The following is a 57,671-nucleotide window of genomic DNA, read 5'->3' as shown; positions in this document are numbered from 1 at the left end:
CCTCCTGTGATAATCAAGCCTTCTTTGGTATTATCATTTAAACCTTTTACCAGGGCTGTTCCATTGACGGTCAAGCCATCTGATAAAACAAAAATACTTCGCAGATCCTTACTTTGCAATTCATTTGCAATTAATTCGCCGGCTTTATAGGATTCTGACGGTTTACTTATTTTAGCTGTACACAAGCGAAGTGGCGTTTTATCAAACTTTACGACCGCTACAGCCAGACTGTCGTCCAGAATACGAGATCCGAATATCTCCCCGGCAGTTGAGCATCCTATTATTTTGGACTTTTTATAAATATCGGCTAATTGTCTCAAGGGAACCGGATAGTTTAGAAAAAAAGGAGAGGAAAACACGATTACCAGAGTGTTTTCTGAATCAAGATTTGGAAAGTTATCGACACTCCATCCTCTGTTTTTTATATACTGAAACGATTGAATTTGCATGCTCTATACTTTTCCTGATTGCTATTTAATGATCACTAGGAAAAGTATAGTTTATAAAATCAACAATTTCTTAGGCTAGTCAGCCGCTTCCTCGGTTGGCGCTTCTATATCATGGGCAAGAAGCCGGCGATAGGCTCGAAAATAAGTAATAGGGGATTTAGCGAATAAGTCAGTCAGTTTTTCCATATAGATACAGGCGAAACGATCTACTTGATAGGCAAAATAACTTTCTTCTGCACCTGCTCGAAAGGTTCTGCCCCAGCGTTTGTTATAAAAGGTTTGCTGTTTTTGCAATAAGGATGAGATCTCGGTGTCAATAGCCACAATTTTTTGTTGTAGTTCGCTTAATAGTTCTTTGCCTTCCTCAAAGTGCTCTTCGATAATTCTCGAATGAAGCTCGACATATTGTTTCTCCAGTTTTTTCTTTGCATTCATTGAGCCAATAATCTCTTCTTCAATCGGAAGAGAATTCACCTGGGCCCGTATTTCCTCCCCAAGCTCCTCAACGACCAGAGCAGTACGCCAGTTGCAATCTTTTTTCAGGCGCAGGATATCACCGTAAATGTGATCTCCAATATAGAGAATTTCATCACCATTTAACTGCAGATCGTCGGTAAATTTTCTGGCATTACCCCCCTGATAAACACCATGGCTAATCAAACCATTGGTGTTGGTCATCGTTCCATCCTGCGGGTTAACCGTCAGAAAGCGAAGATTGTCATAAAAAAAGCGGGGTTTATTGGCAAGCGTTATGACTATCTCAAAAAAATCCTGCCAGGTTTCATTTTGACCGAGAAAAGGATTGATAGCAAAATCGAGTAAAAGCTTGGAATAAAAATAATCGGAATTCGTCAGGATAAAAATCTTCTTACCATAGTGGACATAGCGTTTCAATCCAGCCACAAGCTCAGGATCCTTTTGAACGAAACTTTCGAGGTGTTGCGCGATATAATTTTTAATACTGCCGTCCGAGTGGGCTGTATCTACACAATACAAAACATCCCTGGCAATTTCTGAATAGCTGGGCAAATCATCCGGAGATTCATCCTTGTAATCTACTAATTGTCCATACAAAACGCAAAATGCAATCGAGAATGAGGTATCAATCGCCATGTAATTGCTATCTTTCAAATCCACATAAGTGCTTCGATAGATTTCTTTTTGCTCGGCAAAGCTGATTAGACGGGTGCCGTGATAGCTTTGTCGTATAGCACCATAACGGCTTAACTTAAGAATATTTCCATTTTTACTGTCTATAATCAGGCCGCGAATTGCATCTGAAAAGTTAAAGGTAAAGTTTAAGACAGCTGATGGATATTTTTTTTGCTCAACCAGTTTCCTGACGACGATTTGATAAACAAGAGCCTCAAAGTTCTCTGTATTGTATCGAATGAGTGTATGATCCATATCCAGACCAATATACTTAATCTTTTTCATGTTCAATATTCGGTTCACAAACACAGGCTGAGACATCTGACATTCCTTACCAGTTATTCAAATTGGGACAATCTGGCGCAATTACCCATAAAAACTGCATCCTGCCAATTACCCAAATAATATTTCTATCACCAGAGGCGACAACAAAGGCCTTTATAGCATTACAGAACAAATTATTCTACTTTTGCATTAGTAAGAAAACAGGGTCTTATTCTTTTGCAGATTATTGTTTATCATTCTAGCAGGCGGTAAAGCCAGCTAAAGGAGTAACAGAATGACGATATCGTATGATGAATTTGAAAAAGTTGATTTACGTTCAGGCACTATTGTAAAAGTCGAGCCATTTCCAAGGGCAAAAAAACCAGCCTATAAAGTCTGGGTAGATTTTGGACCAGAGATCGGCATACTGCAAACTTCCGCTCAAATCACAGTGCACTATACCCCAGAGTCTCTACCCGGGAAAACAGTGATAGGCTGTGTAAATCTGGGAGAGAAAAATATTGCGGGATTTACCTCTCAATTTTTGCTGGTCGGCTTCTCAGACTCTGAAGGGGCCATATGCCTGGCTACTATCAATCCCTTTGTACCCAATGGAAAAAAAATGCATTAGGGTCGTGAGAGCGACCCTGCATTAATTGATTCGATTTGTTCTTTGAAAACGGCATTCTTCTCTAAATCGTGCCGAATTTCTTTGAAGCTTAAATGATTTGAATGTCTAAATGAATCAAGTACTCCATTAACATACTCAGTACTTTTGAATGGACCAGCGTCGCGAATCTTTATTTTAATTGTAAGTAGTGCATGAGAGATATTTTCTTCATCTGAATAATCAATAGCATTCGCTAAGTCTCGTATCTGCTGGATAAGAATTGGTACAGTTCCATCCAGACCTTCCATCAGCTCATCATTATTTAATATGTTACATACAGCAGTAATATTTTCTTTCCGCTCATCCTCAGGCACTCGTATTACATTATTCCTGATTTTAAAATTATTGGGAACGCTAACGCTATTCGATAAGTTGCCTGGAGTGGGGGCATCTGCAGGTTGACTGGCTTTTGATTGAGATGGTTTTTGAGAAGACATCAATTCATCTTGTTTTATACCATCTATAATCTTCTGTAGCCGGCTTTCTATTTCATTTAAAACGGAAGGATCAAGTTCTTTTTGCAGATCGTTTTGTTCCTTGATCTTTTCTTTTAAAATCCTTAGGTTCTGTAGGGATTGTTCTAAAATACTCAGATATTCCGAAGAGTTCGATAAGGTAGCCGCCGCGTTCTCCAGAGCAGTGACATGTTTATTGATGTCTAATAATAATTTCCTTAAAGTAACCTGTTCACTCTGTATAATTTTCCAATTGGGCGTCAAAACATGAGCCAGTGAAGAATAACGCTCTGCAGCATGTTTGCTTAATTTAAGGATGTTCTCTCCTAAATTAGTATCCATTATTCCCTTAACAAATCTATCTTCTGACAATAGCAAAAACTCTTCGGACGCACTGGGTAGATCATACTGCTTCGCCATCCTGATACCATAATCTATAGCGCTTAACGCTGATTCAATCCCGGATCTGTTTCCTATCATTAATTTAATGATGTTCAAACTCTCTTTCGCGCGTTTCGCTTCTGGAAAATCAAAACGAGCCCACTCTTTATCTTCAGGAAATTTATCTAGCATATAGGAGGCCTGATATCCGCTTCCTTGTAGAATCACAACATATTCTTCTAACAGAGGATTAATTTTAGTCTTTAGAAATTCTTTGTATTAGTTAACGTTTTCATTCTGAGTTTCCAATGGCAGGAGTTCTTGTGATTTGAGTTGAATATATAGCTTATAAACGGAATCCAATTGATTTTTCTGATTATTCTGTAGCTCTTTTAGTTCCTGCTCCAGGGTATTTTTTATTTTTATTGCATCAGCAACTATTGTGTTCACTTCATCAGCCAAGGGAGCCAGGTCTATTACGGGTTGTATCGTTCCACTGTTTATCAGTTCCAGTTGTTCATTCAACGTATTCAAGATTGGTAACGTTGCCGCTGCTTGTAAATCCTTCAGGCTGGTATTGTCATCTGTTTGAGAACTATATTCTGGTACAACAGATTCTCCACCAATGTTAAATGATTTGATATGGAGCAAAAATTCATTGAAATCTTTTTGTGCTGCAGGAGTAAAAATATACTGTCTAAACGAACTATTTTCCAGCGCAGCTATTTTTAGATTGTCTCTGCGGGTTTTGATTAACTCGGCATATGACTTTCTGCTTATTTCATTTTCCTCAGGTATATAAAATTCAACAAATTTTTCAATATAATCATCAGACAAAGCTAAAACTCTTAGCATTGCCTGATTTATTTCAGAGCGGTATTGTTCATTAAACGAAAGCGTTTTTGGAAGAAAACTCAGCCAATTGCTTGCGGAAAATGTGCTTTTAGCGGGTAATTTAGCAATGGTTTCAGATGTAAGATTAAATTTAAGGTTATAATTCAATAGAGATGCGAGGCTCTGATCACCATCAATTTTTACAACTCTGTTCTGACCATCTACACCTATGTTGCCATTTTTTAAATCCATTTCCTCAAGAAAAACTGCGACCAACATGGCTTGTCCCAAGCCCGTAATATCTCCTTTTTCAAAACGGCTGCCATCATAAGGCAGATCTTTGTATGATTCTATTTTTTCTGAGCAGACAAAGTATGTTGTTTCATCATGCGCAATGCGTGTTTGCTGTTGATGAGGAATGAATAATCGAAAAAGCTCCTGTGCCAGCACCTCATGCCTGGCAATCTTATGATCATCGGCAATCTTGACAATCCACTTCCCAGTGAGTTCAGAAAATGTTCCTTCAGAAAATAAATGCGTGGCCGCATGTCCTTTTTCAGGTTTAGGCCCTATGAAATTATTATAACTTAATAAAGAAAGAACCATATTCAGCCTTATCAATAACCTTTTTGTAATTATGGTGAACAGAAAAAAGAAAATCCAATTATATGAGGTGTCGAAAGGCTGGATTAAAGAATGACGGTCGCATTTGAAGCTAGAATGTATACCCGCCTGCTGTTTGAAAAAACTCCTAATATACCTGGCTATTACTCGCTCTTTTCAAAATCTAACAGTCGCCAGTTTTAGACGTGTCTGTCAGGTCAAAATTAGTTGAACATATCTAAGTTCCGCAATAATTGTTAATGGTTAGTGATTTGGCCTTCATTAAAAAATAGTTGACCAAAATAGATTCAAAATGTTAATATTGTGTTCTTAATTTGAGGGGGGGGGGGTAAAAATGGCTCGTTTTTTTAAACCTAATTTATTGGGAACTACGTTTCTTCGTATGGCAACAGAGGGAAAGAAATACAAAGAAAATCAAGTTTGCTTTTTTCAAAAATTTGAGTCAGCTTCAGATTTTGCATCGCGACTTGTCAGTCTGGTTGTCGCTCCAATCATTTTCACAGTAGTATCTGCGGGATTTGCTATAGTAGCAGCTGCTCAATTTTTATGGGGTCTTTGCAACTATGTGGCTGGCAATATAAAAGGTGGGAATCACGCTATGGGGGAAGCTTGCGATAAAATAGGCTTTTCCCTGATGGCTTCACTCATAGCTGTAGCAAGTGTTCCTTTAAATTTAGTGGATTTAGGGGGCGCTTTATGGAATTCTCTGCCTTCCTGTTCCGAAGAAGACTTTAGTGAAGCACCAGGCTTTAATTAATTTTGCAAGAATATACTTTCCCCTCCGCAAAAGCAGTGCGTATTTTGAGTTTCGCATTGTGGAAGTCAGATGTTTAATTACAGGGGCTAATCTAGAATGTACCCCCTTGGTATTAACGTAACCATTGATTCGTTGGCGTCCCGGAGAGGATTCGAACCTCCGACCTGCCCCTTGGGATGGGATTTAATAACCATCTCCAAACTACCAGACTCGCTATGAAGCGCGCAGCAAGATCTTCTGGGCTATAATTGCTATGTTTTATAATCACAAGCGGCTTCATTCGTTTTTGGGATATGTCTCTCCAAATCAATTCGAAGCGCAGAGGGAAATGGCTTTAAAAAAAAGTAGCTCAACTGGGTTGTATCGTTTACATAGTTAATGCATTTTTAAAAACAGGATCGGCAACTGCATGGATTACACCATTAACGTAAGAATCACGTTGCGATTGCGATAAAGTACTTATAAGGCGGGCATTAATTACGGTGTGCAGAGACACGGGATTTGACCGCTTTTTCTCAACATCGTACTCAGAATTAAATAAAGTGACTCCAAAAGCAGCTGAGCGATTTACATTGCAAATTGAGAGAGCGTACTTCTGTTCTTCTTCGGATAGATTAATTTGTTCTGATTGATCACCTTTTTGTTTTTGGGGACTTACTTTCTTGATTAGATTGGCTTGTAATAAATCATCCTCAATTTCAATGTCCTCTTCGGTATATTCATTCCTAAATAGAAAGGAATTTAAATTTACCAGCTTTTTATTGAATGCTAGATTGTCCATAAACGCAATGAGCGTCGCTTCGAGAAAATATGAGATTACAAATTTTAAATCGCTCAACTGTTCTGGATTAAATTTCAGAGAATCAGACTCCACTAAGTTCATGCACTCATTAAGACTCTTGGCAGCTAAATGATAATCGTGCCGTTTAATCAGCTGCATGGATTCATCAAACTTTAAAATTATGTTACGTGGAATAATTATTGTGGGCAGATTCTTTGCAAGAAGAAAATTGTCATAGTTAGAAAAAGGTATCTGCATATTATTGGCGCGAAATCTAGCCATTTCCTTTGTGATTATGCTGCTTTTTGTTATTTCATCAAGATGGGGGCTCTCGACAAAATACTCGAGTCGTTCCAAATGCGAAAGATCAATCAAATCCTCAAATTTTATAAACTTGGGATTAATAATTTCTTCTTCTTTTTCTTTTACTGCATTCGGTTGATTCTTTGCTCCAAAAAATGTCAATTTGTGAGCTGATTTATTTGACGAGATACACTCTGGTGCAGTTAGCTCGATGTCATTATTGGGAGTCATTGCCGGGTCAATTGGGCGAGAAACGGCTTCCCCCAATGTCTTTTTTGTACGCATTCTTTCTTTCCGAAACCAAGCATTAACTTTTACATAGCTAACCCCAATTCTTTCTGCTAATTGGGTTTGTGTAGACTTACTGGGTCTGGTGTCCTGCTTAAATGCGTCTTTCAATATAAGGCGTTCAGGCTCTTTAAATCGATTGGCCTTCCTGCCATTAATTTGAGAATTTGGAACTGATTTCAAATCGTAATCAGTAATTGGTGCTAGCCTTTTGCTCGGAGTCCTGCTTTTTTTAAGACTTGTTCTTTTCATCAATAAACTACTAAAAAATAATTTGATTTGCAAAATTATAATAGTTAAACATTAAGAAAAAATTAATAAACCTGATTAAGTTTTAATCAATTTATCGGCTTGTCATATGTGAACAGTAAAATACCGCACAAATTTGATCACTTAAATATGGATAAAAAGGATTATGACATTTGGCTAAACATGCGCCCTAAATATTAAGTTATAACGCATTGGATTAATTGACCTCCCGGAGAGGATTCTAACCCCCACCTCTCCCCCTGGATGCAGAAATAATTACGATCAGGCATGTTGGAAAGATCATTTATGTATAGCTAAAGTGAGATCCTGTTCATGTCGTGTGGGCTGGCTGTCAACGCGTTCTGTGAGATGCTTTCCCAGGCTTTATTTTGATGATAAAGGTTGTACGAGCTAAAAAATTGTTGAGTCGGAGCCTTTCCAGTAGTGCCAGTATAGCGAAAAGCGGTCGACAGGTTTTCCTTAGTGGTCTGTAGTGCTTCTATTAGATCATCACTCAAATGAGTACCTGCTGCATAGATTTGTTCTTTGTTCCGTAGCAATAAAATAGACTTTTTGAAATCAGTTTCCACCATACTCTGTGTAGAATAAGCCCTGAGTTTGTAACAGGCTGATTCAGTATTATCTGCTACTATAATTGTCAATTCCAGTATTGTTGCTAAAGCCATTAAGGTATTGTCATCACCCGGATGATTTTCATTCAAGTAAGCGTCAAGCGCTTCCCGAGAAAGATCCTCGTGGTTATTTCTTAAGAGTTCGATGACCTTCATACGAAGAATTGCCTGCGCGGTTTCAATCAATACATGTGAGTTTTTGAAGAATGACTGCTCAGTACAAGGTGTCAGTTTGTTGAATACTTTCTTATTGACAATAAACAGTTGTCTGGCAACCGCTCTATACACATCGCAGGCGCGGGCAATTGATATATCATTCACGAGCTCAGGATTTTCCTTTGGCAGCAAATCTTTTTCAGAAAGATGCGATCGTGTCGCCTTGGCTTTCAAGGCTTCTCTATAATTAATAATTTTTTCTATCTCGATTCTTTGACAATCAAGCTTAATTGTATGAGAGTGGATCTCTGGATCTGAATGCGATGTTAGTTTGGCTTTAATTGCATTTAATAAGGAACCTAGTTCATGTTGATAATGGTTGCGATCATTCATTAGTGTGCGCACTTTTTCAAATAAATCTCCAACCTTTTGCTCAGCCCGCAACTTATTGTTTTGCATTGTTTTCTGCAGAAAATATTGAAGACTTTCGATGTTGGTATTCAATAAAACCGTTATTTTCTTCAAATGCGGTAAATGCAATATTTTTCTTACCACCTCAACAGTAGTGGGATAATCATGCGTCGAAAATAAGCGAATGGCTCCTATTAATAATTCATAATTTTTAGAAGCACGAGCCAGAATAGCGCTTAAATTATGCCCATTATCCTGTTCAAGAGCGTTTTGCAGCAATAATGAACGCTCTTTACGAAGCGTGCTTAAATGCAGATTAATAAGACCCCACTCATCACATTTCGTATGAGTGTGCTTTTCCAGAATAAACGGTTTCAGAGCCTGGGTGACAATGCCATGTTCAATCATATTTCTTAATGCATTCGCCAAAGGTCTGGAGAAAAGCCGGCTACTATGGAAGAAACCTAATGTTGGATATTTTGCAGAGAAGGCAAAAAGATTTATCTTATAGACCGCTGCAGGCTCGTAAGCAATTAAATGGCCTCCATACAAAGCGGTTATCAGAATTTCAATTGGAGAGCTGGAATTGGTTTTCAAATCCTCATACTCAAAGCGATACACCGTAGTCATCGCGTTATTTATTTTGTAAGTGCTGTCTTTTTTTATCGAATAGAGTAAAGAAAAAAGATAACTATCTTCATGTTTTTCAAAAATATACTCTATTTTAATTTGAATAAGACCTGCTCTTGCAGCCTCTACTAATTTTTCATTATTAGGGTGTTTATCCGCAGCATCAATTAATGCTTTAGGCAAGAGTAGGGGAAGATGTTCCTTATTATGGGGTTGTATAAGCACCACTGGAATATTTCCCAGTGTTTGAGCAAGCAAATCATGGCCATGCGTTTTTGTCGACAGTTTATTTAAAAGAGGGGCTAATGCATCCGCTGACAATTCAAAGCAGGTTTGACTTCGTGAGGGTAATTGTGAACGAAAAAGCATTTGTAACATTCGATGATATTGAGTAATAACGCCATATTCCTCTGCGTGAATCTTATCCATCAATTGTTTATATTCGTCAGGTAATTGGGCATATTTCCCAAATTCACGACGTTTGGTATTGACCAGTTTTACCTCCTCTGATGAGAGGGGAACGTTTATATTGAATTTGTTTTTATCATCATACAATTGCCGTTCAACGAACTTGCCATTAGCAATAAGCATCACCCGTATGCTGTTATTCTTTAGCAATTCAGTGATAACCACTGCATTACTTTTTATTGTTTGAGGAGCAGCGGCTTTATTATGCTTTTTATAATTCGGCCAATAGCACAGTTCATCATTTTGATAGTCTCTAGTCAGTCTACCGAGTGTTGTTTCATTCTCTCTTGCCAAATCCCAGGCTACCGCCTGACTATTAAGCCGAGTTATTTCTTTATCTTCTGTGGTCAGTTCTCTGTAAGGCTGACGCTGTCTTATCATTTGCTCTGCTTTTTCCAAATCAGCGAAAATGTTATTGGTCAGATTGCATAACCAATCCGTATTGGTGTGTAAATGCTCAACGAAGGAATAAAGATTTATTCCAAGATTAAGGATTGCCGGTATAGAAGCACGCTCATTTTGACTCAGCCCCTCCTGTAGTAATGCAAGACTTTCTTCTAAAATTGAGCAAATTAAATAATAGTTGGGCAGTAGAGCTTGCGAGAGTGTCTCATCATATTTAACCAGGTTCCTCTGGATGTACTGGACAGCATTCAAAGGATCGACAATAACACCGTCCTCAATAGTGATATTATTCGCCCCATCATAAAGCGCTTCTCTGGCCGCAAAGCTGGAGTAACGTGATAGCAGGTGGCTAGGTTTGAATTTAACCCTTGAAATTTTTGTTATGACTTTCGTTATTGATGACTCAACCTGACGGGATAGATTTTCCTGGCTCTTATGAAGCTGTAAAATCCGGTTTTCATTGTGCCTGCTTTCGTCAGTCAGTTGGGCAACTCGATGCTGATTGCTATTTTCAGCGTGATTCAATCTGATGTCGATAAATTCCCTCTTAACATCACCAAAACCCTGCCCAAGCTGTTGCGATACTTGTCTCAGCTGCTCAGATACTCTTTCAACACCTTCCTTTATTTGCGCTGCCAGAAGTCTTCTCATTTCCTGAATAGGGTCTTTAAACAGATTCCAGCCAAATACACTATCCAATAATCTTGCACTGAAGTTAATCAAACTCGCCAAAGGCGTTATTAACTTATCAATAGTAAATCCCGTTCCCATTTTTTTCCAGGCGTCAACAAAACTCATGGTACTGAGTAAGGTGTCACCGTCACTGGTAAATCGGGCTCGGTTTAATTGCCTTATAGCGATAGCTATTTTTTCGCCGGTGCGATATATCGTATAACCATTCCGTATAGCATTGACGCCACGGGCAAAATATCCTGCCGTTTTGTTTAGACCCATACCTTGCAGCAAAGGAAGCATACCTAACAATTCAGTTGTTATGCCATTCATCGCGTTATCTATATCAGCCTTGAGTGCATCGATTTTACAAAGCTGCTCTTTGACTGTTTTCTGCCACAATACCCTTGCCTCTATCTCATCCTTGGTATAGCCCTTATAGAAATCAGCATGAATTTCATCAAAGAGGTCCAACATTGGAGCAATGGGTTTTTGCTGTTCATAGAGTTTGTCCAAATTATCAAGTGTTGTCTGGATATTTTCCACGTCTTTTTGAGCTGTTAGAAGTGATAATGCATTGTCAGAGAGGTGGGCATTCAGTTGGTTGATATCGTCTATTAATCGGGATCTTTTTTTATCTGAAGCATTAAACAATTCGGTGCCTTTTCGATTTCGATCTTGTTCTAATTGGTTCTTCTCAGAGAGTAACTCTGCAACAGTGGTCTTAGCGAAATTCAAATCGTCCTGATATTCAGTTGTTAATTCGCGGATCCGGGTTAATAATGGCGTTCCATAAGCATGCCCTAATTGTTCAAAACTTAATTGTGTTTTAGCTGCAAGATTATGCTGGGTATGATAACTGGCTTGTTGCAAATTATGACTTAGGCCGCTCGCAAGCGAGTCGTATTTTTCAAAACGAAGCTGGTGGGCAAGCAGTTTTTTCTCCACTTTATTTTGCGCGTTCATATTGTGCAGTGCTGTCAGGTAAGAAGCTCCTTCCAATGCCAAGGTAACGGCTGGATAACAATTACCTGCAAATTTATGCAATATAGACACACCGGCTTGTATTTCAGCGGGTATTTTGTTTGCGGTCAGATCTTTTATTTTATATTGAATTCGGATTTGCTCAGCAATTACTTGCTGCAAGACGATACCGGTAGATTGTTTGAAGCCACCTAAACTTTTATTATGTTGATTAATTTCATGAATTTGATTTTGAATTGCTAAAAAGCGCTTTTCACGACCGATCAATTCCAGTGTGATATCTTCAGCCATTAATGAATAAACATGATGTCTGAGATCAGGAAGCGGCATGTTTGGATTTTGTAAATACTCTTTTTTGCGGCTTTCATCGAGTATAAGCCCGTACCCTTTTATTTTTTCTTCGAATCCGCGAATGATTTCTGACTTCTTTGTATCAAACTGCTTATCTTCTTGCTTAAGACCATGAAGTCTAAATACAAATTCAGCAATTTCTGCACCTATTTTAATCGTATCCGGCAACACCTCGGCTAGTACGGTCTTAGCGCGTCGTTCACCCGTTTCAACAGGTTTGAATCGATCGATTAACTGCCGATAATTCGCAGTTGTCTTTGCCACTGTTTCATCAGCAAGGGATAAATCTTCCTTATTACTATAACGTTCAATAATTTTTTCTGAGGCTGTTGCAACCATTTCTTTGAAAAGTTCAATGGCATCATCAGGTGAGGGGGGTTCTGCCTTGGAACTAGCGTCTACAGTTTGTGCAAACCAGACTGCTTCCGCCATTCTCTGATTCATCCACATTAATTTGAGAGTAGTAAGCAAAAGATCTTTAAACGACGTTTCATCATCCTGAATGGGTTCACCGTACAGACTGACTATTTCTAACAATTTACTGGCACAGGGCTCGATTATGGTGTCGTTAAGCGCATTAAAACAATCACTCAACTTGTCCGCACACAGCTCGACAAAAGAAGTTATCCCAGCGCTTAACTTTTGTTTACCGACGCTGATTCCTTTGCAAAGATAGGGCAAACAACCGGATTCCACTAGTAAGAACTGGCGTAGAGAGAGTTCTTCCTTTAAAGGTTGTGGCAAGTCTGTGGGAGAGGTTGCCGAGAGATAGGACGAAACCGCTTGATCATATTCTTCTAAATCAATTCGATCTCCCACATATGAAGCAATCTCAACACCCAAGCCAACAGGACCAAGTGCCAGCATCACTGCAAAGTCAGTAACCAGCTCTTTACTTACTTTAAGCAGTGCATCACTATAATTTGAAGTCGGGTTATTGGCTACTTCCTTCAAGATGGACATGATGAAGATATGTTTAACAAACACAGTTTTAGGCAATACTCCCTCCACTTTCTCCAGCATTATCGTTGAACCAATATTATGCGTATCAATGATTGCATTTAATGCAGATAGCCCCATCGATTGAGATGGTGGTGCTTCAGGGGATTGTTTCATTTGCGATCTCTCTTGGATAAATTACTTACTTTGTGTACTGTTGATTGTCTTTGTCTTTAAAAGGGGATAATCTTGCTTGCTACAATTCTGAATAACTCTAAGCCCTCACAACGTTAAGGATGCAGTATATTCACTGTCATTGTTTGCTATTTGTTTTTTTATTGGATGAAAAAATCGGTTGCTTGGAGATGGCTTTGTTGTCGGAGATAATTGCAAGCGCTCAGATATTTCAATCAGGAACGATTTTTTATCTTCATCTATTTCGCTGGAGTGACTTTGTAAGCTATCTAGTGTTTCTCTTAAACTGCGGGTTCGAAAATGGCCTTTTTTTGCGGGTGCGAAATAAGCAATTAAGCTTTCACAAAAAATTGTATTATAAGCTGCTGAATTGGTCTTGAGACATAATAGAATCGTTTCTTTATAGAATTGCTCCGCTTTCGCCGAATTCTGATTGGAAAGATCTATCGCTTCGCCATAACAACCAAGGATTAGGAGCTCCACTAGTTTTTGATAGTCCGATAATTGTATTTTTTGCTTATCCAATTGTCTGAATTCTTGCAAAAGATAACTAATTCTGAATAGGTTGGGATGTTGTGCACATGTGATTAGCCATGGAACCAACTGGTCATGTAGGTGAATGGGATCAGCACTCAAGCTTTTAACATAGTCAAAGCTTGCATGAAGTTCATCACCGAATTGCAACAACTGTGCTTTTACTTTATTTAATTCTTCATCGGATTGCTTACCTAAGCTCAAGCTAGCTCGAATAAAGAATTTTATAATTCTTCCTAGTGTAATTATTTTGGCATTTCGTTGGAGAAATTCATTCACTTCTGAACACCGATCGTAAGGGAATAAGTTTCCCAAGAGTGGTATATTGATTATTTTTAAATTTAATTTTAAGCCTTCTTTTAAGCTACTCAGCCCCATATTACCAATTTTATTAAAAGTTAAATCAATGCTGGTCAGGGTGGTATTGCATTTAAAGGCTTCAGCTAAATATTCAGCCCCTAAATCAGTAATAGAGTTGAAACTAAGATTAAAGTCCTCAATACTCCTGTTCAATGACAAGGCCATTCCTAGCATTTTTGCCGCATCGTTCCCAATTTTATTACCTTTTAAATCAACTTTTGTAAGCCGATTATGGGCTATAAGAGAGGACATAAGTCTTTGCATGGGGCTTGAACAAAGACGGTTGTGAGCTACATTGACTTGTACATTCCGTTTATTTCTATCTAATGCCTCAAACAAGGATGCCATTCCCTCAGCACTTATCTGATTACCTGAAAGTTGGATTATTGAAATTGAAGGATTATCCAATAACGCTTCTGCCAACTTTACCGCTCCCTGGTCCCCAACTTCATTATTGTCAAGGCAAATTTTAACTAAAGTTTTATTAGTCTTTAGTGCTTCAGCCAGCTTTACGGTACCTAACTCACCAACTTCATTAGAAGCAATATAGATATATTCAAGCGCAGTATTAACTTGTAAGGCTGTAGCAAGTTTGGTCGCACCTAAAGCAGTAGTTTTAGTAGATGTTAATCCGAGAGTTTTAAGTGTAGAGTTCGTTTTAAGCGCCTCAGCAATTGCCTCTACTCCTTCATCACCAATGTCATTAAAAGATAGGCACAAGTTCTTAATGCTCGCATTTCTTTTTAACATCATGGCAAGTTGGGCAGCACCTTTTGGCCCAATTTGATTACTAGCAAGATCTATACTTTCAACGTAACTATTCCCTTTTAATGCCTCAGCCAAAACCTCACATCCTTGATCAGTAAACTTCTCCTGGAGTAGATCAACATGCTTCAGATCGCGGGCATTTTCAATTAATTGTTCTAAAATATCACATAAATGCATTGCCGGACTCTCTTTGGTATCTGAAATCAATAAGATTAAATACTTTTACAATTCCATTTCATTCGATCGTGGCAGAATGAATTACCCAATAGCGACAGAGTGCTCATGTTTGCAGTTTTTTCTGGCTTAAGAAACTTACTTAAGCCCTATAGAGTTATTGGGTAGTCGGACAACTGTAGTTCCTTCTTTTAGTTGTCTTTATTGTAAGAATTAAATGTTGCGGCCTGGTTAGCCATTCGTCATTTTACTGAGTGAATCAGATGCTGCTTTTTCATGATCAGGTTTACCTAATTCAGCATCGTATTTGGCAAATTTATTAAAAAATCTATCGCTTAGACTCACAGATGCATTTTCAGGAGTGCTCATCCTGGATATTTCAGCAAAGTCGCTCTCAAATGTGGACAGTGTATCATCAACTGCTTTTTCGTACTGTTCAGTGATTGCTTTCGTTAATTTAACATGTTCATCAGCCATCTTTTCTAATAACTTCTCAGCTTTTAAACAAAAATCTTGCCAGTTTTGATGCATTTGTTTCCTGTCTTTTTGCATTTGTTGGAGTAGGCTTTCCAAATCGCTTCTTTCGTCATTATTGTGTTCACGAGTCGGCAAGGTTTCGATGGCCTCTTGGTTCAAAGGCATAATTTTTCCCCTTAAATTTAAAAGGAGAAACTATAATTCAATAAGTAATTTAAAGGATCAGGGAAAATCACGGATTGAATTGTAAAAAAAGCAGATATTTGTTCTTTGGGAGATTTAATTCAAAATGTAAGGTGATTCGAATGTGTTCTATATGGTTGCAATTAATTCAATATGGTATAATTGAGTCATGCCAAATTCGATACACACCACATGAAAGCGGATATTGATATTGAGTTCTCTTTGACCACAGCAGCGCAAACAAAAGAAATAACTAGTCCTTTCTTAAAGGAATATAATTTATCAGCTATGACCTATGCCAGAATTTTTTCGGACAAAAGTATATTGTCTGTTCATTCTGATCCTATGTTTGCGAAATTATATTTGGATTTAGATTGTAGTCCCATGGCTCCAATACCCGATAAATACTGGCATTATCAATCTTTCTTTTATTTAACAAACTTTTGTGCGGATGAAAAATTTAAAGAGTTGCAAATAGCTAATGCCAATGCTGGTCAGTGCGAAAGCATTTTGTATATTATCAACCAATTAGGTGACTATAAGGAGGTAATGGCTATAGCAGGTTTTGTTGGAGATAAGGACATAGTAAATCGCTATCTCAATCATATGAAGGATTTGCAGATTTACACCGATTACTTTAGAAATAAAATTAATCCACTTTTCAAAGAAGCAGATAACCGCCGTTTGTATTTGCCTCCTCATTTACGTCCATACATTCCTGAAAATGTGAATATTGATTTATCCAATTTAAAATATGAAGAATTTTACAGGCACTTAGCAATGAAGCGAATTTTTAAAATGTCCTGTTTAAAGCTTCTTTCTAAACGTGAAATACAATGCCTGTATTTGCTTAAAAAAGGATATCGGTACAAGGAAATGGGAAATTTATTATCAATATCCTCTAGAACTGTGGAAACCCATTTGGTTAATGCGAGGGATAAGCTCGGGTTAAACTCTCTATTAAATTTAAAAAAAATTATTATCAATAACTGAGCGATCATTCGGTTTCTAAATTGATGACCATCATCGAATGATATTTCTTAATAATGGCGCTCTACTTAACGCAAGCCCAGACTTTTTCCTGTAATACACCCTATACTTCACTGTACGCACTCTGGAAACTACCTCAGCCTAGTGAAAGATGTAATGTAATTATTTGATTTTATATGGCGTCCCGGAGAGGATTCGAACCTCCGACCTGCCCCTTAGGAGGGGGCCGCGCTATCCACTGTGCCACCGGGACTGAGTTACAGTGAGCAAGTCTACTCTCTGATTTGATAAATGACAATGAGATTTACATTTCACTGTAATTTGGGCCGCCGCCACCTTCGGGAGCTACCCAAACGATGTTTTGTTTTGGATCTTTTATATCACAGGTTTTGCAATGTATGCAGTTCTGAGCGTTAATTTGCAAGCGGGGTCCTTTTTCTTCCTCAACGATTTCATAGACGCCGGCTGGGCAATAGCGAGTTTCAGGAGAGGCGTATACGTTGTAATTTACTGTTATTGCCAGTTCTGGGTCGCGCAGCTTGAGATGGACTGGCTGGTTTTCTTCGTGATAGGTATTGGTGAGATAAACTGACGATAGTCGATCGAAGGTTAGCAGACCGTCTGGTTTGGGATAAACAATTTTTTTGCATTGGGCTGCCGGTAGAAGGGCGCTGTGATCCGCGTGGTGTTTTAATGTCCAGGGGGATTTTCCGGCTGTAATATAGGTCTCCAAAAACGCATTTGCAAGGCCAATCCATAATCCATGACGAAAAGCGGGGCGTATGTTTCTCACTGAATATAACTCGTCGCTTAACCAGGATTGCTTGACTTTTTCAGGGTAAAGGGTCATTTCCTGAGGAGTAGAGGTTTCATTCGCAAGAAGGCTAAAACACGCTTCAGCCGCCAACATTCCGGATTGCATTGCAGTATGAATTCCCTTTATTTTGGGAACGTTAAGAAATCCGGCAGCATCGCCAATCAGTGCACCACCAGGGAATGTTAATTTAGGCAATGCCTGCCATCCGCCTTCATTTATGGCACGGGAGCCATAGGCGATACGCTCTCCATCTTCGAGGAGCGGGCGAATCAATGGATGCGTTTTAAAACGCTGCATTTCATTAAAAGGGCTAAGCCAGGTATTTTTGTAATCAAGTCCAATCACAAATCCCAGGGCTACCTGATTATTGGCCAGGTGATAAACAAACGAGCCGCCGTAGGTTTTAGAGTCCAGAGGCCAGCCAAATGTGTGGATGACCTTTCCAGGCTGGTAATGAGAGGATTTTACCTGCCAGATTTCTTTAATTCCTATCCCATAGGTTTGTGGCTGCACCCCCTCACGAAGTTGGAAGCGATTCATTAGATTCTGGCTTAGCTGGCCACGGCAGCCCTCTGCAAAAAGAGTCTGTTTTGCCAGTAGATGCATCCCTGGCTGATAGTTGGGTGTTTGCCTGGACTCTTTATCAATACCCACATCACCGGTAGCTACACCAATGACCTCACCCTGATCATTATAAAGAATTTCTGAGGCTGGAAAACCGGGGTAAATTTCGCAGCCCAGATTTTCGGCCTGCGTGGCCAGAAAGCGGCATAACTCGCCAAGGCTGATGATATAATTTCCTTCATTGTTCATAGGAGGAGGAGTGGGCAAGCGAAAGCTTTTTTTAGGGGTCAGAAAGTAAAATAAATCTTCAGTGACTGGTGTATTGAATGGTGCCGTTTGCCATATATCAGGCAATAACTCCTTGAGGCTTCGTGGTTCCAAAACTGCGCCTGATAAAATATGTGCGCCGACTTGCGCGCCTTTTTCCAGGATACAAACACTAATTTCCTTACCCGCCTGAGCGGCAAGCTGCTTGATTTTGATAGCCGCTGATAAACCAGCAGGTCCTGCCCCTACAATGACTACATCATATTCCATCATTTCGTGATCCACACCGAATTCCTTTATACAAACAAAAAAATAATGATCGCCTGTCTGATTCTCAAGATCAAGCTTTCCGGGCAAAGAGAGAATGATTTTTATGAGTAAAGTGTTCAAATAAGGATCAAATTGTAGTATGATCGTGAATCTTCAAATAAGAGGTTGGTTAAATGTCTCTTGATAATTGTTACGCTGGCGGTTTAACGCTTGATTTTTTCCCTTCCCGCGAATTAGAAAACGTAGATCCTTCCAACGAAGAACAATATGTTCTTGCGCAAGCTCGAAATGTGCTTCGCATTCTAATGATGGGCTGGCAAAAAGATTGGAAGAAACTGCTATCCTGGCGAGCTTTTAATGCCGTTTTTGTAGAACGGGATCATGAGCTGACCAAGGCCATGCGGCGTGGCTTTCAGGAGGGTTTTGATTATGTATATGAACAGCTTGAAAGCCAAAAAGGATTATCAAAAGAGCAAATAAGACAGGCTCAGTTATACATCAGTAATTGTTTATGCCTGCTTCCCTATGGTGATATCACTCCTTACGAGAGCTTCCATATTCCCCAGTTTGTGAAGGGCCAGTGGGTCAAGGTGGAATATAAAGTTAAAGAAATTGAATTAACACCTACCTCCGGATTAAAAAAACTATTTTTAAAAGATGAAGATCGCGTTTTTGCTTATGGGCTCACTCCGGTCAATAATAAAGATGCAGAGCCGCATTTAATCTTTATGGGTACGACGTATCCTGCAGGTCAAGGATTCTGGCAACAAGTTAAAACCGATTTAGAGGATGTGGAAACTGCTGGTAAAGAGTTGTATCGCTCGGGAAATAAAAATGTAATCAGCTGGGCCGAAAAGCAAGATAAAAAAGTACATGTTTGCGGAACCAGTTTGGGAGGAGCTCTTTCCCAATTATTTGCCATCCATCGTGGCGATTTAATTTCAAGTGTGGATGCTTTAAATCCCCCCGGTCTTTATAAAGGCCTTAGAAAAAGCCGTTATGATAATTGGGATACTCTGGTGGCCGAAGGAAAAGCGCCAGAAGTACGTGTTCAAAAGCAAAAAAACGATCCGGTATCCAAATTTGGCGAATGGAAAAACGAATGGATTATTCTGGAAGTTGATCCACCACAAGAGCTCGAAGGCACAAATCCTGTTGCAGCTCATGCCTTGAATTATGCTGGCTTGCCAGGAACTGAGTTTCATCAGATTAATACTGAAGAAGATAATCTTGAACGCAAGCGGAGAAACTTCTGGTTATATATTGTGGCTCGCAGTTTGTTTTCCTATTTTGTTATGCTGCCTTTCAGATATCTGGTACTCCCGACGATTCGTTTTGTATGGGAGCATAAATTACAGCTGTTATTTTTTATTCCTCTGATGGCTGTATTTTATATGTTTCCTCCACTGGGTTTAAGCCTGACAGTTACCTTGCTCGGAGCGTCCACCTTATTGCTGATTAATGCAGTGATTTCGGCGGCAATAACCAGCTATTTTATCGACGCGGTTTTACGCTTTATAGGGGATCAGGTCTCGGGAAAAAGTACGACACTCTTATCACGAGCACTGGATTGGTTTGGACAGCATCCTTTTCTAAAAACCGCAGCGTATTTTGCAATCGGGGCTTCGGTGGTTGGTCTGCTTGCCGCTGCAGTTTTCTTTCCCCCATTTTTACCGGCAGTCATTCCTTTAATAAAACCGGTTATTATTCTAAGTGTTTTAAGCATCCCATTAGTTATCAGTATCGCTTATAAAGCGGTTACTAATTTTATGCTGCTATTTGGCTTGAAAAAGCCGGAGCCGGCAGTTTGTCATGATCCTGCGCTTCCCAGAAATAAAGAAATGGATATTTACGCCAATAATCAGGAAGGTGAATTCACTATGAAGGAAATACATGATTATTATCATGTAACGCGCTGCTTGTTAAAAAATAAGTCTTTGATTAAACCTGAAGATGGTTTGTCCACTGAAGTGGATCTTGAGTCTGGAAAACCACGGACACTGAGTAAAAGAGACATACTTACGATGGGAATTAGCAAGGAAAAGGCTAATACGCAAGTGAAATGGACAGTCAGTAAGGCTAAACTTTTTCACATAAAAGAAACTGTGAATATCTACAATAAATTAAGTGATCAGCCACAACGCTTAATGGATGAACTACGCGAAGAAAAAGAAAATTATCGATTAGGAAAGAATAGATAAGGGCTGTGATGTATTGGTAGAACATTAAAGCTGACTGGATCCCTCAGACATGCTCTGAGAGATGGTCACCAAATTTGAAGATAACAGGCTGATTTATAATTATAATGTCAAACCGCTGCGTATAGCATTTTAAAACTCACTACCATTGTTATGGATACCCCGCATAAAGCGGGGTACGTAGGCTCTTATAGGGGGTACGTAGAAGGCAGGATTGTTATCAGATTTATGTAGATAACTTTGTAACAAGTCGGGGAACGAAGGTAGCGAGTTAATTTTCTCTTAATCTTCATTTCTTATAATCATTATATATTTATAGTTCCAGTGGCTAATTTATAATGACGCATGGTGAATTTCTCGATTGGCTGGATGAGCTTGACAGGCTTAATCCAGAGAAGCCTAAACTGGCCGTTTTAATTGAACGACTGAAAGGAGAAGCGTACAACCTCAACCAAGATCAAGTTATCGCGGACATTCAGGCTTTACTCAACCAGATAAGTACCTTCGACGAAAGTATTGTCTATCCTCGTGCTCATCCGGTAGGTCGGGTACTAAACACCTTTATCAGAGGAAGTGAAACAGCGCTTTTTTTTAGCACGAGAACAGCGGTTACAGCCATTCAAAGAGTGCTCGATGCCTTGCCATCAGACAGCTCTCCAGAGTCAATACAAAAGTTTTATACCCGTGTAATGGATTGGACGCAGTTTGCTCCAAAGGATGGGGAAAATGTTTTAAGCGAAGAAGAGCAAGCTTACATCAAGGCCTATTTTAAAAACAGGGCAACTGAAAGTGTTAAACAGACGCTTACCACTATTTATTCTGTCAATGATAAAGTTTCCAAAAGAGCTGCGCATGAGCGTTATATCTCTGCAACTGCTTCAAACGTCAATACAGCCATCTCCAATCTGTATGATTATGTCCTGGAGCCTAATGAGCGGATCTCACCCGTGAGATCTCTATCTCAACAGGAACTGGCGCGAGCAACTACCCAAATTTCCACGACCTCATTAATTTTCTATGCTCATAAGCTGAGCCTGATTGATGGACACCAGCGCGAAGTAAATCAACTCAGGAAAAAAGCGGAAATTGTCAGAGATCTGACTGGGGGCGGATACAGAAACCCGAAAGATGTGAATCGTTTTTTAGATCTTTTAGTGGCAATTCCAGATGAGCATACCAGCTTCATGTATTATATAAAATCATATAAAAAGGCGATACATAACTTTTCTGAAACCAATGTGTTTGCACAGGAATTAGCAGGGAAGGAAATCAATCATTTGATAGACAGATCTCTTAAATATTTTGAGCAGCCACAGACTAAGGAAAATGCAAAAAAATTCATTGAACAGGCTACTTTAGAAATCAGTGACATCTACAGTGCCTTTCAGTTACACAGCAAGCAAACCTTTAGTACTTTGGCTAGCGATAAAATAACTGTATTGCTGCAGCTTGAACGTCACACAACTAACTTTATTCGAATGTTGTTTGCGTTACAATACACAATAGACGAAAGTGACGATCCTGCTATGCGGCAAAGAATTTTCGATATCATTTTAGACGCTGGAGTTGCTTATCATAACGATATAGAAAATCGCTGGTCAACTGATACACTGGCAGTTTGCCTTGCTATTATTGGTGTGGAGACTTTAAAGACGCCAGAAGATGCACAACAGCTTATTAATTTCGCATCCAGGATTAAACCTTTATTAAAGTTGCAGGAAGAGAGTTCTGAGCTGGTTCCGCAGTTATTCAAACTTCAGCAGCAAATTGATAGCAATAACTCGCCTCACGAAAAACAAAGGCAGCAAGCGATTTTTGATGTTATTCTGGAAACAAGTGTCGCTTATTTATCGAATGCTAAAACGCAATGCTCAAGAGATTTTTTTGAATATTACATCGAGCAGTGTGGGATTGAGAATTTCAAAACAGCCGAACAGGCTCGTCGATTTATGACCTTCGCTTCTGCGGTCAACAAGGATGCTACTCCATTATTCAAAGAGCTGGCTGATTTTCATTTGAAAGTAATCAATATGGAAAAGAAAAACCCTGCTGTTTATCAATCAGCCGTTGACACTGCCACGAAGCTCTTGTTTGATCTTATGGAAAGAAGCACCAAATTTCTCTCAAACCCGAAAACTAAACAAGGTTGCAAAGACTATGAACATGACTGTCAGGAAATTATCAACGCGGCTCTACCGGTACTGAAGGAGCATCGCGGTGCAAAGAATGTTTTGGCTTGGGCTGCATTAGTAATGAGTGTTGGCATTATACCGCTGGTTGTTGCAACGTTTAATAAACTTTTTCATGGAGAATTTACTTTTTTCCCTCAAACAGCAACAGAAAAAAAGGTGGATGCTTTAAAGGCTGCGGTTCATGTTGCGTCTGAACCTCCTGAAGAAGAGCCGGAGGAAACTGACAGTTCTGAACCTCTTAACAAGATTCCATAAGTCAGATTATTGACATTTAATTTTTCATACTCAAATATTTAATAATAGTCAGCGGTTTATAACAGGGAACGTATTATGACTAAGCACAATCATTTCGACAGGGATCCTAAGCTTTACCGACAGCATCGCCCTCAGTATCCCGATAGTCTGTATCAATTTCTTTGGGAAAATACGCTCCATCACGATACAGTATGGGATTGCGCTACGGGTAACGGTCAGGCAGCGCTGCCCTGGCTAAACCGTTTCAGGCAAATTATAGCTACTGATATCAGTCAGTCGCAGTTGGATGAGGCGTTCAAACATCCCGCAGTTGATTACCGTTGCTGTTCAGCGGAAGACACCGGTATCAAAGCGCAAAGCGTCGATTTAATCACCATTGCCCAAGCCTTACACTGGTTTAATTTTGACTTGTTTTATCAAGAGGTCAGACGAGTAGCCAAACCTTCTGCCCTGATTGCCGCCTGGTGCTATTCGTTGGGGCGCTTCGATTGCAATCTGGATACCATTGTCTGGAATTTGTACGAAAATATTCTGGGCGACAACTATTGGCCTCGTGAGCGTCGTTATATTGATAACCGTTACACAGATATTCCTTTTCCTTTTGAAAAAATTGAAAGTCCCTTATTTATTATCGAAAAAGAATTCAGTCTGGATGATTTTAAAGGTTATTTGAATACCTGGTCTGCTGTGAAAGAATATCAGCTTCAAAATCAAACTAATCCAGTTGAATTAATTTCCGATGAATTAACTCTGGCATGGGGTGCACCGGATCAAATCCGCAAAATGCAATGGCCTATTCATCTGCTGGCCGGACGGGTTCGATGAATAAGCCAAACTTTGCTTGGATTAATGGAAACCTTCCAGCACGATTTTTCCAACGGATTTGCCACTTTCAAGTAAGCGGTGGGCTTGTTGCAGATTGGCTGCAGTGATTTTACCCAGATTTTCATTCAATGTGGTTTTGATAGTACCTGCATCAACCATTTTAGCCACATCGCTAAGAATCTGGTGCTGTTTTATCATATCAGGAGTTTTGAACATGGATCGTGTGTACATCATTTCCCAGTGAATGGAAATACTTTTTAGTTTGAACAATTTGATATCCAGAGACTCCGGATTATCGATGAGCGCGAATTTACCCTGAGGTTTAAGGCATTTGATAAGCTCGGCTGCATGCTCATCGGTATGGGTGAGACTAATCACATAATCGACTTCACTTATTCCCAGTTGCTGCAATTGCTCTGAAAGGGATTGCTGGTGTGAAATGACATGATGAGCGCCATTCGCTTTAATCCATTGCGAAGACTCAGGGCGTGAGCCAGTGCCGATAATGGTGAGAGAAGTTAACTGTCTTGCTAACTGTACAAGAATGGACCCGACACCGCCTGCCGCTCCAGTAATAAGAAGAGTTCCTGTATCTGCCTTATCAATTTGGAGGCGATCAAAAAGCAGTTCCCAGGCTGTGAGGGTAGTTAGCGGCATCGCAGCGGCTTCAGCATTGGAAAGGCTTTGCGGTTTTAATGCAGCAATACGCTCATCAATTAAATGAAACTCAGAGTTACACCCCGGGCGGGTTAAATCACCGGCATACCAGACTGTATCTCCTTTTTTAAATAAGCTGACTTTACTGCCGATATCTTTGACAATACCGACTGCATCCCAGCCAAGAATTTTATAGGAGCTGTTTTCAGGTTGAGTTCTTGAGCGTACTTTGGTATCAATCGGATTCACGGCTATCGCCCGAACTTCAACCAATAAGTCATGTTCCATCATTTCTGGCATTGGCAGCTCAATTTCCTCGAGAACATCTGCCATACCTGCTTGTTTATAACCAATCGCTTTCATAAATTGTCCTTAATAATAAAAGTTTGAGTATACTTCAAATAGGACGATCTGAGAGGATGTAATATGAAAAAATGGATACTGCTGATTAATCTGCTCTTATCAAGCCAATTATATGCTGCAGTTTATGATTCCCCGGAAATATTCATGAATGTAGATATAACCCATCCTCATTTTTCGATTAGCTTGCCCTCTAATCCTACGACTGGCTATAGTTGGACCCTGAAAAAATACAATGACAAATTATATGAACTGATGACGCATCAATTCCACCCCAGCAAACCTAAATTAATCGGAGCAGGGGGGAAAACTGTATTTGTTTTTGAGGTGCTAAAAGGAGTGACTCTTCCTAAGAGAAGCACCTTTGAATTTTTTTACGCTCGCCCGTGGGAGCCTCAGAATGGAAGAACGCAAAAAGTGATTATTACATTTCAAAAAGGATTGAATACGGCAGCGCCTGTGCTGGAGCAGTAAAGTTTGGGGGTTAAAATCAACCCTCACCCTAGCCCTCTCCCAGCTTGGGCGAGGGGATTTCTCTTTAAATGAATCTTTCCTACAGTCCTCTCTCCTCGGGGAGAGAGTTAGAGAGAAGGGGATAGCTCTTAGTTGCGTCTTGATGAAGACTCTCGGTCATTACGGCTTGCGTCGAAAGGGCAAATACCGTGCTTCCCAGAACCGGTCATTAATCAGCCTGACCAGATTTTCATTCTGATTGGTCTGTGCCAGTCCTTCCTCAATCGCGGCCTTCGCAACGCTTACAGCAATTTGCCTGGCAACCATTTGTGCGTCATTCAATGAAGGAAGCAGCGGCAGAAAACTGTCTTTGCGGCTGGGTGAAAACTCACTTAAGGTTTTTGCAGCAGCCCAAATCATTTTTTTGGAAAGACGAGTTGCCTGTACCGTTAAAATGCCCAATCCAATGCCTGGAAATACCAGTGCATTATTGCATTGCGCGATATCAATCAGGCGATTTTGATATTCTACCGCTGGAAATGAAGTGCCGGTAGCGACTAGTGCCCGCCCTTGGCTCCACTGCAAAATATCGGCGGGTTGTGCTTCGCATTTTTCATCGGGATTGGATAAGGGAAAAATAATAGGGCGATCACAGGTTTGCGACATTGTTTCAATAATATCCTGTGAAAAAGCGCCAGGCTGTGCAGAGCAGCCAATTAAAATGGTTGGTTGTACATGGCGTACAGTATCCGTTAATGATGGATTTGAACCGTTTAACGACCAGGATTGGATTTCACTGCGCTTGCGTGCATAGGGCTGTTGGGCTTCAGTGAGTTCCGCATCATCATTTATTAGTAAGCCCTGGCGGTCTATGAGCCAGAAGCGCTGGTAAGCTTCTTCCCCGGTTAAACCTTGCTGGATCAGGGCATCAACGATCTGATCGCTTATACCAGTTCCTGCCGAGCCTGCCCCGAATACTACAATCCGGTGTTCGGAAAGCTTTTGTCCGCTGACATCGGAGGCTGCCAGTAAAGCCGCCAGAGTAACAGCCCCTGTTCCCTGAATATCGTCATTAAAAGTACAAAGCTCATCCTGAAACCGTTCCAGAATTCGTCTGGCATTGCCGCGTCCAAAATCTTCCCAATGTAAAAATGCGTTTGGAAAATGCTTATGCACCGTTTTAACAAAGGCATTAATGAAGTGATCATAATCCGCTGCGGGAATACGTGGATGACGACAGCCTAAATAGAATGGGTCATTCAGCAGTTCCTTATTATTGGTTCCAACATCGAGGAACACCGGCAGTGTACGGCTGGGATCAATTCCTCCGCACAGGGTGTAAACCATCAGTTTGGCGACCGGAATATCCATACCGCCAATTCCCTGATCACCAATACCGAGAACGCCTTCGCCATCAGTCACGACAATTAAGTCAATTTCAGGATTGGAGCGATTATTAAAAATTTCATCCAATTGGTTTTTGTCCGAATGTGCAATGTACAAGCCTCTGGGTTGGCGATACTCATGGCTGAAACGCTTGACGGCAGTGCCTACGATGGGGGTGTAGATCGTAGGAAGCATTTCCCCGAGATGCCTGCTTAATAATTTATAAAAAAGCGTTTGATTTTTGTCATGCAGATTATTCAGATAGATATTTTGCTGGAGTCGCGTCTGATAACTTGAATACTGTAAATAGGCGCGCTTGACCTGTTCATCCAGGGTTTCCACTCGATGCGGCAATTTCCCCAATAAACCAAAGGCACGACGTTCTTCCTGAGTAAACGCGGTTCCCTTGTTTAATTGCGGCAGAGTCAGTAACGCTTTACCTGTGATAGACGTTTCAATACATATTTCATCGGTTTGTTTATCGCGAACAACACTAAAATCCAGCATAAATAGAATCTGTTGATTAGAAAGCTGACAACAATACCCAATTGCTGGCATTTATTCAATGAACAAAATAGCAATTAATGGATATTCTGAGCAAGATTTGGATGACGAAGCTATTCCTGGCTATACAAACATCGTGGCATAAGTATTTGACTAATGATAACATGCAGGTTTTCAGTATTTTGTGAAGAGGTTGGGATGATAAAACATTTTGTCTGGGGGATGGCCGTTCTTCTCTCAACAAGCTGCTCTGCCCGAGACGAAAATTATTATCGACTAAATCCAGAGAAGGTTGAGCAGGCTTTAAAAAACTGTCCGGCGGCAAGCCCCGGCAAAATCAGCTGTGATGAGCTGAAAGCCTTGTCTGCCCGCCAAAATCAACTGGCTTATGAGCTACAATTAAGTCCACAGGGTTTTGGGCAGCGAATTTTGTCCTTGCAAATGAAACTGGCCGGACAAAAACTGGAGCTGAAAGAAAGCGCCAATCAGACTGATTTACGGGAATTAATTGATCGGAATGAGCAGCAACTGGCTGAATATCTGGCAATCGTAAAATGGTTAGAGTCTCCTGAGAGTTGATGAATGAGAATATTAGTAAGTAATGATGATGGTGTTTCTGCGCCTGGTATAAGAGCATTGGCAAATGAAATGTCGACACTCGGCGAGGTCAGTGTGGTCGCTCCTGATCGCAATCGCAGCGGTGCCAGCAATTCCTTAACCCTGACTCGTCCCTTACGGATAAGACAAATGGATAATGGCTACTATAGCGTGGATGGGACACCGACTGACTGTGTGCATCTGGCTCTTACAGGATTTCTCGAACCAACGGTCGATTTGGTTGTTTCCGGTATTAATGATGGCGCAAATCTGGGTGATGATATTCTGTATTCGGGAACAGTGGCCGCCGCTATGGAAGGCCGATATCTTGGTTTGCCAGCAATTGCGTTTTCTATGGCGGGTGAAAACATTCAGCATTATGATTCTGCGGCAAATATTGCAAAGCAGCTTGTATTGAACATGCACACTAATATGCTGCCTTCGCAAACCATTTTAAATGTAAATATTCCTGATTTACCCTTGAACCAAATTAAAGGATTTGAGGTGACGCGTTTAGGTACACGCCATTGTGCTGAACCTACGATTACCGAGCTTGATCCCCGAGGGCGGCCGATTTATTGGGTAGGACCCTCAGGCTCTCAGGCGGATGCTGGACCGGGAACCGATTTCTATGCAATCGCAAGGCAATACGTTTCAATTACCCCCTTGCATCTTGACATGACACACTATAAGGTTTTTGATCAATTATCAACATGGGTGGATAAGTTAAATTGGGAATAATGAGAATCTTTAGTCTTTTGTATGATAAAACGGTGCAGTGGTCCGGTCATGCGCATGCGCCTTATTATCTTGCAGGCGTGTCTTTTGCGGAATCTTCTTTTTTCCCTATTCCGCCTGATGTCATGCTCATTAGTATGGGCCTGGCGAATCCCAGACGCTCCTGGCAATACGCGTTTATTACCACGCTTTTTTCGGTGCTCGGCGGAGTTTTTGGCTATTTGATTGGTTATTTTTTTATCGAAGCGATATTACCCTGGATTGAAAGTTCTTCCTGGAGTCATAATTATCATTTGATTCAGCAATGGTTTACCCAGCATGGCATCCTGGTTATTTTTGTAGCGGGGTTTTCACCAATTCCTTATAAATTGTTTACGATTGCGGCAGGGGCCATGAGCATGGCTTTTTTGCCCTTTGTCTTTGCTTCGATTCTGGGAAGAGGGCTGCGATTTTTTCTCGTCTCAGGCATTATGTATTTTTATGGTCATAAGCTTCATAAAAATTTGCGCCAATATGTCGATATAATTGGCTGGAGTGTACTGGTCCTGTTAGTATTGATCCTTCTAATAATGAAATTGGTTGCATGAGACTGACTATGCCTGCTTTATTTCTCCTGCTTTTAATTTCCTTTTTATCCGGTTGTGCGGTAAACCCGCGGCCGGTACCTGTTGAAGACATCCGCTCGCGATGGAATCTTAGTCACAAGACAGTCCATGTCGTTCAGCCGGGTGATACTTTATATGCAATTGCTTTCCGTTACGACAGGGATGTGCGTCAGCTGGCAGCTTATAATCATTTACGTATTCCATATTCTGTTCACGTAGGCCAAACCATCCGTTTAAGCCCTGGCGCACAAATCAAGACGGCCCGACAGGTCAAAACTGTCACACCACACTATGAAAAACCCTTTAAAACGGCAAAAACGCCACAATATATCCAAAAGAAACCAATTTCTGCCGTTGTTCCTCAACCTGCTCCCACCCAGTACATCGGCGGCCAATGGAAATGGCCTGCGCCAGGTCGTGTGGTTACAACATTTAATCCTTCGCAAGGAAAAAAAGGCATAGATATTGCTGGTAGTAAAGGGGCAGCAGTGTATGCTGCGGCAGATGGAGTCGTTGCTTATTCCGGGAATGGCCTCTCTGGTTATGGTAATTTAATTATCATAAAGCACAATGGTCAGTTTTTAACTGCCTATGCCAATAATTTGAAGAATAAAGTAGAAGAGGGTCAAAAAGTTAAAGCGGGACAGATTATTGCCGAAATGGGAATTATAGACAGGCAGTTTTGGGGCGTTCATTTTGAAATTAGAAAATCAGGTCAACCTGTGAATCCAATGCTGTATTTGCAAAAAAGATAATACTGACCTAATTTATATAATTCAGTGGCTAATTTCAAATGAGACTGTGTTTTTTCAGGCTGATATAAACACAAAAGGTGACAATCATGCAAGCCGAAGATGAATCAATAAAAGAACCAGAGATCGCAGAGACTGAATGGGAAGATCCTGTCGAGGAAGATTCATTGCTTTTGGAAGAGGAAACATTGGCCAGTGAGGATAGCGAGCCTGATTTTACTGATGAAGAAATTTTCCCTACCTACCAGCGAGGCAGACAAACCTCCAAGGCAATGGATGCTACTCAACTCTATTTAAGTGAAATAGGTTTCTCGCCATTACTTTCCGCCGAGGAAGAGGTTCATTATGCTCGTCTGGCGTTGAAGGGGGATGTTGCAGCGCGTAAAAAAATGATCGAATCCAATCTTCGTCTGGTGGTTAAAATTTCCAGACGATATCTTAATCGGGGACTGCCATTACTGGATTTGATTGAAGAGGGGAATCTGGGGTTAATGAAGTCGGTTGAAAAATTTGATCCGGACAGAGGATTTCGATTTTCAACCTATGCGACGTGGTGGATTAGACAAACGATCGAACGAGCTATAATGAACCAGACTCGAACGATTCGCTTGCCCATTCATGTGGTTAAAGAACTAAACGTTTACTTACGCGCAGCCAGACAACTGACGCAAAAACTCGATCATGAGCCGTCTGCGGAAGAAATTGCCGAGATGGTGGATAAACCTCTTGAAGATGTTGAAAAATTATTGGGGTTAAATGACAAGGTTGCCTCAGTGGATACGCCTATCGGCTATGACGATAACAAATCCTTGCTTGATACGATTGCTGATGAGAATAGTGTGAATCCGGCTGAATTGCTCACTGATGAAAATCTGCGAGCCCACATTGAATCGTTACTGGATAAGCTAACAGATAATCAGCAGCAGGTCATTGCACGGCGTTTTGGTCTGCGCGGCTTTGAAAAAGCCACGCTGGAAGATGTGGGTAAGGAGATCGACTTGACTCGTGAACGGGTTCGCCAAATCCAGGTGGAGGCATTGAAAACCTTGAGAGGCTTGTTGGAAAAAGTAGGGTTAACTCAAGAGGATCTTTTTTAACTATACCCGGGCAATAGACCAGAAATAGCATTTTGAAGTTGCTTGGGTATATACTGTAATTAGGAAGATCCGCAAGCAGGTAAAGCATCATGATAAGGGATTTAAATTGGTTCCAGGAAGGCCCTTTACCTGCGGATACTATTTATGGCAGCTATGATCCTAAACTAGTTGTACTTTCTTATATTATTGCGGTTCTGGCTTCATATGTCGCCCTCGATTTCGCAGGGAGATTAAGAGCAGAAAAAAATTCACGGGATAAAATATACTGGCTTCTGGGCGGCGCTTTTGCAATGGGAGCTGGTATATGGTCCATGCATTTCATCGGTATGCTTTCTTTTATTATGCCGATGGCTATGGGATATGATGTCTTCTGGACTGTTTTCTCTCTTCTCCTGGCCATCGCTGTCTCCTTCTTCGCCTTGTTTATATTAAGATCAGATAATCATTCTGTTTCAAATCTAATCGCCGGTGGGATTGTAATAGGTCTGGGGATTGCAAGCATGCATTATGCGGGCATGGAAGGCATGCGGGTACATGTCCAGATCCACTATATAATCACCACGTTTTTCCTCTCCATTTTGATTGCTATTTTGGCCTCAGAAGCAGCACTATGGCTGGCCCTGGAAAGCAATCGAGGATCATCGAGAAAGCAGTTTTATACTAAAATGCTCAGTGCGTTAGTGATGGGAATCGCTATTTGCGGCATGCATTATACAGGCATGGCGGCGGCCGTGTTTACGCCATTGGCAGCACATGGTCCGCATATCGAAACGGTTAATCAGGATTTACTTGCTTTTTTTGTAGCAGGCATTACCGGTCTTATCATAAGTCTTGCCTTGATGGTTTCTACTTATTACAAGCAGATGCTTAAAGTTGTACAGAATGAGCGGGAGTTTGTTGACGCTATTTTGAATAATCTTGATGACGGAATCATTGCCTGTAATACGAGCGGAATAATTACTGTTTACAATAAAGCACTGAAAAAAAACTATCAGCACAGCTCACAAGTTGCCGGCTTAAAACTGTCTGATTATTTACATTTTGAATCATTAGATAATCAAAGAATCAATGACAATCAGTCGCCCTTGATTCGTGCTCTGCGCGGAGAAAAGATTCATGGTATGGAGTTATTAATCCAGTTTAATAATGGTGAGCGTCGAAATGTTATTGTAGATGGTCAGGCGATAAAGAGCACCGACGATTCCACAATGGGCGCAGTGATTGCCATCCATGATATTACTGATTTAAAAGAAACAGAAAAGATGAAAAGAGAATTTGTTTCAGTGGTCAGTCATGAATTGCGAACCCCTCTCACATCTATCCGGGGCGCCCTCGGTCTGCTTTTAGGAGGAGCTGTGGGCAGTTTTTCGGAAAAAGCGCAACGTCTGCTCGATATCGCCAATAAGAACTGTGAGCGTTTGTTATTATTAATCAATGATATTCTGGATATGGAAAAAATCCAGGCCGGCAAAATGGATTTTAAAATAACAAAAATAAATCTATCCAATCTAATCATGGATTCAATTCAAGCGATAAAAATGTACGGTGAAAAATACAATGTGTCAGTTCGCTTTGAAAAATCACTTCCAGATATTGTCGTACAGGTCGACCCGGATCGTTTGATGCAGGTTATTGCCAATTTATTATCCAACGCCATTAAGTTTTCACCATCAGGAAGTGAGGTAACCATTTCCATGAAACTGCAGGGAAATCAAGTGCGGGTGATTATTACGGATTGCGGCTCAGGGATTCCACCGGAATTTCAACCGCGTATTTTCCAGCAATTCAGTCAGGCCGATTCCTCCTCAACCCGAGGGAAAGGTGGAACCGGATTAGGGCTAAGTATAAGTAAAGCAATTATTGACAAAATGGGTGGACACATTAATTTCACAAGTCAGCCGGGGGTAGGCAGCCAATTTTATTTTGATTTGAATACCAGTGCTGAAACACAGGAACAAACGACTCCGCAGATTATTAATCCAAATCGGGATAGATTTTTAATATGTGAAGACGATCCGGATCAGTCCAAATTTCTGGGATTATTAATGGAAAGTGCCGGATTTGCTGTGGATATTGTGGATTCGGTTGCTGAAGCAAAAAAATGTTTGAACACCACAAAATACAAAGCCATTCTACTGGATCTCATTTTACCTGATCAGGATGGCATCAGCTTTATCAGAGAATTACGAAACTCTGAAAAAACAAGAGAACTGCCAGTAATTGTACTTTCGGTTATCGCTGAAACAGGACATTCAATAATTAACGGTGATGCCATATTAGTCATTGACTGGTTAGACAAACCTATCAATTTTGACAAGCTATTATTATCTATCGGGAAAATTAAAGAAAAAAATAAAGACAGAGTCCCGCTTATTTTACATGTCGAGGATGATATCGACATGCAGAAGGTAGTTCGCACTGTGTTAGAAACAGAAGCAAACTTAACCTCTGTCTCCACATTGCATGAAGCGAAAGAAGTCTTGGAAAAGCAGCAGTTTGATTTGATTATTCTTGATTTGCTTTTACCGGATGGCAGTGGTACTCAGCTTCTGCCTGTATTGGCTGAGAAGAAATTCCCGGTGATTGTTTATTCAAATACCGAACTGGATCAAGAGTATTCCAAGTATGTTGTCGATGCTTTGGTTAAAGCAAAAACGACTAATGATGATCTTTTAAACAAGATCAGGCATTTGTTTAATGAACAGGAGGGAGGCCATTATGCCTAATAAAGAATTGTCAAGCATTCTGTATGCGGAGGATGAGGCCGATATTCGTGAGATTGCTCAGGTAGCACTTGAGGATTTGGGAAATTTTAAAGTCATTTTTTGCCATGATGGGTATGAGGTCATTGAGGCGGCAAAAGGGATTATTCCAGATCTGATTTTATTGGATGTTATGATGGCTGGAATGGATGGTCCATCCACCCTAATTGAACTGAGAAAATTACCCAGGTACACGGATATACCTGCTATATTCATGACCGCAAAAATCCAGTCGGAAGAGGTTGAGCAGTTTAAATCGCTAGGTGCTGTAGACGTCATTGCCAAGCCATTTGACCCGATGACCTTAGCCAGCGATATAAGAGCGATCTGGGATCAGTTATGAAAGCGGAGGTCAAGGAAAAGCTCCAGGCCTTATATACTGAATATGCCAGGAGCTTGCCAGATAAACTAAGGTCTATAAAGACTGAGTGGTTAAACCTTAAGGCGTATTGGGATAAGAACAAATTTCAGGATTTTCATAGAACACTACACAGTCTTTGTGGTTCCGCAGGCACTTATGGTTATGACTCGCTTTCAAAAGCTGCAAGAAAGGTTGAAATTTATTTAAAATCAAAGACCGGTCAGGAATTTCTTACCAAGAAAGAAATGGATGAAATCTCTACTCTTCTTGAAGAGTTAGAAGGTTCATTCAAGCCAGCTCAAACTACTATTTCCGAGGATTTTTTCACAAGCAACGGAAAAATTTTACTGGTAGATGATGATGAGAGATTTATTCAGGAGCTAAATAGTAATTTACTTGAGTCAGGTTATCAGGTTCATGTGATTTCTTGCGAGGAAAATATTAAGCAAGCTTTTCTTGATATTTCCCCAGCGGCTTTAATTATAGATGTCGAAAAAATCAGCCAGTCGACTAAAGATTTCCTTTTTGAACTTTATAATAAAGAAAAACTATCAACTCCTTTATTTTGTACGGCATACAGTGCCGATATTCTCACCAGGCTGAAAGCGATTCGTCTGGGTAGCAGCGCCTTTTTCCAAAAACCAATGGAATCCATTTATCTGACTCGAAAACTTGACCAGTTCTGTGCCAGCATGCCGGATGAGCCTTACCGGGTATTGATAGTCGATGATTCCCATTCGCTGGCTGAATATTACGCGCTTATTCTGAAAGAAGCGGGCCTTATTGCGAAATATATTACGAATCCTTTGCTTCTGATTGAAACGATTGAAGATTTTCAACCTGATTTACTGCTAATGGATCTCTATATGCCAGAATGTTCTGGCCTCGAGCTAGCAATCGTACTTCGGCAGGAACCCCAATATACAAGGCTGCCGATTATATTTTTATCAACTGAAGACGACAAATTAAAACAATTGTCTGCTTTGAATCTGGGGGGCGATGATTTTCTGGTGAAACCCATTGTTCCACAGCATTTAATAAAAACCGTATTCTCCAGAGCAAAGCGCGCGGAGATCCTGAATTCATTCATGACCAGGGACAGCTTAAGTGGACTGTATAATCATACCAATATTTTACAGCGCCTTGATCTGGAAATAGCGCGTGCCAGCAGACAAAATGAACCGCTGTCTTTCATCATGGTTGATATTGACCACTTTAAACTCATTAATGATAATTATGGCCATCCAACTGGCGATAATGTGATTAGAAAAATTTCTTCAATGCTTTTACTGTGTTTTCGTAAAACAGACATTATTGGACGATATGGCGGAGAGGAATTTGCTGTAGTAATGCCCAATACCAGTCCTGAAGACGCTTTTCAGGTGATAGAAAATTTTCGGATTAAATTTTCAAGACTCAGTTTCCAATGCAATGGGCAAAGCTTTTCGGTTACCGCTAGTGCCGGTCTGTCCAGTTTCCCGGCAATTCAGAATGTAAGCAGCCTCGTCTCCGCTGCAGATCAGGCTTTATACGAGGCTAAAAAACATGGACGAAATCAGGTGATCATTGCAGACTGCGGTATTTAATTAGCGATCGATGCTGCGAACAGTGAAACTCTTCCAGCAATCCGTGTAATCCTTTTGTCTGGATGGATGTTCAATGGCTGCCTCGCTAAGCCTCCACATTTCTCGCGTCTCAAACATAAATGCCAGAGTATTTTCATAACGTACCGGCTTAAGTTCAGCAGAAATCGCCTGCGCATAGCTTTCAGTATCTGGACCATGACCACTCATACAATTATGAATACTGACTCCTCCTGGTAAGAAACCGGATTTTTTCGCATCATACTCTCCCTGAATCAGCCCCATTAATTCGTTCATTATGTTGCGATGAAAATAGGGTGGGCGAAAACTGTGCTCTGCCACCATCCATCTTGGCGGAAAAATAACGAAGTCGAGATTAGCGACACCTGCTGTTTCACTTTCAGAGCTCAGAACAGTAAATATTGAGGGATCAGGATGGTCGAAACTGACCGTGTTAATAGTATTAAAGAGGGATAAATCGTAACAATATGGAGCCAGATTTCCGTGCCAGGCAACCACATTTAATGGAGAAGTATCGCTTCGAGCTTGCCATAAGCGCTGTTGTGATTTACAAATCAGCGTAATTTCTCTGTTCAGCGATTCAAAGGCTGCCACTGGATAGAGAAAATGCCTGGGGTTGGCCAGTGAGTTAGCCCCAATGACTCCTAATGGCGGGAGTGTAAGAGGAGAGCCTGCGTTTTCGCACAAATAGCCGCTTGCTGATGCGCTATGTAATTCCACGCGAAATTTAACTCCCCTGGGAATTACAGCAATTTGTCCTGGTTTGATTTTCAGATGACCAAACTCAGTGAGCAAAGACAACTCCCCTTCATAAGGAACGAACAATAATTCACCGTCAAAATCGCTGAAATAACGATGTAACATCGTTTGGTTGCACTGATAAATATAAGCCCGGATTAGACTGCTTCCTGCAATAAGAAATAGTCCATCGATAAAATCCACCGAATTCTGAGGTGAGGGCAATGGGGACCAGCGATAGGGATTAGGGGCCTGAAATTCGAGTAATCTATTAAATTGAGCGCCCTCATAGGGAACATAGTCCTGTTGTTTAACGGATGGAGCCGTTTTGTATAGCCAGCTGTGCAAATTGGCTGCCCGGGCTTTGGTAAATGCAGAGCCGCTTAATTGCTCGGCATAAAGCCCATAAGCGCATTCCTGGGGAGAATTTTGATTTGTGGGTAGTGCTCCTGCTATCGCTTCTGTTTGATGATGATTGCCAAATCCGGACAAATACACCGCAATTCTCCCTGAAGTTAGTTATTTCTAGAATATCTCGATCGATTCAGCCTGTCGAGAACATAATTCTATCGGCAGAACCTCTATTCCGGAATCGGCTTGAATGCTATAATTTTTTCAATTTTTTTAGCATTGAGGTGTGTCGTGGCCGGTCATAGTAAATGGGCGAATATTAAATTCAGAAAAGGCGTACAAGATGCCAAACGAGGTAAAATTTTTACCAAATTAATCCGTGAAATTACGGTTTCTGCCCGGATGGGCGGGGGAGATGAATCATCCAACCCGCGTTTGAGAGATGCGGTGGTTAAAGCACTGAAAGCCAATATGAAACGGGATACAATTGACAACGCTATTAAGCGCGGCGCCGGCGGGCTTGACGGTGACAATATGATGCAAATGCGTTACGAAGGCTATGGTCCTGGCGGAGTGGCAATTTTAGTTGATTGTCTATCAGATAATAAAAACCGTACGGTATCAGAAGTTCGCCATGCGTTCACCAAAAATGGTGGAAATCTGGGGACTGATGGTTCGGTTGCCTATTTATTCAACAATCAGGGTGAGATTTTATTAGCTGCGGGTCAACCAGAAGATGCTGCTATGGAAGCAGCTATTGAAGCAGGGGCTGAGGATGTCTCCACAGAGGAAGGGCAGGTTGAAGTGATTACCGCTTCAGAAAACTACCATGCCGTACTGAATGCCCTGCAGAATGCAGGTTTTGAAGTTGAGCAATCAAGTTTGACTATGCGTGCGCAGACAATGATTCCCGTGGATAAAGAGACTGCTGAAACCTTGATTAAGCTTATTGACACGCTTGAAGATCTTGATGATGTACAGGATGTCTATAGCAATGCTCAATTACCGGATTCCTTGTTTGAATGACCGTTATCCTGGGGATTGATCCCGGTTCACGAGTTACCGGATATGGAATTGTCAGAGAAGAAAAACGCAAACTGGTTTATGTAGACAGTGGCTGCATTAGAACGTCAGATGTTGAATTAAGCCAGAGATTGCTTGAAATCTTTAATGGTATCTGCCTTCTAATGGATAATTATGAACCTGACGAAGTGGCTATTGAGCAGGTGTTCATGCATCAAAACCCTAATTCTGCTTTAAAACTGGGGCATGCCCGAGGCGTGGCCATGGTCGCCGCGGCCTCGCATCGGGTTAAGATCAGCGAGTATTCTCCAAGAGAAGTCAAGCAGGCGATTGCTGGTTATGGGGCCGCGGAAAAAGAGCAGGTTAAGCGAATGGTAGTCAGTTTATTAATGCTAAATAAAGCACCACAAAGTGACGCGGCTGATGCGCTTGCTATTGCGATATGTCATTGCCATAACCGGCGAACGCTCAAGGCATTGACCTTAAGTTAATTGTTTGTTCTTTGAGCTGTAGACTCTGCAAAGCGAGATGTCGGCCGTTAATATGAAAAATCAGGAGTTAGGCTTATGATTGGTTGGTTACAGGGAACGATTATCGATAAATCGCATCCCGGGCGTTTTGTAGTGAATGTCAACGGTGTTGGCTATGATGTAGAAACGTCGCTTAATACATTTTTCCAGCTGGAGGCTTCTGGCGGTCAAATTACTTTGCACATCCATACCATTGTTCGTGAAGACGCTTTTCTGCTCTATGGTTTTGCCGATAAACTGGAACGTTCACTATTTCGGGCCCTCATTAAAGTAAACGGAGTAGGGCCGAAGTTGGCAATCAATATACTTTCCAGTATTGCCCCCACTGAGTTCATTCAGACGATAGTACAGCAGAATGCGGTCTTTCTGACCAAACTGCCTGGAATAGGTAAAAAGACAGCGGAACGATTAATCATTGAAATGAAAGACAGCATTGAGCAACTGATGGTTTCGGAGTCTCTTGAGGTACCTAAACGAGAGTTAACCGTTAATCCTCGTGAACAAGACGAAGCAATTCGCGCCCTGGAAGCCTTGGGTTACAAATTACAGGAAGCGACAAAAGTAGTTTCACGGCTGGATGATGGTAATAAAAGCTGCGAGCAATTAATCCGACAGGCGCTAAAAGAATTGGCAGGCCGCGCTGTATTCAGCTAGTTTAAGACTGGATCAACTTAAAGGAAAAAGTACTCTGACAATTAAACCGCTACCTTCTTTAGGCGATTCCAGTTCGACTCTGGCGCCATGCAGGTCACAGATTTGTCTGACAATGGCAAGACCTAGCCCGCTGCCCGGGCTTTTATTTCCAAGCACTCGAAAAAAGCGCTCAAAAACACGGCTTTGTAACTCTTCCGGAATACCGGGACCGTTATCAGATACTTCAAAAATGAGATGACTCTCTTTTTGAAACGCTCGAACTATAACCTTACCATTTTCCTTGCAATAACGAATTGCATTATCAACCAGATTACGGATTAGAATTCCTACAGCGGTGGAATTGCCTTCAAGAACTGGCAAATTATCATCATGCTCAAATTCAAGCTCGATTTGCTTTTCTAATGCACTAGGAGCGAGCATGGCCATTATTTCGCGAGCGACTTTAATCAGATTGACTTCATCTACATCATTAATACCTGATGAGCCTGGAACCAGTTTGCTCATTGTCAAGAGCTGCTGGACAATGTGAGTACTGCGATTGACGCTGGCAATAAGTTTATGCAATGCCTGGTTTTTTTCATCAATATTGCTGGTATTTAATGCGACTTGTGCCTGGGCTTTTAAAGCAGCCAGAGGAGTACGCAATTCATGAGCTGCATCAGCGGCAAATCGTTTTTCGCGTTCAAAACCTTCCTGGAGCCGATAAAATAATTTGTTTAGTTCATCAATTACCGGCTTAATTTCTTCAGGTACTTCCTGAAGATCAACCGGTTCAAGATGAGTTGGTGCTCTATTCGCGACCTCTTGGGCAACCCTGTCCAGACTATCCAGCCCACGCCCGATGATAATCCATATCAACAGGCCTGACAGAGGGAAGGTCAGCAGCATGATATAAAGATCGTCCTGAGCGATGCGGTGGCCCAGTTCATTGCGTGTGTCGTATCGTTCTGCAAGTACGGTACGGATCCCGGCTTTATCATTATAAGTGGTAAAAACTCGCCATTTCTGATTCGATAAAAATCGATCGCTAAATCCATCGATTTCTGAAGTCAGAGGAATTTTGGGAGCCGTTGGTGAATGCAGTAATAATTTACCGCCATTAGTCCATACCTGAAAATTAAACTTGTCCATGTAATTTTTAGGCGGTAAATCATTTAAAAAACGGCGCTGATAATAATTCTCGATTTTCTCGGGAATGACCTCCAGGGCATCCTGAATCTTTGCCAAAGGACGCTGGTGCAGATCATCTCCTAAAAGCGCCTGGTAGGAAAGCGCGGATACTGCCATGAGTGTATCGAGATGCTCCTGGATATCTTTCTGGTCGAGATAATAGTTACCAATAGCAGTCAGGGTTGTCGTTATGGTAATTGCCAACAACAAATTGATTAGTAGAAATTTGCGTATTGATGATTTCACAATAGCTAACTACTCTCACTTTTATCAGTTTTTTCAGCCATGTAACCTACGCCGCGTATAGTTCGGATAAAGTTTGCATTGAGTTTTTTGCGAAGATTGTGAATATGTACTTCGAGTGCATTGCTATCCACATCTTCGTCCCATCCATATATACTTTGCATTAATTGCTCTCGGGAAAGAACCTGGCCGCTGTTTTCCAGCAGTTTTTGTAAAAGAGCAAATTCACGTCGTGGTACATTGACCATGACATCATCTACATAAACTGAGTGAGCTGCAGGATCGAGTGTAATGTTACGATACTGCAAGAGTGCGTCAGCTCGTCCCTGGGAACGTCTGACCAAGGCTCTTACTCTGGCGCTCAGTTCATTTAAATCAAAGGGTTTGATTAAGTAATCATCGGCTCCGGTATCGAGGCCTTTCACCTTGTCTTCTACCGAGTCTCTGGCTGTTAATATAATTACTGGTGTGGCATTGCCGTCGTTGCGTAAGGATTGCAGGAAGCCTAGTCCTGAGAGTTTGGGTAACCCCAGGTCAAGGATGATTAACTCAAATGACTCTGATTTCAAAGCAGCGCGAGCTGCTTCACCGTCCTTTAGCCAGTCAACCACATAACCAAACTGGGTAAGCCCTGCCTTAACCGCATCTCCAAGCAGTTCATCATCTTCTACCAATAGTAATCGCATTACAACTCCTTTATTCAAGGCAGACTCTTACCTGAGTCACCGGAGGGTTGATCACTTACTTCTTTATCTAACAAATGTCTGGTCAGATAAAGTGCCTGAAGAAATACAAAAACCAGAGTTAAGCCTGCACCGCCAAATAATTTGAAGTTTACCCATACATCCGTACTGTAAAAATAAGCAACATACAGGTTAATTGCGCCCATTATCGCGAAAAAAAAGAACCAGGCGTAATTAAGACGATACCAAATTTTAATTGGGAGTTGAACATTATTTTCCATCATACGCTGAATAAGCGGCTTGCTGGTTACGTAAGGGGAAAACAGAAAGGCCAAGGCAGTCAACCAGTAAATCCCGGTAGGCTTCCATTTTATAAACCAGGGGTTATGGAAAATCAAAGTGGCGCCGCCAAGAACCGTTATAATAGCAAAGCTGATAACATGCATTTTTTCAAAGCGTTGATGCTTGAGACGATAGATAAAAACCTGCAACAAGGAGGCAACCATAGCTATTGCGGTCGCTGTGTAAATACCAAATAGCTTATAGCCGATAAAAAAAAGAACAATAGGAAAAAAATCAAACAATAATTTCATAGTATTTATATGAGTTTACATAGTCTTAAGTATAACACACGATTTAAAATCAACTTGCAAGTTTTAAACATAGTATTTTGTTGTTATTTTCAATACAAAAAAGACCTGGCAGTATTAAATGCTTCTACTAAAAAAGGAACAGTCATTGATGTTCATAAGGAGCGTCTTTTCAGTTAATGTTTTTTTGCAAACTGCCAGGGCAGCAATACAAATAATACTAAACCGCCCACTAAAAAACTTTCATAGGCTGCTACATTGCCTATAGGAATCTGACTGGGAGGAATAAAACCGATGAGCATGGCGAACAAACAACATAGCGTGCCAATTCCTGCGATTATCCACATCATGATATTTCCGCCTGGAACTGTATAGGCGCGCGGTCTTTGCGGATCGCTGTAACGTAATTTAATAGCTGCTGCAAACATGAAAATGTAAACTAGCAATGCCATTTGCGCGCATAAATCGCTGAGAACCCAATAGGCTGCGTTTATTGAGTCGAAGAGAATGAAAACACTACTAAGCAGAGTAAAAATAATCCCCTGAGCAATAAGTATTCTTACAGGTGCGTTGTATCGATTAACTTTTGCAAAATAAGCGGGGAGGGATCCATCTTCCGCGGAAACCAGCAAACCTTTGGTCGGACCAATAATCCAGGCTGAAACACCGCTTAATCCACCAAGAATAACCAGAATCGCAATAACCTTAGTCATCCAGGACAAACGATAGGCATCAAAGAAAACGGCATAAGCATCAATTAACCCCGATACGACGCTTAAGCTGCCGCTGGGAACTACGATGACAATGGCGAGTGAGCCAAAAACAAGAGTAGCGAAAATCAGAATGGTGGAATACAAAATCGCTCTCGGATAATCGCGCTGAGGATTTTTGACCTCCTCGGCATGAACAGCAGACATTTCCATACCAATTAATCCAAAGAGAACGACTGCAAAAAGCGATAAATTACTCAGCGAGCTTAAATCAGGCAGCCAGGAGTTGTGAATGCCGTCTGCCAGCGGGCGGCCTTGAACAAGCCATATAATACCCAGACCTATAATTCCGAGCATAGGGATAATGGTGCCGAAAATAGCTCCTAATATGCTTACAATACTGGAAAGCCGCATGCCAAAACAGTTCAAAAAAGTAAATAGCCAGAAAAGGCCGATAACCGTGCTTAACAGGTATATCTTATTATTAGCCAGCTCAGGGGAAAACAAATAGGAAAATGTTGCCGCAATAAATGCAAGAATTGTCGGATACCAGACCACATTATAAATCCATTGCAGCCAGATAGTAATGAATCCGGCTCTTTTGCCGAATGCCTCACGCACCCAAACATAGAGTCCGCCAGTATTAGGATAGGCAGTAGCCAGTTCAGCAGCGACCAGGGCAATGGGAATAAAGAAAGCAAAGGCGGCGAGTAAGTAATAGGAGACAAGAGAAAAACCCAGCGTGGCGCTGATGGGCAGCGTTCGTAAGCTATCAACAGCAATCACATTAATCATAACCAGAGAAAAAATGGATAAAACTTTTTTGGGTGATTGCATTTAAAGCCCTTTTCGCAAGTAACAGCGAAATTTAGCAGTTAATATGAACAAAATCAATGAAGGCCTGTTAAATCTTAGACAGTAATTATTGTAGTTTGGGCCCTTGGCCCAAAAAAAGGGGTTGAACCACCGCAGAGTTCAATGTTGGGCCAAGGGCCTAATGGCACTGCCTTTAGGCCTTAACCACTACTCCCTACGTACTCTTATTGAGCGAGATTTCTCAACACATATTGCAAAATACCGCCATGACGGTAGTATTCCAGCTCATTGACTGTATCGATTCTGCAAAGCACTTTTACCTCTTCTTTCTTACCATTGCTTCTCTCAATCTGCAGGGTAAGGCGGGCGCCAGGTTTCAAAGAATCATCCACCGCAATGCTAATGCGCTCATCGCCTGTCAATTGAAGTGATTTTCTGTTTGTCCCTTCTTCGAACTGCAGAGGGAGAATACCCATGCCAATCAGATTGGAGCGATGGATACGTTCAAAACTTTCTGTAATGACCGCTTTTACACCCAATAGATTGGTTCCTTTAGCCGCCCAGTCTCTTGAAGATCCTGTGCCATATTCTTTTCCGGCAATTACTACCAGCGGGTTACCATTCGCCTGATATTTCATTGAAGCATCGTAAATGGACATTGTTTCACCCGATGGAATGTAGCGGGTAACGCCGCCTTCTACTTCAGGAGTCATTTCGTTACGGATTCTGATGTTGGCAAAAGTACCTCGCATCATGACTTCATGATTACCCCTTCTTGAACCATAGGAGTTAAAGTCAGCTTCACTGACTCCTTTGGATTTCAGATACAAACCTGCGGGCGAATTTGCTTTGATAGAGCCTGCTGGAGAGATATGATCCGTGGTAATCGAATCGCCCAGCAAAGCCAGAATATAGGCACTTTCAATAGATTTAATCGGCGCGGGCTGTTTTGGCAAGTTATCAAAGAATGGCGGATGCTGAATATAAGTAGAGTTAGAATCCCATTCATAAGTCGTTCCACTACTGGTTTTAATGGCTTGCCAGTGCGTATCACCCTGGAAGACTTCGGCATATTCTTTTCTAAACATGGCGCCAGTTACCTTATTAACTTCTGCAGCCACTTCTTCATTGCTTGGCCAGATATCTTTTAGATAGATTTCTTTACCAGAAGCGTCTTTACCGACAGGCTCAACATTTAAGTCAATGCTGGTTGTGCCGGTTAGAGCATAAACCACTACCAATGGCGGTGAGGCTAGCCAGTTTGCTCGAACCTGGGGATGTACACGGCCTTCAAAGTTACGATTTCCTGACAGCACAGAGCAGACAATCAGGTCGTTCTCACTGACGCTTTCAGCAATGGCATCAGGCAGAGGGCCTGAGTTACCGATACATGTTGTACAGCCGTAACCCACCAGATTGAAGCCTAACTGATCAAGATAAGGCTGTAATCCGGCATGTTTCAGATAATCAGTTACCACCTTGGAGCCTGGAGCCAGAGAGGATTTAACCCAGGGTTTACGAACCAGGCCTTTTTCAACGGCTTTTTTGGCAACTAATCCTGCAGCCATTAAGACACTGGGATTGGAGGTATTGGTGCAACTGGTGATTGCTGCAATCACCACATCACCATGGCGTAATTTGAATGAATTGCCTTTGACCGGGAATTCTTTCTGTTTTTCGTGTGCTTTTCCTGACTGAGTAAGGAAACTGTCAAATTCACCAGGAAGGGTAGCTAGATTGACCTTATCCTGCGGTCTTTTGGGGCCAGCCAGGGAGGGTTCAACAGTTGACAGGTCAAGGCTTAGAGTATCTGTAAATTCCGGATCAGGCGTGTTTTGGTCATACCACATGCCCTGTGCCTTGCAATAGGCTTCAACCAGCTTAATACGATGTTCGTCTCGGCCAGTTAATTCAAGATAGCGCAAGGTTTCTTTGTCGACAGGAAAAAAGCCGCAGGTGGCGCCGTACTCAGGTGCCATATTGGAAATAGTCGCTCGATCTGCCAAGGGTAAAGCAGCAAGACCTGTTCCATAGAACTCGACAAATTTGCCGACCACCCCTTTTTTACGCAGCATTTGAGTTACTGTAAGCACCAGGTCAGTTGCAGTGATACCTTCGCGCAGCTGACCTGTCAATTTAAAACCGATCACCTCTGGAATAAGCATGGAAACTGGCTGGCCTAACATGGCGGCCTCCGCTTCAATCCCGCCCACTCCCCAGCCAAGGACACCTAACCCGTTGATCATGGTGGTATGAGAATCAGTACCTACCAGAGTATCTGGATAAGCATAGAGATGGCCATTGTACTCGCTGGTCCAAACCGTTTTTCCCAAATACTCAAGATTGACCTGATGGCAGATTCCGGTACCAGGAGGCACGACCTGGAAATTGGCGAATGCTTTCTGCCCCCAGCGTAGGAATTCATAACGCTCTTTATTTCGCTGAATTTCTATCTCGGTGTTGATAGTCAGGGCATCGGCCGTGGCAAATTTGTCAACCATCACAGAATGGTCAATGACTAAATCGACTGGAGAAAGCGGGGAGATTTTGCTGGCACTTCCGCCCATTTTTTCGAGAGCAGCACGCATGGCTGCCAAATCCACTACAGCGGGAACACCGGTAAAGTCCTGCATCAGAACACGCGCTGGTCTATAAGCAATTTCATGCTGTGAGGTTTTAGTATTCAACCAATCGGCCAATGCTCTAATATCCTCGACAGAAACAGTAGTTCCATCCTCAAAACGGAGCAGATTTTCAAATAATACTTTTAGAGAGTAGGGCAGGCGGTTAATCCCCTTAAAGTGCTTGTTTTCAGCTTCTTTCAAGCTGTAATAATGGTAGGTTTTACCATCGACCTCTAATTGACTGCGAGTTGAAAGACTATCTTGTCCAACTATCATAAATCCACTCCAGAGTTCAAAAACGCTAATCATAGCCTAAAAATTCAAGCTTTTCATCGAAAACAATAAGGCTTGTATCCAGGCAGAATAAAAAACTTATTTTCAATAATAAAAGATATTTGCTATTAATAAGTAAATACCCGATGTTTATGACAACCAGGATGTCATTCATGATTAATCAGATTCCCCCAGACCCCTTTTTTATGGTACCCGATGACATCCCTCCTCTTGAGGCCAGTGGGGATGGTAACGCTGAAGCCACTGACATCAGCAATTACTTTTTAGAATTAATTACTGACTATTTATCTGAAGGCCCTATTCCTGAGACTAAACCTGTTGAAGATGAGATAAGCCTTCCGGTCGAACAAGAGCCTTCTCCCGATTCAAACCCCAAAGAGGTGCTTGAATTGCCTCTCGATAATCCAAAATCTGTGGAGCCTGAAAGTGAGGATGATGATAAAGAGCTGCCTGATAATCCAGCACTGGCCTGGCTAAATGCCATTCATAATGAAACCCTGACTATTCAGGAAGTAGAAGCAGGGGGAAAACCCGCTGAGGAACATTTGTCTTTTTCACCGCCTGTTTCAGACAAATCATTTATAAATCATATGCAAAATCGCAGCCTGAGTCCTCCTGAGAACAATAATCAACCGCAAAAAGTGGCGGCTGATATTGAATTTGCACCCATTGATGTAGAGGAAAAATCAGAGCAGACAATCGAGATTGAGGTATTAACTAATCAAATCATCCAGGTTGATTCAGGAAGTGAAGATCAATCGATTGATCCTCAAAAAAACCTTAATGCGGATATAAAAGAAATTCCTCTTAGAGTAATCAAGCCAGATTTCGCATCGTCTCATTCAGAAAGCAAAACATCAGCAAGTGCCGCTAACAGGTTTGAGATTTCGTCTGAAGTGAATGAAGGGGGCTGGCAAGATGATTTCAATGCACGCGTCACATGGTTAGGTCAACATAAAATTAATCAGGCCGTCATTAAGCTTAATCCTGTAGAGCTTGGACCGGTAGAAGTTAAAATTCATTTATCGGAGGAAACGGCAAAAATAGATTTCAATACTCATAGTCTGCAGGTTCAGGACTTAATTGAGCAATCGATTCCGCGATTAAGGGAAATGCTAATGAGTCAGGGTTTACAGCTGTCCGAAGTGAATATTGAAACCGGCGATCGACGCTCGCGTTCGCAGACTGCTCATCAACCCGATGAGGCTCTTTTTCAAAATCAGGAAGAAGAGGCTAGTGTTGTAACGAGACAGACAAAAGGGATTGTTGATTTTTTTGCCTGATGAAAATAAGATAAGTCTGGAGTTCTCGAGAGGACGCTACGATCTTCAAGATTTGAAGTATTCACACCTGTTGTTCATAGCCCGCGAGCACACAATGGTGTTGGTGTGTAAATGAAGATAGGTGCATAAAAAAACCGTCTTTGCACGAGCCTTAGCGAGGCAATCCACCTCCTTACCTTGTTCAGGTTTCGATTTGGACTGCTTCACTTTGTTCGCAAAGACGCGAGGTTGTTTGCCAATCCGCGCGGTAATGACCCATTTGAATCTGTGTAGGCCTCTTCAGGCGAACCAGCCCATAAACTAACAACGTCTGACGCATTTTATAACTTGTCCATTCCACTGATTAATTAGACAGGTCTGCCGGCAATGGCCATATGGGCGCCATCCTGACCAATAATTTCGATAATAGTGTTTAGGATAATAGATTCGATTATAATAACGGGGGCCATAGTAAATGTAGCCGGGGCCATAATAATTTCCGGGATATCGATACCAGTGTCCTCCATAATAGTAAGCGAGTTGTTGTCCTGCCAGAGTAGTTTGTGGGTTATTGGGAGTAGTTTGGGCTTGTACAGATTGAATGGATCCAAAAGTCATTAATAAAACTAACAGGGCAGGCAGCATTTTTCTTATCCTTGCAATATAATGATTCATTTTTCACTCCCTAAATCACATGGTGCCATTAAAATTATAGCCCCGTTGGTAATTTCTTGCCGGATGTATTCAGCTAAACACTAGATCGAGCTTTATATGAAAATTTTTGACGCGATAGAGAAAAATGAATTCCTGGAAAACTATTGGCAACAAAAGCCATTCATTTTTCGTCAGGCTTTTGGCCTATTTAACAGTCCTCTCAGCGGGGACGAGTTAGCTGGATTAGCGATGGAGGAAGAGATCGAAAGCCGTCTCGTCTGGCAGACACCTGGGAAGACGCCGCACTGGCATTTAAAAAGAGGACCATTTTCCGCTGGTGATTTTAAAAAACTGCCGGTCTCTCATTGGACCTTACTGGTCCAGGCCGTCGATCGATTTGTTCCAGAGGTCGCCAAACTTCTCGACGCATTTAATTTTTTACCCCAGTGGCGGATCGATGACGTCATGATTAGTTATGCGACAGAGCATGGCGGGGTTGGTCCGCATTATGATAATTATGATGTGTTTCTGCTTCAGGCCAAGGGGCGCAGGCGGTGGTTATTAACAACTCAAAACTGTCAGCCCGATAATTATCTGCCCGATCTTGAACTGCGTATAATGAGCCAGTTTGAAGTGGAAGAGGAATATATTCTGGAAGAGGGAGATATGCTATATCTTCCGCCACATGTCGCTCATAATGGCATATCGCTTTCAGAAGAATGTATGACCTATTCATTTGGCTATCGAAGTTATCAGGCCAGGGAGTTATGGGATAGTTTCAGCCAACATTGCTGGGATACTCCCATTTTTTCTCAATTATATAAAGATCCCAACTGGTCAACATTGAAAGATAGCGCTGAAATCCCACAGCAAGCTGTGGATCAAGCCAGAGATCTTCTTAAAACTCTGATTGATGACAATAAAGCTTTCAGTTCGTGGTTTGGCAAATTTGTTACTGGCCTGGATGAGCAAGCGGAGGCTTTTCTTCCCTGTGAAATGCAAAAGAAGAAGGGGAAATTGGCCAATTATTTAAAAAAATCGAGAGAACTGGCTCGAAATCCCTTCAGCCGTTTTGCGTATTACGAAACCCCTAATCTTGAATTATTTATTAATGGTGAGCGTTGGAATATTCAGGATGTTTCACCAGAATTGGTTAAACTGATTGCCCGTCAGCGGATTATGTCTACCAGCCAATTATCAGATTATTCCGCGAATAGCCCTGATATCTCTTTTCTAAATAGTCTGTGGGAAGCGGATTTACTGGAGCCTGTTTAAAGGCACAGGTTTTGCATCTCAGGATTACTGGCTGGTTTTATCAAGGATATCTATGAACATTAAGTCTATTGTTGCGGCTATGTTTCTATTGTTCAGCTCCAATCTTTTGGCTGCCGGGAAAGAAATTGCGATAACGATTGATGACTTGCCTTTTGTGGGCTCCGCTAATAATGATCCAAAGAAGTTGCAGCGAGAGCATGATCGATTTATGGCCATCTTACAGGCCCTTGTAGATCATAAGGTGCCGGCAACCGGTTTTATTATTGCCGGTAGTATAGAAAAGGGGCAATGGGAACTTCTGGAGGAGTTTCGTAATCAGGGATTTCAATTAGGAAATCACACCTATTCCCATCGTAGTCTGAACAGTGTGACAACTGAAAAATACATTGAAGACGTCAATAAGGCAGATGAGATCCTGTCACGGATTATGACCAGCCCCAAATATTTTCGATACCCTTATCTTGCTGAAAGTAAGGGAGAAAAACGGGAAAAGGTTTATCAGTTTCTGGCAGAGAAGAACTATACCATTGCTCCGGTGACTATCGATAGCAAGGACTTCATATTTAATAATCAGCTTTTCGCAATACCTTATCGTCTGCGCCCGCAAAGTTTGCCGGCTCTGAAAAAACGATATTTGAGTTATATCTGGGCACAGACACTGAAAGCGGAAGCACGCTCTAATAAGCTTCACCCAGGAAGCAGCAAGCAAATATTACTCATTCATGCCAACCTGATTAATAGTCATTTTCTAGGAGATATTATTGATATGTATCAGAAAAATGGCTATCGCATTGTGAGTCTTGATGAAATAATTAATCAGGAAAATATGCCCGTTGCGGGTGAAGTGAGCGGGGTAGTCAGGAGTTTGTTTAAGGAGCAATGAGTTGTGCCTGTTATGTTAAGAAAACCCCCTCTCTCTAACTCTCTCCCCTGAGGGGCGAGAGGACCATTAAGAAAATCCCCCTCTTTAATTCTCTCTTTGAGGGGAGAGAGGATTATTAAGAATTCCCTCTCCCAAGTTTGGGAGAGGGCTAGGGTGAGGGTTGATTTTAAACCCTCTAAATCAATCAAATTGCTTCGGCAATTTCCCCGCCGCTTCCCGAGGTAAAAATAACCAGTAATGTCCTGGATTTCTCATTAAGCCCGCGGTGTAAGTTGCTTCCTCTCCTTCTCCCCAAAACACATCCCCGCGGACCTGGCCGCGAATGGCGCCGCCGGTATCCTGTGCAATCATAAGGCGCTGGAATGTCTGCGGTGATGAAGCATTGGGAGCAGGGCGTGATGTATCTAACCACAGCGGTGTTCCCAACGGGATCCATTTACGATCGACAGCAAGAGAGTAGCCGGGGGTAAGCTGTACGCCTTGCGCACCCATAGCCGCGCTGTCCTTTAGTTTTTTGAAAAATACAAAGGATTTATTTTGATTGGTAATCGGTAGTATTTCCTCTGGATGAGCCTCCAAATAAGCACGAATGCTTTGCATTGAGGCATTTTCCTTAGTCAGGATTCCTTTTTCTATCAACACACGCCCCACCGGGGTGTAAGAGGCGCCGTTCTCCCCTGCATATCCCAGAAAGACAGTTTCGCCGTTTGGCAGCTTGACTATTCCAGAACCTTGAATTTCCAGGTAGAGGCGATCAATATGGCTATCCACCCATAGCAGCACCGGCGCATTCTCTTTCAGTACCCCCTCATTAATTTCTTTACGTACATGAAATGGGAGCAGTTTGCCCTTTACTACACGGCCTACGAGCCGACGATTGATACCGTTATAACCAAAATCGGCCGGATTAACGGTTACAATATTGTCAGGAAGCCCATAGATAGGCACATTAAACTCATCTGTTTTAGCAAGGCTGCCATGCAACAAGGGTAAATAATAACCAGTAAACAAACCTTCGACGGATTTTTCCTGATAAAACTCATAGGGCTTAAACCATTTTTCGAAAAATGAGCGCGCTTGTTTTTCTGAAATTTGTGATTTATGTTCTGCTGCTTTGCAGGCTGGCAGCCAATCCTTGACTTTCAGAGGAATTTGATTGCTTCCTGCATCAGCAAGCGGATCCTGTTTCAAAAAGGTTTTGCAGGATTTCTGAAAGGCTATAAATGATTTTTTTATTTTTGTTTCCTTCCAACCCGGCAACTGGCTAAAAAGAGCAGGTTTAAGCTGTAGTGGGGAAGGTAATGGAAGTGCTGGTTCAGTCTGGGTCACTGTTGGCGGTTTAATTTGTGGTTCAGATTCCTTTGACGGGAACTTGAAAATAATGATTGCTGATATACTGACAAGCAATAAAATAAGAGAATAAATTAATCTTTTCATGCTTTGGGCAAATAATATTCTAACTGGAATTAATTTCCGCAATTTATCATTATTAGCTCAAAAACGCCACTAAAAACCCGCAAAATTTTTGCATGATAATTAAAATATTCAAATTATTCAGGCAGTTGATAAAGCTCCTCGAAGGTTTTTATTTTGCTGGCAAGATAATGATAGAAATCTAGCCAATCCCGATTGAGCTATTTTTTCCCCTAATTGATACATGGTATAGCATTCAAATTTATCCTTAATGGAAGCTACATGCCGCTCAACCGTTTTTCGAGAAACTCCTTTGATTTCGGCAATTAATTCAGCTGATTTGCCTAAACGAATCCATTGTAATAATTCCCGCTCTTTGGATGTCAGCAAATAATGGTTGCTATTGGTCCACTCAAAGCTGTTTTGCGCTACTTGCTCAAGCTCCATTGTTCTTAGATCGGCTTTTATATTGACGACTTTTTTCCCTACAGAAGCATGATCGATATCAATGTTAACAGGTAATTGATAGACTGAAGTTAATTCCGGAATCATTTTCAGACAATCTTTAAAATAGGCAATAAAGGCATGCAATGAATCCATTTTTTCAAGATAAATCTGGTTAATGCCCGTTTGATTAAGAGGCGCGCTGAAATGATAGCAGTGCGTCATCTGTGAATCATGTGATGATATTGTCAATGTGTGGCTTTGATCAAATAATGCCGCCATTTGATAGAGCGATTGGGTGTGACTGTCTTTTTCAAGATAATCCCAGAAAGAGTATTCAAATTGATTTTTTTCTTTAGCATGATGGTAGTGGATATCGTTCTGAGCATGATTTAATCGCAAATATTCGGATGCATATTCAGGTTTGGAGCCTAGACAAAATGCCTCTCCCTGCGCATTAACGGCGGTATAACCAAAAAAATTAACACCCAATTCTTCAAGGGGATTACAGATTTCTCGAAGAATATTATGATGAGCAAGACTTGGATTCTGTAAGAAATGATCAATATTCATTGGTACTCCTTTATGTTGGAAGAATAATAACATACATATTGAGTAAAATAAATACAAAGAAAGCAATACCTAAACTCATGTTTCTGTTTCTGTCCGTTTTTCGACATTCTATTGTTCAATTGTTAATCATGTGATTGGATGATAAATGAGCAGCAGGAGAACTTAATAAAATCAAACATGAGAAAAACGCGTTCTTTGAATCCTGGAGCAATCAATAGCGACTGGTTGATAAAGTTTAATAAAGGGAATAAGGCATTACCATTAGGGGCAGCGAATTATGATGCTTTGTGTAAAGCAGCTGATAAAGAGATTGGGATCCCCTGGAAAAAACAGAAAAGCTGGTTTAAATACCGTGAATTTGAGATAAATATGCGTGACTATGCACCTTTAAAGAACGAAGGAGAAGTTAAAGCTGCAGGCGCTCCAGTATTGAGGTAGCAGGTTGGGCTGAAGACTAATGACGCCAGCTTAAAGCTTTACCCTGCTTTCTACCTCCCTCGGCTTGAGGGATCCAGGAAACTCATAGAGAAGCACTGGACCCTGCGGACGAGCCGCAGGGCGTAGTAAGGATGTTTAGATATCTAGGGCACATTCCTTTGTTTTTCCCCAGTATATAATTGCCGTGGTCTGCCAATACGCGATTTGCTGGCCACCATTTCCATCCAGTGAGACATCCAGCCAACTGTTCTGGCCAGTGCAAAGATTACCGTATACATGTTGGTTGGAATACCAATCGCACTTAAAGTAATACCCGAGTAAAAATCAACATTTGGATAAAGCTTTTTCTCAATAAAATAGTCATCTTCAAGGGCGATACGTTCAAGTTCCATGGCGAGCTTAAAGATTGGCAAGTCATGAGCGCCAACCGCATTCAGCACATCATAGCAGGTTTTTCTCATGACCTTGGCACGAGGATCGTAACTCTTGTATACCCGATGACCAAAGCCCATCAGGCGGAATGGATCATCTTTGTCTTTGGCACGTTTAATAAAATGATTGATATTTTTCACATCGCCAATTTCTTTCAGCATGTTCAGACAGGCTTCATTCGCTCCGCCATGAGCAGGTCCCCAGAGGGCGCCGATACCGGCAGAAATACAGGCGAAGGGATTGGCTCCGGTTGAGCCGGCCAGACGCACGGTAGAGGTAGAAGCGTTTTGCTCATGATCTGCATGCAGAATAAAAATTTTATCCATCGCGTCAACAATAACCGGATCTGGTGTTGTATCTTCTGATGGAACACCAAACATCATGTGCAGAAAGTTTTCTGCATAGGACATTTTGTTCTGAGGATACATGTAGGGCTGGCCCACCGAATATTTATAGCTCATTGCTGCCAGCGTCGGCATTTTGGCAATTAGACGAATAGCGGAAATATATCGGTCATGCTGATTATTAAGATCCATTGAATCATGATAAAAAGCAGAGAGTGCGCCTACAATACCCACCATAATCGCCATAGGATGCGCGTCACGACGAAATCCATTCAGGAAATTATACATTTGCTGATGGACCATTGTATGGTTATTTACCAAGCTGACAAAGCTGGTTTTTTCATGCGGATTAGGCAGCTCGCCATTCATTAACAAATAGCAGACATCAAGAAAATCTTTCTTTTCAGCCAGTTGCTCAATAGGATAGCCGCGATATAACAGAATACCCTGATCGCCATCGATGTAAGTAATCTTGGATTCACAGGACGCTGTAGAGACAAAACCGGGATCGTAAGTGAAATATCCTGCTTCACCTAATTTATTGATATCAATAACATCATTGCCAATAGAAGGCGTTAATATCGGTAATTCAATAGGCTCCAGGCCGTCAATACAAAGTTGTGCGGTTTTGTCGGTCATCGTGTCTCCTCATAAACAGTTGACAGCCAGCGCTGCGTTAAGCGCTGAACTATATAAAAATGCCAGGGTTGAGTCAATTTATCATTTAGGCATGTGTTATGATTTAGTATGAAGCAGTTTGATTATTATTCACAGAGTTTTAGCCAAAATTTAATTGTCTCCTGTTATATACAAGCATAATCCAAAAACAGTCTCAGAGGCGAACTTTGCGAGCAAAGGCATTTTTATTCAATTGAAAGGCTGCTTGTGGTATAATTCGTGGTTTATTTTGAGTGATGCAGAAGGACGCCAGTTAGCTATGATCAATTCAGCAAAAGAAATCATCCCGGTCAATATAGAAGACGAGCTCAAACAGTCTTATCTCGACTACGCTATGAGTGTTATCGTAGGCCGTGCCTTGCCGGATGTTCGCGATGGCTTAAAACCGGTTCATCGCCGAGTCCTGTTTGCTATGAGCGAGTTAGGGAATGATTGGAACAAGCCCTATAAAAAATCGGCTCGTGTGGTTGGTGACGTAATCGGTAAATACCATCCGCATGGTGATACTGCGGTGTATGACACGATTGTTCGGATGGCGCAGCCTTTTTCAATGCGCTATATGCTGATTGATGGTCAGGGAAACTTTGGATCAGTCGATGGGGATATGGCCGCCGCCATGCGGTATACGGAAGTGCGTATGTCCAAGGTCGCGCATGCCTTATTGGCGGATTTGGAAAAGGAAACAGTGGATTTCAGTCCCAACTATGATGAGACAGAATTCGCTCCCGTCGTTTTACCTTCTCGCATTCCCAATTTGCTAATCAACGGCTCATCAGGAATCGCAGTGGGTATGGCGACTAATATCCCGCCGCATAATTTAACCGAGGTTGTTAACGCCTGTATTGCACTGGTAGAGGAACCCGACTTAACGCTTGAAGATATTATGGGATATGTTCCCGGTCCTGATTTCCCGACTGCTGCTATTATCAATGGCAAAGCGGGCATTCTCGAGGCATACCGTACAGGCAGGGGGCGAATTTCTATTCGGGCAAGAACTGAAATTGAAACCGACAGTCATTCCGGACGCCAGGCAATTATTATTAATGAGCTGCCTTATCAGGTAAATAAAGCTCGTCTGGTTGAGAAAATCGCTGAATTAGTTCGGGATAAAAAGATTGAAGGTATTTCCGGTCTAAGGGACGAGTCAGACAAGCAGGGTATGCGTGTTGTGATTGAGCTAAAGCGCGGTGAGGTCGCTGAAGTGGTTCTAAACAATCTCTATGCCCATACTCAAATGCAAAATGTGTTTGGTATCAATATGGTTGCCCTGGTGGATGGTCAGCCGCGAACACTGAATTTAAAACAAATTCTTGAATACTTTATCAAACATCGCCGCGAAGTCGTTACCCGCCGTACCATTTACGAACTGAAAAAAGCACGAAACAGAGCTCACTTACTAGAAGGATTGGGGATTGCCTTAGCCAATATTGACGAAATGATTGAATTAATCAAAAAGTCTCCCACCCCGCAAGATGCGAAGGAAGCCTTACTGGCCAGAGAATGGCAGCCTGGCTTGGTCAAGGCCATGCTTGAAAATGCCGGCAGCGATGCTTGCCGCCCTGATGATCTCCCATCAGAGTACGGCCTTGGAAGCAATGGATATAAATTGTCTCCTGCACAGGCGCAGGCAATTCTTGAATTAAGATTGCATCGCTTGACTGCACTGGAGCAGGAAAAAATTATTAACGAGTTTGAGGATTTACTCAAACAGATTAAGGATTTAATGGATATTCTTGCCTCACCTGAGCGATTGATGCAGGTGATTAAAGATGAATTAATTGAAATCAAATCACAGTTTGGCGATGAGCGCCGCACTGAAATCACGGCATCACAGGAAGATCTGACTATTGAAGACCTGATTACTGAAGAAGATGTTGTTGTGACTTTATCACACCAGGGCTATGTCAAATACCAGCCTATTTCATCCTACCAGGCACAAAGAAGAGGTGGAAAAGGCAAGTCTGCGACCAATGTTAAAGACGAAGACTTTATAGAACGTCTTGTGATTGCCAGTACTCATGACACGCTTCTTTGTTTTTCAAATCATGGCAAATTGTATTGGCTTAAAGCCTATCAACTGCCTTTGGCCAGTCGTATTTCCCGCGGCAAACCGATTGTTAATATTTTACCGCTGGCAGAAGATGAAGCCATTAATGCCATGTTGCCGGTGAGAGAATTCAATGAAGGATATTTTGTATTTATGGCAACCCGTTTTGGTACCGTCAAAAAGGTTTCTCTGGAAGCCTTTAGCCGACCACGAGCCAATGGGATTATTGCAGTAGATCTGGATGAAAATGATCGCCTCGTAGGTGTGGATATTACGGACGGCAGTAAAGATATTATGCTCTTTACAGATGCAGGCAAGGTGATCCGATTCGATGAGAAATTAATCAGACCGATGGGGCGCACCGCGCGAGGCGTGCGGGGGATTCGATTAGGTGAAGATCAATCGGTTATTTCTCTGGTTGTCGCCAAACCGGAGGGCACCATACTGACCGCTACCGAAAATGGCTATGGCAAGCGAACGGATGTTGAAGAATACCGTGTGTCAGGTCGCGGCGGTCAAGGCGTTATTTCCATTCAGGTCAATGAACGAAATGGTAAAGTGGTAAGAGCCCTGCAGGTCAGTGAAGGAGACGAGGCGATGCTCATCACTGATAAGGGAACCCTGGTCCGCTTTAGAGTAGATGAGCTATCCATTATTGGGAGAAACACTCAGGGCGTGCGTCTGATTAATGTCAGCTCAGGCGAGCATGTGGTAGGAATGCAGCGCATTGAAGATCTGGGTGAGGGGGATAGCGATTCAGAAGATTTTGAAATGGATGATGATTCCGATGAGTAGAGGATACAATTTTGGCGCGGGGCCTGCGATGCTGCCCGATGCAATCCTGTCAGAGGTTCAGGCTGAGTTATTAGACTGGAATCATACCGGGATGTCAGTGATGGAAATTGGCCATCGTACCAAAGAATTTACTCAGATAATGGAAGAGTCAGAAGCACTTTTACGGGAGCTGCTGGCTATTCCCGGTGACTATCATGTGCTATTCAT

General features: G+C 41.6%; 45 protein-coding genes, 2 tRNA genes and 1 pseudogene (2 of these 48 running past the window's edge). 25 read left to right on the top strand and 23 right to left on the bottom strand.

Features of this window, described 5'->3' with window-relative positions:
- Together DYH61_RS08400 and DYH61_RS08395 are read right to left on the bottom strand one after the other, a co-directional pair.
- Positions 1 to 449, bottom strand: the 5' portion of a protein-coding gene (locus DYH61_RS08400; RefSeq protein WP_058507454.1) for an FIST signal transduction protein. It extends 721 nt beyond the left edge of the window; only the first 449 of its 1,170 coding nucleotides appear in the window; the start codon lies at positions 447 to 449; its stop codon lies off the left edge, out of view.
- A 75-nt stretch (positions 450 to 524) separates the two neighbouring features.
- Positions 525 to 1,922, bottom strand: coding sequence for an HAD-IG family 5'-nucleotidase (locus DYH61_RS08395; protein WP_058507455.1), 1,398 nt, complete (start codon positions 1,920 to 1,922; stop codon positions 525 to 527).
- 238 nt (positions 1,923 to 2,160) lie between these two features.
- Between DYH61_RS08395 and DYH61_RS08390 the strand changes: the two genes are divergently transcribed.
- A complete protein-coding gene (locus DYH61_RS08390; RefSeq protein ID WP_058507456.1) occupies positions 2,161 to 2,496 on the top strand; it encodes a tRNA-binding protein in 336 nt (111 codons plus the stop codon).
- On the opposite strand, the gene DYH61_RS15870 is transcribed toward DYH61_RS08390, so the two are convergent.
- Positions 2,493 to 3,563: a SidE phosphodiesterase domain-containing protein gene (locus tag DYH61_RS15870; protein WP_058507457.1), complete on the bottom strand. Its 1,071-nt coding sequence runs from the start codon at positions 3,561 to 3,563 to the stop codon at positions 2,493 to 2,495. The genes DYH61_RS08390 and DYH61_RS15870 overlap by 4 nt on opposite strands.
- Positions 3,564 to 3,650: 87 nt before the next feature.
- Positions 3,651 to 4,811: a hypothetical protein gene (locus tag DYH61_RS15865; protein ID WP_058507458.1), complete on the bottom strand. Its 1,161-nt coding sequence runs from the start codon at positions 4,809 to 4,811 to the stop codon at positions 3,651 to 3,653.
- A gap of 352 nt (positions 4,812 to 5,163) precedes the next feature.
- Between DYH61_RS15865 and DYH61_RS08380 the strand changes: the two genes are divergently transcribed.
- A complete protein-coding gene (locus DYH61_RS08380; protein WP_058507459.1) occupies positions 5,164 to 5,586 on the top strand; it encodes a hypothetical protein in 423 nt (140 codons plus the stop codon).
- A gap of 133 nt (positions 5,587 to 5,719) precedes the next feature.
- Here DYH61_RS08380 and DYH61_RS08375 read toward each other — a convergent pair.
- A tRNA-Ser gene (locus DYH61_RS08375) sits at positions 5,720 to 5,796 on the bottom strand.
- Here DYH61_RS08375 and DYH61_RS15860 point away from each other — a divergent pair.
- Positions 5,786 to 5,965: pseudogene (locus tag DYH61_RS15860) on the top strand (IS3 family transposase); the annotation flags it as partial. The gene DYH61_RS08375 and the pseudogene DYH61_RS15860 overlap by 11 nt on opposite strands.
- On the opposite strand, the gene DYH61_RS08365 reads toward DYH61_RS15860, so the two are convergent.
- From DYH61_RS08365 to DYH61_RS08350, 4 genes are all read right to left on the bottom strand, one after another.
- Positions 5,954 to 7,210 (bottom strand): homeobox domain-containing protein, encoded by a 1,257-nt coding sequence (locus tag DYH61_RS08365; protein WP_058507460.1) that lies wholly within the window; start codon positions 7,208 to 7,210, stop codon positions 5,954 to 5,956. The pseudogene DYH61_RS15860 and the gene DYH61_RS08365 overlap by 12 nt on opposite strands.
- A 311-nt stretch (positions 7,211 to 7,521) precedes the next feature.
- Positions 7,522 to 13,032 carry a hypothetical protein gene (locus tag DYH61_RS08360; protein WP_058507461.1) on the bottom strand — a complete coding sequence of 1,837 codons (5,511 nt, stop codon included), beginning with the start codon at positions 13,030 to 13,032 and terminating at the stop codon, positions 7,522 to 7,524.
- Between the two features lie 105 nt (positions 13,033 to 13,137).
- The gene (locus DYH61_RS08355; RefSeq protein WP_058507462.1) at positions 13,138 to 14,889 is read right to left on the bottom strand and encodes a leucine-rich repeat domain-containing protein; all 1,752 of its coding nucleotides are present in this window, start codon (positions 14,887 to 14,889) and stop codon (positions 13,138 to 13,140) included.
- Positions 14,890 to 15,117: 228 nt separating this feature from the next.
- Positions 15,118 to 15,528: a hypothetical protein gene (locus DYH61_RS08350; protein ID WP_058507463.1), complete on the bottom strand. Its 411-nt coding sequence runs from the start codon at positions 15,526 to 15,528 to the stop codon at positions 15,118 to 15,120.
- Between the two features lie 210 nt (positions 15,529 to 15,738).
- On the opposite strand from DYH61_RS08350, the gene DYH61_RS08345 reads away from it, so the two are divergent.
- Entirely contained in the window at positions 15,739 to 16,539 is an 801-nt protein-coding gene (locus DYH61_RS08345) for a helix-turn-helix domain-containing protein (RefSeq protein ID WP_058507464.1), read from the top strand.
- Positions 16,540 to 16,713: 174 nt separating this feature from the next.
- On the opposite strand, the gene DYH61_RS08340 is transcribed toward DYH61_RS08345, so the two are convergent.
- Both DYH61_RS08340 and DYH61_RS08335 read right to left on the bottom strand, forming a co-directional pair.
- Positions 16,714 to 16,789, bottom strand: a tRNA-Arg gene (locus DYH61_RS08340).
- A gap of 51 nt (positions 16,790 to 16,840) precedes the next feature.
- Positions 16,841 to 18,469, bottom strand: coding sequence for an electron transfer flavoprotein-ubiquinone oxidoreductase (locus tag DYH61_RS08335; protein ID WP_058507465.1), 1,629 nt, complete (start codon positions 18,467 to 18,469; stop codon positions 16,841 to 16,843).
- Positions 18,470 to 18,627: 158 nt separating this feature from the next.
- Here DYH61_RS08335 and DYH61_RS08330 point away from each other — a divergent pair, with 158 nt between their 5' ends.
- The 3 genes from DYH61_RS08330 to DYH61_RS08320 all read left to right on the top strand — a co-directional run bounded on the left by DYH61_RS08330 (position 18,628) and on the right by DYH61_RS08320 (position 23,924).
- Positions 18,628 to 20,655, top strand: coding sequence for a hypothetical protein (locus DYH61_RS08330; RefSeq protein WP_058507466.1), 2,028 nt, complete (start codon positions 18,628 to 18,630; stop codon positions 20,653 to 20,655).
- A gap of 335 nt (positions 20,656 to 20,990) precedes the next feature.
- The gene (locus DYH61_RS08325) at positions 20,991 to 23,099 is read left to right on the top strand and encodes a hypothetical protein (protein WP_058507467.1); all 2,109 of its coding nucleotides are present in this window, start codon (positions 20,991 to 20,993) and stop codon (positions 23,097 to 23,099) included.
- Between the two features lie 75 nt (positions 23,100 to 23,174).
- Positions 23,175 to 23,924, top strand: a complete 750-nt coding sequence (locus DYH61_RS08320; protein ID WP_058507468.1) for a class I SAM-dependent methyltransferase — start codon at positions 23,175 to 23,177, stop codon at positions 23,922 to 23,924.
- A gap of 21 nt (positions 23,925 to 23,945) precedes the next feature.
- Here DYH61_RS08320 and DYH61_RS08315 read toward each other — a convergent pair whose 3' ends face one another.
- Complete coding sequence (locus DYH61_RS08315; RefSeq protein ID WP_058507469.1) at positions 23,946 to 24,944, bottom strand: zinc-binding alcohol dehydrogenase family protein; 999 nt, start codon at positions 24,942 to 24,944, stop codon at positions 23,946 to 23,948.
- Between the two features lie 63 nt (positions 24,945 to 25,007).
- Between DYH61_RS08315 and DYH61_RS08310 the strand changes: the two genes are divergently transcribed.
- Complete coding sequence (locus tag DYH61_RS08310; RefSeq protein WP_058507470.1) at positions 25,008 to 25,415, top strand: protease inhibitor I42 family protein; 408 nt, start codon at positions 25,008 to 25,010, stop codon at positions 25,413 to 25,415.
- 159 nt (positions 25,416 to 25,574) lie between these two features.
- On the opposite strand, the gene DYH61_RS08305 is transcribed toward DYH61_RS08310, so the two are convergent.
- Positions 25,575 to 27,287, bottom strand: coding sequence for an NAD-dependent malic enzyme (locus DYH61_RS08305; RefSeq protein ID WP_058507471.1), 1,713 nt, complete (start codon positions 27,285 to 27,287; stop codon positions 25,575 to 25,577).
- Between the two features lie 195 nt (positions 27,288 to 27,482).
- On the opposite strand from DYH61_RS08305, the gene DYH61_RS08300 reads away from it, so the two are divergent.
- The 8 genes from DYH61_RS08300 to DYH61_RS08265 all read left to right on the top strand — a co-directional run bounded on the left by DYH61_RS08300 (position 27,483) and on the right by DYH61_RS08265 (position 35,782).
- Positions 27,483 to 27,863, top strand: a complete 381-nt coding sequence (locus DYH61_RS08300) for a hypothetical protein (RefSeq protein ID WP_058507472.1) — start codon at positions 27,483 to 27,485, stop codon at positions 27,861 to 27,863.
- Positions 27,864 to 27,866: 3 nt separating this feature from the next.
- Entirely contained in the window at positions 27,867 to 28,622 is a 756-nt protein-coding gene (surE, locus tag DYH61_RS08295; protein WP_058507473.1) for a 5'/3'-nucleotidase SurE, read from the top strand.
- Positions 28,622 to 29,206, top strand: coding sequence for a YqaA family protein (locus DYH61_RS08290; RefSeq protein ID WP_058507474.1), 585 nt, complete (start codon positions 28,622 to 28,624; stop codon positions 29,204 to 29,206). The genes surE and DYH61_RS08290 overlap by 1 nt, the downstream gene beginning before the upstream one ends.
- An 8-nt stretch (positions 29,207 to 29,214) precedes the next feature.
- Positions 29,215 to 29,979, top strand: a complete 765-nt coding sequence (locus DYH61_RS08285; RefSeq protein ID WP_103989297.1) for a peptidoglycan DD-metalloendopeptidase family protein — start codon at positions 29,215 to 29,217, stop codon at positions 29,977 to 29,979.
- Between the two features lie 86 nt (positions 29,980 to 30,065).
- Positions 30,066 to 31,073 carry an RNA polymerase sigma factor RpoS gene (gene rpoS / locus DYH61_RS08280; RefSeq protein ID WP_058507476.1) on the top strand — a complete coding sequence of 336 codons (1,008 nt, stop codon included), beginning with the start codon at positions 30,066 to 30,068 and terminating at the stop codon, positions 31,071 to 31,073.
- Between the two features lie 89 nt (positions 31,074 to 31,162).
- On the top strand, positions 31,163 to 33,799 hold the full coding sequence (locus DYH61_RS08275; protein ID WP_058507477.1) for an MHYT domain-containing protein: 2,637 nt from the start codon (positions 31,163 to 31,165) through the stop codon (positions 33,797 to 33,799).
- Positions 33,792 to 34,178 (top strand): response regulator, encoded by a 387-nt coding sequence (locus DYH61_RS08270; protein ID WP_058507478.1) that lies wholly within the window; start codon positions 33,792 to 33,794, stop codon positions 34,176 to 34,178. The genes DYH61_RS08275 and DYH61_RS08270 overlap by 8 nt, the downstream gene beginning before the upstream one ends.
- On the top strand, positions 34,175 to 35,782 hold the full coding sequence (locus DYH61_RS08265) for a diguanylate cyclase (RefSeq protein ID WP_058507479.1): 1,608 nt from the start codon (positions 34,175 to 34,177) through the stop codon (positions 35,780 to 35,782). Before DYH61_RS08270 ends, DYH61_RS08265 begins: the two co-directional genes overlap by 4 nt.
- On the opposite strand, the gene hmgA is transcribed toward DYH61_RS08265, so the two are convergent.
- Entirely contained in the window at positions 35,783 to 37,036 is a 1,254-nt protein-coding gene (gene hmgA / locus DYH61_RS08260) for a homogentisate 1,2-dioxygenase (RefSeq protein WP_058507480.1), read from the bottom strand.
- 144 nt (positions 37,037 to 37,180) lie between these two features.
- Here hmgA and DYH61_RS08255 point away from each other — a divergent pair, with 144 nt between their 5' ends.
- The 3 genes from DYH61_RS08255 to ruvA all read left to right on the top strand — a co-directional run bounded on the left by DYH61_RS08255 (position 37,181) and on the right by ruvA (position 39,096).
- Positions 37,181 to 37,915: a YebC/PmpR family DNA-binding transcriptional regulator gene (locus DYH61_RS08255; protein ID WP_058507481.1), complete on the top strand. Its 735-nt coding sequence runs from the start codon at positions 37,181 to 37,183 to the stop codon at positions 37,913 to 37,915.
- On the top strand, positions 37,912 to 38,403 hold the full coding sequence (gene ruvC / locus DYH61_RS08250) for a crossover junction endodeoxyribonuclease RuvC (RefSeq protein WP_058507482.1): 492 nt from the start codon (positions 37,912 to 37,914) through the stop codon (positions 38,401 to 38,403). The genes DYH61_RS08255 and ruvC overlap by 4 nt, the downstream gene beginning before the upstream one ends.
- Before the next feature lie 75 nt (positions 38,404 to 38,478).
- Entirely contained in the window at positions 38,479 to 39,096 is a 618-nt protein-coding gene (gene ruvA / locus DYH61_RS08245; protein ID WP_058507483.1) for a Holliday junction branch migration protein RuvA, read from the top strand.
- A gap of 12 nt (positions 39,097 to 39,108) precedes the next feature.
- Here the strand turns inward: ruvA and DYH61_RS08240 are convergent, their stop codons facing one another.
- The 5 genes from DYH61_RS08240 to acnA form a co-directional block, all read right to left on the bottom strand.
- A complete protein-coding gene (locus DYH61_RS08240) occupies positions 39,109 to 40,512 on the bottom strand; it encodes an ATP-binding protein (protein ID WP_058507484.1) in 1,404 nt (467 codons plus the stop codon).
- Positions 40,513 to 40,517: 5 nt separating this feature from the next.
- A complete protein-coding gene (locus DYH61_RS08235) occupies positions 40,518 to 41,195 on the bottom strand; it encodes a response regulator (RefSeq protein WP_058507485.1) in 678 nt (225 codons plus the stop codon).
- Positions 41,196 to 41,209: 14 nt separating this feature from the next.
- Positions 41,210 to 41,785, bottom strand: a complete 576-nt coding sequence (locus tag DYH61_RS08230) for a septation protein A (protein WP_058507486.1) — start codon at positions 41,783 to 41,785, stop codon at positions 41,210 to 41,212.
- 173 nt (positions 41,786 to 41,958) lie between these two features.
- Complete coding sequence (locus DYH61_RS08225) at positions 41,959 to 43,329, bottom strand: amino acid permease (protein WP_058507487.1); 1,371 nt, start codon at positions 43,327 to 43,329, stop codon at positions 41,959 to 41,961.
- A 203-nt stretch (positions 43,330 to 43,532) separates the two neighbouring features.
- Complete coding sequence (gene acnA / locus DYH61_RS08220) at positions 43,533 to 46,208, bottom strand: aconitate hydratase AcnA (protein WP_058507488.1); 2,676 nt, start codon at positions 46,206 to 46,208, stop codon at positions 43,533 to 43,535.
- Between the two features lie 170 nt (positions 46,209 to 46,378).
- On the opposite strand from acnA, the gene DYH61_RS08215 reads away from it, so the two are divergent.
- Entirely contained in the window at positions 46,379 to 47,509 is a 1,131-nt protein-coding gene (locus DYH61_RS08215) for a flagellar hook-length control protein FliK (protein WP_058507489.1), read from the top strand.
- A gap of 300 nt (positions 47,510 to 47,809) precedes the next feature.
- Here the strand turns inward: DYH61_RS08215 and DYH61_RS15545 are convergent, their stop codons facing one another.
- Positions 47,810 to 48,163: a hypothetical protein gene (locus DYH61_RS15545; protein WP_133129087.1), complete on the bottom strand. Its 354-nt coding sequence runs from the start codon at positions 48,161 to 48,163 to the stop codon at positions 47,810 to 47,812.
- Between the two features lie 96 nt (positions 48,164 to 48,259).
- Here DYH61_RS15545 and DYH61_RS08210 point away from each other — a divergent pair, with 96 nt between their 5' ends.
- Together DYH61_RS08210 and DYH61_RS08205 are read left to right on the top strand one after the other, a co-directional pair.
- Positions 48,260 to 49,417, top strand: a complete 1,158-nt coding sequence (locus DYH61_RS08210) for a JmjC domain-containing protein (RefSeq protein WP_058507490.1) — start codon at positions 48,260 to 48,262, stop codon at positions 49,415 to 49,417.
- A 52-nt stretch (positions 49,418 to 49,469) separates the two neighbouring features.
- Positions 49,470 to 50,300, top strand: coding sequence for a polysaccharide deacetylase family protein (locus DYH61_RS08205; RefSeq protein WP_065236150.1), 831 nt, complete (start codon positions 49,470 to 49,472; stop codon positions 50,298 to 50,300).
- 180 nt (positions 50,301 to 50,480) lie between these two features.
- Here DYH61_RS08205 and mltA read toward each other — a convergent pair whose 3' ends face one another.
- Positions 50,481 to 51,737: a murein transglycosylase A gene (gene mltA, locus DYH61_RS08200; protein WP_083499207.1), complete on the bottom strand. Its 1,257-nt coding sequence runs from the start codon at positions 51,735 to 51,737 to the stop codon at positions 50,481 to 50,483.
- A gap of 117 nt (positions 51,738 to 51,854) precedes the next feature.
- A complete protein-coding gene (locus DYH61_RS08195) occupies positions 51,855 to 52,730 on the bottom strand; it encodes a helix-turn-helix transcriptional regulator (RefSeq protein ID WP_058507491.1) in 876 nt (291 codons plus the stop codon).
- Positions 52,731 to 52,868: 138 nt separating this feature from the next.
- Between DYH61_RS08195 and DYH61_RS08190 the strand changes: the two genes are divergently transcribed.
- Positions 52,869 to 53,168: a hypothetical protein gene (locus tag DYH61_RS08190; protein ID WP_103989289.1), complete on the top strand. Its 300-nt coding sequence runs from the start codon at positions 52,869 to 52,871 to the stop codon at positions 53,166 to 53,168.
- Positions 53,169 to 53,311: 143 nt separating this feature from the next.
- Here DYH61_RS08190 and gltA read toward each other — a convergent pair whose 3' ends face one another.
- Complete coding sequence (gltA, locus tag DYH61_RS08185; RefSeq protein ID WP_058507493.1) at positions 53,312 to 54,583, bottom strand: citrate synthase; 1,272 nt, start codon at positions 54,581 to 54,583, stop codon at positions 53,312 to 53,314.
- 298 nt (positions 54,584 to 54,881) lie between these two features.
- On the opposite strand from gltA, the gene gyrA reads away from it, so the two are divergent.
- Both gyrA and serC read left to right on the top strand, forming a co-directional pair.
- Complete coding sequence (gyrA, locus tag DYH61_RS08180) at positions 54,882 to 57,464, top strand: DNA gyrase subunit A (protein WP_058507494.1); 2,583 nt, start codon at positions 54,882 to 54,884, stop codon at positions 57,462 to 57,464.
- Positions 57,457 to 57,671, top strand: the 5' end (the start) of a protein-coding gene (gene serC, locus DYH61_RS08175) for a 3-phosphoserine/phosphohydroxythreonine transaminase (RefSeq protein WP_058507495.1). Its footprint extends 877 nt past the window's final position; 215 of the gene's 1,092 nt are visible here — the first part of the coding sequence; the start codon lies at positions 57,457 to 57,459; its stop codon lies off the right edge, out of view. Before gyrA ends, serC begins: the two co-directional genes overlap by 8 nt.

The sequence above is a fragment of the Legionella quinlivanii genome (genome assembly GCF_900461555.1).
GTDB classification, from domain to species: domain Bacteria; phylum Pseudomonadota; class Gammaproteobacteria; order Legionellales; family Legionellaceae; genus Legionella_C; species Legionella_C quinlivanii.
Note: the sequence above shows the minus strand (reverse complement) of the source record. Positions and strands in the feature narration are given on the sequence as shown.

Coding starts and splice junctions, on each gene's coding strand:
- ruvA (WP_058507483.1), top strand. CDS start 38,479: ATGATTGGTTGGTTACAGGGAACGATTATCGATAAATCGCATCCCGGG.
- DYH61_RS08225 (WP_058507487.1), bottom strand. CDS start 43,329: ATGCAATCACCCAAAAAAGTTTTATCCATTTTTTCTCTGGTTATGATT.
- DYH61_RS08360 (WP_058507461.1), bottom strand. CDS start 13,032: ATGAAACAATCCCCTGAAGCACCACCATCTCAATCGATGGGGCTATCT.
- DYH61_RS15545 (WP_133129087.1), bottom strand. CDS start 48,163: ATGAATCATTATATTGCAAGGATAAGAAAAATGCTGCCTGCCCTGTTA.
- DYH61_RS08190 (WP_103989289.1), top strand. CDS start 52,869: ATGATAAATGAGCAGCAGGAGAACTTAATAAAATCAAACATGAGAAAA.
- DYH61_RS08230 (WP_058507486.1), bottom strand. CDS start 41,785: ATGAAATTATTGTTTGATTTTTTTCCTATTGTTCTTTTTTTTATCGGC.
- DYH61_RS08205 (WP_065236150.1), top strand. CDS start 49,470: ATGAACATTAAGTCTATTGTTGCGGCTATGTTTCTATTGTTCAGCTCC.
- DYH61_RS08265 (WP_058507479.1), top strand. CDS start 34,175: ATGAAAGCGGAGGTCAAGGAAAAGCTCCAGGCCTTATATACTGAATAT.
- DYH61_RS08210 (WP_058507490.1), top strand. CDS start 48,260: ATGAAAATTTTTGACGCGATAGAGAAAAATGAATTCCTGGAAAACTAT.
- DYH61_RS15865 (WP_058507458.1), bottom strand. CDS start 4,811: ATGGTTCTTTCTTTATTAAGTTATAATAATTTCATAGGGCCTAAACCT.
- DYH61_RS08395 (WP_058507455.1), bottom strand. CDS start 1,922: ATGTCTCAGCCTGTGTTTGTGAACCGAATATTGAACATGAAAAAGATT.
- DYH61_RS08285 (WP_103989297.1), top strand. CDS start 29,215: ATGCCTGCTTTATTTCTCCTGCTTTTAATTTCCTTTTTATCCGGTTGT.
- DYH61_RS08315 (WP_058507469.1), bottom strand. CDS start 24,944: ATGAAAGCGATTGGTTATAAACAAGCAGGTATGGCAGATGTTCTCGAG.
- gyrA (WP_058507494.1), top strand. CDS start 54,882: ATGATCAATTCAGCAAAAGAAATCATCCCGGTCAATATAGAAGACGAG.
- DYH61_RS08345 (WP_058507464.1), top strand. CDS start 15,739: ATGAAAGCGGATATTGATATTGAGTTCTCTTTGACCACAGCAGCGCAA.
- DYH61_RS08290 (WP_058507474.1), top strand. CDS start 28,622: ATGAGAATCTTTAGTCTTTTGTATGATAAAACGGTGCAGTGGTCCGGT.
- DYH61_RS08325 (WP_058507467.1), top strand. CDS start 20,991: ATGACGCATGGTGAATTTCTCGATTGGCTGGATGAGCTTGACAGGCTT.
- DYH61_RS08305 (WP_058507471.1), bottom strand. CDS start 27,287: ATGCTGGATTTTAGTGTTGTTCGCGATAAACAAACCGATGAAATATGT.
- DYH61_RS08235 (WP_058507485.1), bottom strand. CDS start 41,195: ATGCGATTACTATTGGTAGAAGATGATGAACTGCTTGGAGATGCGGTT.
- gltA (WP_058507493.1), bottom strand. CDS start 54,583: ATGACCGACAAAACCGCACAACTTTGTATTGACGGCCTGGAGCCTATT.
- DYH61_RS08275 (WP_058507477.1), top strand. CDS start 31,163: ATGATAAGGGATTTAAATTGGTTCCAGGAAGGCCCTTTACCTGCGGAT.
- DYH61_RS08390 (WP_058507456.1), top strand. CDS start 2,161: ATGACGATATCGTATGATGAATTTGAAAAAGTTGATTTACGTTCAGGC.
- DYH61_RS08195 (WP_058507491.1), bottom strand. CDS start 52,730: ATGAATATTGATCATTTCTTACAGAATCCAAGTCTTGCTCATCATAAT.
- mltA (WP_083499207.1), bottom strand. CDS start 51,737: ATGAAAAGATTAATTTATTCTCTTATTTTATTGCTTGTCAGTATATCA.
- surE (WP_058507473.1), top strand. CDS start 27,867: ATGAGAATATTAGTAAGTAATGATGATGGTGTTTCTGCGCCTGGTATA.
- DYH61_RS08355 (WP_058507462.1), bottom strand. CDS start 14,889: ATGCATTTATGTGATATTTTAGAACAATTAATTGAAAATGCCCGCGAT.
- DYH61_RS15870 (WP_058507457.1), bottom strand. CDS start 3,563: ATGCTAGATAAATTTCCTGAAGATAAAGAGTGGGCTCGTTTTGATTTT.
- DYH61_RS08365 (WP_058507460.1), bottom strand. CDS start 7,210: ATGAAAAGAACAAGTCTTAAAAAAAGCAGGACTCCGAGCAAAAGGCTA.
- rpoS (WP_058507476.1), top strand. CDS start 30,066: ATGCAAGCCGAAGATGAATCAATAAAAGAACCAGAGATCGCAGAGACT.
- DYH61_RS08215 (WP_058507489.1), top strand. CDS start 46,379: ATGATTAATCAGATTCCCCCAGACCCCTTTTTTATGGTACCCGATGAC.
- DYH61_RS08350 (WP_058507463.1), bottom strand. CDS start 15,528: ATGCCTTTGAACCAAGAGGCCATCGAAACCTTGCCGACTCGTGAACAC.
- DYH61_RS08380 (WP_058507459.1), top strand. CDS start 5,164: ATGGCTCGTTTTTTTAAACCTAATTTATTGGGAACTACGTTTCTTCGT.
- ruvC (WP_058507482.1), top strand. CDS start 37,912: ATGACCGTTATCCTGGGGATTGATCCCGGTTCACGAGTTACCGGATAT.
- acnA (WP_058507488.1), bottom strand. CDS start 46,208: ATGATAGTTGGACAAGATAGTCTTTCAACTCGCAGTCAATTAGAGGTC.
- DYH61_RS08300 (WP_058507472.1), top strand. CDS start 27,483: ATGATAAAACATTTTGTCTGGGGGATGGCCGTTCTTCTCTCAACAAGC.
- DYH61_RS08330 (WP_058507466.1), top strand. CDS start 18,628: ATGTCTCTTGATAATTGTTACGCTGGCGGTTTAACGCTTGATTTTTTC.
- DYH61_RS08320 (WP_058507468.1), top strand. CDS start 23,175: ATGACTAAGCACAATCATTTCGACAGGGATCCTAAGCTTTACCGACAG.
- DYH61_RS08310 (WP_058507470.1), top strand. CDS start 25,008: ATGAAAAAATGGATACTGCTGATTAATCTGCTCTTATCAAGCCAATTA.
- DYH61_RS08270 (WP_058507478.1), top strand. CDS start 33,792: ATGCCTAATAAAGAATTGTCAAGCATTCTGTATGCGGAGGATGAGGCC.